Source organism: Pseudobutyrivibrio sp. ACV-2, from assembly GCF_900107545.1.
Lineage (GTDB): Bacteria > Bacillota > Clostridia > Lachnospirales > Lachnospiraceae > Pseudobutyrivibrio.
Map to the genome: position 1 here is coordinate 57,672 of NZ_FNQZ01000010.1, position 57,671 is coordinate 115,342.

Annotated in this window: 53 protein-coding genes (1 of these 53 only partly in view); 3 read left to right on the plus strand and 50 right to left on the minus strand. The window is 38.4% G+C overall.

Annotation, left to right across the window (positions count from 1 at the left end; genetic code table 11):
• Positions 1-491: 491 nt before the first annotated feature.
• From BLV53_RS11465 to BLV53_RS11520, 12 genes are all read right to left on the minus strand, one after another.
• Positions 492-1,910, minus strand: a complete 1,419-nt coding sequence (locus tag BLV53_RS11465) for a class I adenylate-forming enzyme family protein (protein WP_090300970.1) — start codon at positions 1,908-1,910, stop codon at positions 492-494.
• Between the two features lie 2 nt (positions 1,911-1,912).
• The gene (locus BLV53_RS11470; RefSeq protein ID WP_090300972.1) at positions 1,913-3,079 is read right to left on the minus strand and encodes an acyltransferase family protein; all 1,167 of its coding nucleotides are present in this window, start codon (positions 3,077-3,079) and stop codon (positions 1,913-1,915) included.
• A 239-nt stretch (positions 3,080-3,318) separates the two neighbouring features.
• Positions 3,319-5,082 carry a hypothetical protein gene (locus tag BLV53_RS11475; protein WP_090300976.1) on the minus strand — a complete coding sequence of 588 codons (1,764 nt, stop codon included), beginning with the start codon at positions 5,080-5,082 and terminating at the stop codon, positions 3,319-3,321.
• A gap of 313 nt (positions 5,083-5,395) precedes the next feature.
• A complete protein-coding gene (locus tag BLV53_RS11480; RefSeq protein ID WP_090300978.1) occupies positions 5,396-6,217 on the minus strand; it encodes a glycerophosphodiester phosphodiesterase in 822 nt (273 codons plus the stop codon).
• A 175-nt stretch (positions 6,218-6,392) separates the two neighbouring features.
• Positions 6,393-7,202 carry an ABC transporter permease gene (locus tag BLV53_RS11485; RefSeq protein ID WP_242879092.1) on the minus strand — a complete coding sequence of 270 codons (810 nt, stop codon included), beginning with the start codon at positions 7,200-7,202 and terminating at the stop codon, positions 6,393-6,395.
• Positions 7,203-7,234: 32 nt separating this feature from the next.
• Complete coding sequence (locus BLV53_RS11490) at positions 7,235-9,010, minus strand: HAD-IIIC family phosphatase (RefSeq protein WP_090300981.1); 1,776 nt, start codon at positions 9,008-9,010, stop codon at positions 7,235-7,237.
• A gap of 5 nt (positions 9,011-9,015) precedes the next feature.
• On the minus strand, positions 9,016-10,983 hold the full coding sequence (locus BLV53_RS11495) for a hypothetical protein (RefSeq protein ID WP_090300983.1): 1,968 nt from the start codon (positions 10,981-10,983) through the stop codon (positions 9,016-9,018).
• 202 nt (positions 10,984-11,185) lie between these two features.
• Entirely contained in the window at positions 11,186-11,752 is a 567-nt protein-coding gene (locus tag BLV53_RS11500) for a thymidine kinase (RefSeq protein ID WP_090300984.1), read from the minus strand.
• A 100-nt stretch (positions 11,753-11,852) separates the two neighbouring features.
• Positions 11,853-12,905, minus strand: coding sequence for a hypothetical protein (locus BLV53_RS11505; protein ID WP_090300986.1), 1,053 nt, complete (start codon positions 12,903-12,905; stop codon positions 11,853-11,855).
• A 60-nt stretch (positions 12,906-12,965) separates the two neighbouring features.
• Entirely contained in the window at positions 12,966-13,826 is an 861-nt protein-coding gene (locus tag BLV53_RS11510) for a VanW family protein (RefSeq protein WP_090300988.1), read from the minus strand.
• A 110-nt stretch (positions 13,827-13,936) separates the two neighbouring features.
• Positions 13,937-14,419 carry a hypothetical protein gene (locus BLV53_RS11515; protein ID WP_090300990.1) on the minus strand — a complete coding sequence of 161 codons (483 nt, stop codon included), beginning with the start codon at positions 14,417-14,419 and terminating at the stop codon, positions 13,937-13,939.
• A 338-nt stretch (positions 14,420-14,757) separates the two neighbouring features.
• On the minus strand, positions 14,758-17,007 hold the full coding sequence (locus BLV53_RS11520; protein ID WP_090300992.1) for a glycogen/starch/alpha-glucan phosphorylase: 2,250 nt from the start codon (positions 17,005-17,007) through the stop codon (positions 14,758-14,760).
• Between the two features lie 175 nt (positions 17,008-17,182).
• On the opposite strand from BLV53_RS11520, the gene BLV53_RS11525 reads away from it, so the two are divergent.
• Positions 17,183-18,055, plus strand: a complete 873-nt coding sequence (locus tag BLV53_RS11525) for an AraC family transcriptional regulator (RefSeq protein WP_090300994.1) — start codon at positions 17,183-17,185, stop codon at positions 18,053-18,055.
• A gap of 49 nt (positions 18,056-18,104) precedes the next feature.
• Here the strand turns inward: BLV53_RS11525 and BLV53_RS11530 are convergent, their stop codons facing one another.
• The 25 genes from BLV53_RS11530 to BLV53_RS11650 form a co-directional block, all read right to left on the minus strand.
• Positions 18,105-19,181 carry a hypothetical protein gene (locus tag BLV53_RS11530; RefSeq protein ID WP_090300996.1) on the minus strand — a complete coding sequence of 359 codons (1,077 nt, stop codon included), beginning with the start codon at positions 19,179-19,181 and terminating at the stop codon, positions 18,105-18,107.
• A gap of 12 nt (positions 19,182-19,193) precedes the next feature.
• A complete protein-coding gene (locus BLV53_RS11535; RefSeq protein WP_090300998.1) occupies positions 19,194-20,717 on the minus strand; it encodes an MBOAT family O-acyltransferase in 1,524 nt (507 codons plus the stop codon).
• A 57-nt stretch (positions 20,718-20,774) separates the two neighbouring features.
• Positions 20,775-22,049, minus strand: coding sequence for an O-acetylhomoserine aminocarboxypropyltransferase/cysteine synthase family protein (locus BLV53_RS11540; protein WP_090301000.1), 1,275 nt, complete (start codon positions 22,047-22,049; stop codon positions 20,775-20,777).
• 92 nt (positions 22,050-22,141) lie between these two features.
• Positions 22,142-22,483, minus strand: coding sequence for an EamA family transporter (locus BLV53_RS11545; RefSeq protein WP_090301002.1), 342 nt, complete (start codon positions 22,481-22,483; stop codon positions 22,142-22,144).
• Positions 22,476-22,871 (minus strand): transporter, encoded by a 396-nt coding sequence (locus BLV53_RS11550; RefSeq protein WP_090301004.1) that lies wholly within the window; start codon positions 22,869-22,871, stop codon positions 22,476-22,478. The genes BLV53_RS11545 and BLV53_RS11550 overlap by 8 nt, the downstream gene beginning before the upstream one ends.
• The gene (locus tag BLV53_RS11555; protein WP_090301006.1) at positions 22,871-23,914 is read right to left on the minus strand and encodes a polysaccharide biosynthesis protein; all 1,044 of its coding nucleotides are present in this window, start codon (positions 23,912-23,914) and stop codon (positions 22,871-22,873) included. The genes BLV53_RS11550 and BLV53_RS11555 overlap by 1 nt, the downstream gene beginning before the upstream one ends.
• Positions 23,915-24,140: 226 nt before the next feature.
• Positions 24,141-25,298 carry a non-hydrolyzing UDP-N-acetylglucosamine 2-epimerase gene (wecB, locus tag BLV53_RS11560; protein WP_090301008.1) on the minus strand — a complete coding sequence of 386 codons (1,158 nt, stop codon included), beginning with the start codon at positions 25,296-25,298 and terminating at the stop codon, positions 24,141-24,143.
• A 92-nt stretch (positions 25,299-25,390) separates the two neighbouring features.
• Positions 25,391-25,792: a DUF6548 family protein gene (locus BLV53_RS11565; protein ID WP_090301010.1), complete on the minus strand. Its 402-nt coding sequence runs from the start codon at positions 25,790-25,792 to the stop codon at positions 25,391-25,393.
• Between the two features lie 12 nt (positions 25,793-25,804).
• A complete protein-coding gene (locus tag BLV53_RS11570) occupies positions 25,805-26,407 on the minus strand; it encodes a hypothetical protein (protein ID WP_090301011.1) in 603 nt (200 codons plus the stop codon).
• 68 nt (positions 26,408-26,475) lie between these two features.
• On the minus strand, positions 26,476-27,648 hold the full coding sequence (locus BLV53_RS11575) for a DegT/DnrJ/EryC1/StrS family aminotransferase (protein WP_090301014.1): 1,173 nt from the start codon (positions 27,646-27,648) through the stop codon (positions 26,476-26,478).
• 169 nt (positions 27,649-27,817) lie between these two features.
• Positions 27,818-29,344 (minus strand): murein biosynthesis integral membrane protein MurJ, encoded by a 1,527-nt coding sequence (murJ, locus tag BLV53_RS11580; RefSeq protein WP_090301016.1) that lies wholly within the window; start codon positions 29,342-29,344, stop codon positions 27,818-27,820.
• Positions 29,345-29,347: 3 nt separating this feature from the next.
• Complete coding sequence (locus BLV53_RS11585) at positions 29,348-30,571, minus strand: polysaccharide biosynthesis C-terminal domain-containing protein (protein WP_090301018.1); 1,224 nt, start codon at positions 30,569-30,571, stop codon at positions 29,348-29,350.
• Between the two features lie 251 nt (positions 30,572-30,822).
• On the minus strand, positions 30,823-32,505 hold the full coding sequence (locus BLV53_RS11590; protein ID WP_090301021.1) for a phospho-sugar mutase: 1,683 nt from the start codon (positions 32,503-32,505) through the stop codon (positions 30,823-30,825).
• A 166-nt stretch (positions 32,506-32,671) separates the two neighbouring features.
• Positions 32,672-33,358, minus strand: coding sequence for a 5'-methylthioadenosine/adenosylhomocysteine nucleosidase (locus BLV53_RS11595; RefSeq protein WP_090301023.1), 687 nt, complete (start codon positions 33,356-33,358; stop codon positions 32,672-32,674).
• Between the two features lie 15 nt (positions 33,359-33,373).
• Entirely contained in the window at positions 33,374-33,898 is a 525-nt protein-coding gene (locus BLV53_RS11600; protein WP_090301026.1) for an S-ribosylhomocysteine lyase, read from the minus strand.
• 136 nt (positions 33,899-34,034) lie between these two features.
• Complete coding sequence (locus tag BLV53_RS11605; RefSeq protein ID WP_090301029.1) at positions 34,035-34,580, minus strand: DJ-1 family glyoxalase III; 546 nt, start codon at positions 34,578-34,580, stop codon at positions 34,035-34,037.
• Between the two features lie 52 nt (positions 34,581-34,632).
• On the minus strand, positions 34,633-35,754 hold the full coding sequence (locus tag BLV53_RS11610) for a hypothetical protein (protein WP_090301031.1): 1,122 nt from the start codon (positions 35,752-35,754) through the stop codon (positions 34,633-34,635).
• 3 nt (positions 35,755-35,757) lie between these two features.
• Entirely contained in the window at positions 35,758-36,606 is an 849-nt protein-coding gene (locus BLV53_RS11615; RefSeq protein ID WP_242879093.1) for a sugar transferase, read from the minus strand.
• Between the two features lie 19 nt (positions 36,607-36,625).
• Positions 36,626-37,603 carry a pyridoxamine 5'-phosphate oxidase family protein gene (locus BLV53_RS11620; RefSeq protein ID WP_090301036.1) on the minus strand — a complete coding sequence of 326 codons (978 nt, stop codon included), beginning with the start codon at positions 37,601-37,603 and terminating at the stop codon, positions 36,626-36,628.
• Positions 37,604-37,632: 29 nt separating this feature from the next.
• Positions 37,633-38,262 (minus strand): flavin reductase family protein, encoded by a 630-nt coding sequence (locus BLV53_RS11625; RefSeq protein WP_090301074.1) that lies wholly within the window; start codon positions 38,260-38,262, stop codon positions 37,633-37,635.
• A 122-nt stretch (positions 38,263-38,384) separates the two neighbouring features.
• Positions 38,385-41,363 carry a TOTE conflict system archaeo-eukaryotic primase domain-containing protein gene (locus BLV53_RS11630; protein WP_090301037.1) on the minus strand — a complete coding sequence of 993 codons (2,979 nt, stop codon included), beginning with the start codon at positions 41,361-41,363 and terminating at the stop codon, positions 38,385-38,387.
• 65 nt (positions 41,364-41,428) lie between these two features.
• A complete protein-coding gene (locus tag BLV53_RS11635) occupies positions 41,429-42,463 on the minus strand; it encodes an ATP-binding protein (RefSeq protein WP_090301039.1) in 1,035 nt (344 codons plus the stop codon).
• 339 nt (positions 42,464-42,802) lie between these two features.
• Positions 42,803-43,768 carry a translation initiation factor 2 gene (locus tag BLV53_RS11640; protein ID WP_090301041.1) on the minus strand — a complete coding sequence of 322 codons (966 nt, stop codon included), beginning with the start codon at positions 43,766-43,768 and terminating at the stop codon, positions 42,803-42,805.
• Between the two features lie 3 nt (positions 43,769-43,771).
• Complete coding sequence (locus BLV53_RS11645) at positions 43,772-44,563, minus strand: DUF4869 domain-containing protein (protein ID WP_242879094.1); 792 nt, start codon at positions 44,561-44,563, stop codon at positions 43,772-43,774.
• A gap of 178 nt (positions 44,564-44,741) precedes the next feature.
• Positions 44,742-46,334 carry an AAA family ATPase gene (locus BLV53_RS11650; RefSeq protein ID WP_090301043.1) on the minus strand — a complete coding sequence of 531 codons (1,593 nt, stop codon included), beginning with the start codon at positions 46,332-46,334 and terminating at the stop codon, positions 44,742-44,744.
• Positions 46,335-46,452: 118 nt separating this feature from the next.
• On the opposite strand from BLV53_RS11650, the gene BLV53_RS17065 reads away from it, so the two are divergent.
• Positions 46,453-46,611: a hypothetical protein gene (locus BLV53_RS17065; RefSeq protein ID WP_170830837.1), complete on the plus strand. Its 159-nt coding sequence runs from the start codon at positions 46,453-46,455 to the stop codon at positions 46,609-46,611.
• A 47-nt stretch (positions 46,612-46,658) separates the two neighbouring features.
• Here BLV53_RS17065 and BLV53_RS11655 read toward each other — a convergent pair whose 3' ends face one another.
• From BLV53_RS11655 to BLV53_RS11675, 5 genes are all read right to left on the minus strand, one after another.
• Positions 46,659-47,453 (minus strand): DUF2238 domain-containing protein, encoded by a 795-nt coding sequence (locus BLV53_RS11655; protein WP_090301045.1) that lies wholly within the window; start codon positions 47,451-47,453, stop codon positions 46,659-46,661.
• 26 nt (positions 47,454-47,479) lie between these two features.
• A complete protein-coding gene (locus BLV53_RS11660; protein ID WP_090301047.1) occupies positions 47,480-48,094 on the minus strand; it encodes a superoxide dismutase in 615 nt (204 codons plus the stop codon).
• A gap of 163 nt (positions 48,095-48,257) precedes the next feature.
• Positions 48,258-48,683, minus strand: a complete 426-nt coding sequence (locus BLV53_RS11665; protein ID WP_090301078.1) for a type II toxin-antitoxin system HicB family antitoxin — start codon at positions 48,681-48,683, stop codon at positions 48,258-48,260.
• Between the two features lie 34 nt (positions 48,684-48,717).
• A complete protein-coding gene (locus BLV53_RS11670; protein WP_090301049.1) occupies positions 48,718-48,903 on the minus strand; it encodes a type II toxin-antitoxin system HicA family toxin in 186 nt (61 codons plus the stop codon).
• 67 nt (positions 48,904-48,970) lie between these two features.
• The gene (locus tag BLV53_RS11675; protein WP_170830838.1) at positions 48,971-49,186 is read right to left on the minus strand and encodes a hypothetical protein; all 216 of its coding nucleotides are present in this window, start codon (positions 49,184-49,186) and stop codon (positions 48,971-48,973) included.
• A 159-nt stretch (positions 49,187-49,345) separates the two neighbouring features.
• Here BLV53_RS11675 and BLV53_RS11680 point away from each other — a divergent pair, with 159 nt between their 5' ends.
• Positions 49,346-49,564 carry a tryptophan-rich sensory protein gene (locus tag BLV53_RS11680; protein WP_278335395.1) on the plus strand — a complete coding sequence of 73 codons (219 nt, stop codon included), beginning with the start codon at positions 49,346-49,348 and terminating at the stop codon, positions 49,562-49,564.
• A gap of 21 nt (positions 49,565-49,585) precedes the next feature.
• Here BLV53_RS11680 and BLV53_RS11685 read toward each other — a convergent pair whose 3' ends face one another.
• The 8 genes from BLV53_RS11685 to BLV53_RS11720 all read right to left on the minus strand — a co-directional run.
• Entirely contained in the window at positions 49,586-50,176 is a 591-nt protein-coding gene (locus tag BLV53_RS11685) for a HEPN domain-containing protein (RefSeq protein ID WP_090301055.1), read from the minus strand.
• 65 nt (positions 50,177-50,241) lie between these two features.
• The gene (locus tag BLV53_RS11690; RefSeq protein ID WP_090301057.1) at positions 50,242-50,952 is read right to left on the minus strand and encodes a toprim domain-containing protein; all 711 of its coding nucleotides are present in this window, start codon (positions 50,950-50,952) and stop codon (positions 50,242-50,244) included.
• Positions 50,942-52,333: an AAA family ATPase gene (locus tag BLV53_RS11695; protein WP_090301059.1), complete on the minus strand. Its 1,392-nt coding sequence runs from the start codon at positions 52,331-52,333 to the stop codon at positions 50,942-50,944. The genes BLV53_RS11690 and BLV53_RS11695 overlap by 11 nt, the downstream gene beginning before the upstream one ends.
• Before the next feature lie 6 nt (positions 52,334-52,339).
• Positions 52,340-52,765: a hypothetical protein gene (locus BLV53_RS11700; protein ID WP_090301061.1), complete on the minus strand. Its 426-nt coding sequence runs from the start codon at positions 52,763-52,765 to the stop codon at positions 52,340-52,342.
• A gap of 368 nt (positions 52,766-53,133) precedes the next feature.
• On the minus strand, positions 53,134-54,783 hold the full coding sequence (locus BLV53_RS11705) for an AAA family ATPase (protein WP_090301063.1): 1,650 nt from the start codon (positions 54,781-54,783) through the stop codon (positions 53,134-53,136).
• A 213-nt stretch (positions 54,784-54,996) separates the two neighbouring features.
• Positions 54,997-55,611 carry a superoxide dismutase gene (locus tag BLV53_RS11710; protein WP_090301065.1) on the minus strand — a complete coding sequence of 205 codons (615 nt, stop codon included), beginning with the start codon at positions 55,609-55,611 and terminating at the stop codon, positions 54,997-54,999.
• Positions 55,612-55,899: 288 nt separating this feature from the next.
• Entirely contained in the window at positions 55,900-57,096 is a 1,197-nt protein-coding gene (locus BLV53_RS11715) for a hypothetical protein (RefSeq protein WP_090301066.1), read from the minus strand.
• A gap of 59 nt (positions 57,097-57,155) precedes the next feature.
• Positions 57,156-57,671: the 3' portion of a glycosyltransferase family 2 protein gene (locus tag BLV53_RS11720; RefSeq protein ID WP_090301067.1), read on the minus strand. 417 nt of this gene lie beyond the right edge of the window; only the last 516 of its 933 coding nucleotides appear in the window; its start codon lies beyond the right edge, outside the window; it ends in the stop codon at positions 57,156-57,158.

Genomic DNA, 57,671 nt, shown 5'->3' on the forward strand with positions numbered 1-57,671 from the left:
TCATTTCTACTGTGTGAATACACATAAAATATAGTGAATATCGTCCTAAATATCTTATTGTGTTTGATATTTTTCCGCTAACTGACTTATCAACTCGCAAAAAAACATATGCCACACCTATTCCTAATAGACCATTTACCATAAAACTAATTGGTCCTAAAGAATAGCCATCATATCCTATTCCTGCCTTTATCCCTAAAATAGCTTGAATTGTATTAGGAATTGCCACTAGAAGTGCATATATACATATAGATTCCTACTGTGCTCTGAAGTTAGCACTTTATTTTTTCTGATGTAGTAACCCATATAAACATCCAAAACTCCAACCAATCCCCGCGACAACCCAAAAGGAGTGAAACCTATAGCAAACAAGAGACTACCAATAATCACTAATCCCTTATAAATTACTTAATTACTTAATTAGTTTTCCCTTTAATAGACTCAATGAGTTCACCTATATTTCATTCATTCTCTATGTCCTCTTTTGATTGCTAGCGTTTAATTTTTCCACTTGCCGTTTTATCAAATTCAGTATCCCTAAATTCTACAAAGTATATCTTTTTATACGCTGGCTGCGTTTGATTGAGGTCGCTTATGTACTCCCTAATGCTCTGCTCATCCTGGTTATTGGCATACACTTCAATAGCAATTCGATCTTTTTTCTCAAAAACTTTACACTCTTTAACTAGAGGGTTTTCATATACCTTAGATTCAATTTCCTCTGGACTAACATTTTCTCCTCCAGAGAGAATGATTAAATTCTTTTTTCTTCCAGTAAGGTACACGTAACCAGCTTCATCTATGTAACCCAAATCGCCAGTGGAGATTACTCCGTCTTTCAGACAATCCTTAGTTTCTTCGGGGTTATTATAATAGCCAATCATGTTACTCCAAGATTTAATACATAATTCCCCATCAACAAAATTGATATCTACACCATCCATAGCTTTTCCTATTGAGTCAATGTGGTTTTCCATGTCATAATTTACCGTGACAAGATTACCAAGTTCAGTCATTCCATAACATTGAGCAACAGTGATATTATTATCCATAAAGAATTTACTGAGAGTAGGCTCAATCAACGCTCCACCAGATACCACATGTTTTGGATTACCTATACGTTTTTTTTGACCTCTCTTAATACAATTTACCCACATTTTTAATATGGCAGGTGTCACAACTGCGTAATCAATGGTTATATTCTCTAAATCTGAAAGCATATGCTTAGGATCTTTACTCATACAAATTGTGCAACCATTTTGAGTCCAACTGAGCCAAGCGAGAATTCCTCCAAGATGATACATAGGGAAATTAGTATACCCTATTGAATTTAAGGCATCTTCTGTACCATTCATATACACAAGTGGAAGGAACTTTCTTTTATTTCCAAACAAGCTGAAAACTGATAATTCAACTCCCTTTGAAAGACTTGTGGTTCCAGAGGTAAATAAAATAAGTGCTAATTTATTTGCCTCTTCATCTTTAAAATCAAATAATTCTTTTTCAAGTGGCGACACTGCCATACCATCAAATAGCGTCTCTTCGCTAACCAATAGCAAATCCTTAAATGTGCTTTTCTCTGCATATTCTGAAAGAATTAAAATATCAGATTCAACTTGATTAACAGCAAATAATAAATTTTCAACGGTTTCTAAATTATTCAATGGAACAGCCACAGCGCGAGAAAAAATAATTGCACCAAGAAGAACCATGTATCGATAATCGGTATTGGCTAAGATACATATATGCCTCCCTTCAATAGGACCAAACTTTGCCTCCAGCTGATATGCACATCTTTTCATATCATGAAGATAATCTGAATAGGTCCAACTATCTACATTAGGACCATCTAACATCTTCACAGCATATGCATCTTTATGGTTTTCAAGTGTTTTTAAATACTCTAGCATTCCTATCGACCCCCGCTTCTATACATATGACTTTTATAGATTTCTATAAATTTAACCAAAATCTTCAAAGCAATTACTATTATTATCAATCTGAAAATGTATAAAATTACAAAACCTAAAACTGGCTGATTAATCAACTTTTCAGCAATGACATACCAAGGAACAGCTATCATTTCTACAGTATGGATACACATAAAATATAATGAATATACTCCTAAATATCTCAAAGCGTTTGCTATCTTCCCATTAAACAGCTTATTAATTCTTAGAAAGACATATAACACACCTATTCCTAATAGGCCACTTTCTATATATGTTACTGGTCCTAAAGAATAAACATTATCTGACATTTCGGTTATCATTCCCAATGCAACTAGAATAATATTAGGTATTATTACAAATGAAGTATAATTAAAGAGGTTTTTTCTACTATGCTGTGATGTCAGCGCTTTATTTTTCCTAATGTAATACCCCATATAAACATACAAAACTCCAACTAATCCTTGAGACAAGCAAAAAGGTGTGAAGTCCGTATAACTCAATAGCCACCCTATGATTGATAAACCTAAAGCATAATATTTAATTTTTGCTTCATCGACAACACTTAATAAGATATTAAAAATGCCCAATGCCCAGAATAACGCTAAAATAAACCAAACAGGCCCATTAGCAAAGATGATAATGTTTTCAAATTGAACAGTTTGCGAAAATCCTAATAACATTCCAGCAAGTACTTTTAAACTTTCTTGAAAAGCACCAGGTAAGTACCTAAAGAAACAAAAATGAATAATAATGTTAAATAACACAGTAACAATAGTGGTCCATAAATAAGGCTTAATCAGCTCCTTCATCTCTAAAGAAAAATTCTTTAAAATTGGTCTTTTTCGAACACTATATCCTGACAAAATAAACATTGCTGGCATCAAAGAAGCTAATACAGCACCTAAAACTGAAATACATATTCCAGCAATAATAGATTTTTCAAAAACAAATGGTATGTTTTTTAAAGTGCCTGATTCACTATACTTTGTGATAATATCAATCATCAACATAGGAAAATTTGATCTGTTGTGCATTAGCACAATCAGCACCATTGCTATTCCTTTAAATAAGTCAAACATTCCAATGGATGTTGTAACCGGACTATTCAACTTTCTGAATATTTTCATATATTAAACCTCAGCTATCTTTAATTCGTTGTATTGTCACATAATGTAGCGTAATAAGCGTCGAATAGTATACCATATTATTTTCATTTACATAATCGTAATAATGCACACATTTTATAACTCTGCAATTATTCTTTTATTCACCTTGTTATAATCTACTTACTTGCTAGGCAACGATATAATTAAGTCAAAAAATACACCCCAAAACTGCAATTATATTGCTGTATTGGGGTGATATTTTATAATATCCTGTCTCTAAATAGTTCTTCATGATGAGGGTATATTTCATCAAAATGCTTGGCTATAAGCTCCAAATCATTTATAGAATAATCCGATACTCTTTCATATATTTTAATCGTTAATCCACCATCAATATCGTAAGACTCAATTAGATTGTAATGTTTTCCAATATGTGATTCAGTGTTAATTATTTCAGTATTAATGTATCTAAGTATCTCTTCACCGTTGTTATAAGTACAACTAGGTGAGTTACACGCTAAAACATAATGAGCACTTAAGAAACTACTTGGAAAACCATCTCTTAAGTCCACATCAGACACAAACGAAGCACTCGGGGTGGCATTTATTATTTCAGGCAATCTTACATTTCTTATAGTATCCGAATTAAACAATTGCTCACCAACAGCAACATAGGTATCATTTTTTTCTTGGGTACGAGAATTAATTGAATCCACTATTTTATTAACATTTACTATATCTTCTCTAACAAGAGGAAAATGCATATAGGACGCTTCTTTATATTCTCCTTCTTTCATTATAAAATGTCCAAATCCAACAATTATAAAATCTACTACTAATAGTACAGTGAGTATATTTATCCGTACTTTTATCTTTTTCGATTCATTATAAAAATCAAATATTAATATCTGTAGAATAAAGAATCCAGTGGCCCAAATTAAGCCATGTTGAATACCTGGTGTTTGGACATTCAAAAACGAACAAAAAGTAGAAATAGTTAATATTAATATAATTACTAATTGATTTAAATACTTTCTATTTACAATACATATATATACTGAAACACAAAGAAGCACAACATGCATAACACTTTGGTATACCATAAGCGAAAGAAATGATACTATAAATGGTAATTTATAGGCTGTAAAAGCTTCACCATTTGACATAATAGTATTTAATAAAAAGTCTTTAAAAAATATAAGTAGAACGCATAAACTAATCCCACCTATTTCCAAGAAATTAAAAACAGTAGTCTTTATAATCACATTAGACTTTTTCTCTTGCTTTATATAATCATATATAGCTTTATAAATCATTGTAACGACATATCCCACTACGAAAAACAAAGCATATCTTCTGGATATCCAAGCTAAAAGTAGCAGTAAACTAACAAAGACATTTCTAACATGATCAATTTTAGAAAAATCAAATTCTAGTAAATAAAAAATTGCTAATGAAATAGGTATAAGAATCGCTACATCTATCATTCCTCTAAGAAGTGCTCTATAGAATGTGCAATATATCACTCCTAGAAAAATAGATAGGCAAAATACAGAACTGGCATTTTTATTTGATAATAATCGAACAGCTAATAAACCATGCAAAATAAGCGCTGGTGTCAAGAAAAAAAATGCTACTACTGTAACATAATTAACAAATCCAGCTCCGGTAAAATGCAAAGGCAACGCTATTACAGAAGGTAAATACGTGTTATAGTCATCAAAGTTAATAGAATACCAAAGTGATTTTAAACCATCCATAAAATTAACACTAAATAGCAGATTTGTCCTATCGATAGAGTTCTTCCAGTATCCTGCCCAATCCCAAGTGTATATAGTATTATCTTGACTAACTGTAAATCGTACAAAGAAAATACAATATAATAGCAATCCAATAACAATAAATACTTTTTTTATATCAATCGTATTGACAACCTTTTTTACTGCAACTTTAGCTGGTGAATGCCAAGTCACAATCGCTATGAATATATAAAAGGTTAGAAAATAAAAAATACTACTTATCATTAAGCCGATCTCCTTATACCTGCCATACATAATATGCAACGAAATGCCCATGTATTATATCAGCATCTTTCAATTGTATAAGGGATAATTTTCCAGTTAATTGAAATAGTAATTTGTAAAATTTATATAAATATAAGCCAGTATTCGCCCAACTAGCAGCCACACTTTTTAAACTGTGTCAGATATTTATCACATAACAAAAAGTGCCTGCACCGAAGATGCATTGATTTATTTACGTCAAAAAAAGACACCGCATTCGCGGTGTCTTTTTGGTACTTCAGGCAACCCCATACCTGAAGTGGGTGAAATATGTTTACAACGCCCCCATGTCTACATAGTCAGTGATTACGCCATCCACACCTAAACGCTGCAGAGATAGCATCTGACCTTTTGTATCAGGAGTGTAGGAATAAACCTTTGATCCTGCTTCGTGAATTGCACGAACTGTCTTTGGTGTTAATGTCTTCATGTTTACGCCGTAGTACTCTGCCGGATATTTCGTTGGCAGAGTGGACTTACCGAATGAGGCAAGTTTCATGATTGGCTGTTCTGGATTAATTTGTTTTATTGTGGCAAGATAATCATAATTAAATGATAGAAATACTACTTTGTCTAAAAGTCCATATTGAACGAACTTGTTATAAACTGATGCAACAAAATCCGGATCATTGCCTATGTCTTTGAGCTCACAAAACAAGCGCATATTTGTTGAACCAAGCAAATCCAAAGTTTGGTCTAAGGTTGGGATTCGCTCTAATCTGAACTCCCTGCCGTACCATTCGCCAGCATCTAATTGCAGAAGTTCATCGTATGTATAATCAGCGATGGAGTTTTCTGTGCCGTCAAGTTTCTGTAAGGTGTCATCGTGGTATATAACCAGCTCTCCATCTTTTGTTTTTCTAACATCAAACTCAACGGTTTTTGCTCCGTTGGCATACGCTCCGGCAAAAGCGCTAAGCGTATTTTCAGGATATGCCCCAGAATATCCTCTGTGGGCTACTATTTGAACCACTATATCCTCATCAGCATTAGCAGGTAAATAGTTGAAGGTGTTCATGAGTATGCAAGAACCAATCAGGGCAACCATGCTGACTGTGACTGTCCTTCTCAGCTTCGAAAGTAACTTACCCTTCATAATATCAGGCCCCCTTTAATCTAGCTATATTTAATTTTAGCACAAGGTATTATTTTATGTTGTCTTTTAAAGATAAAATATTATCCGAAAACTTTCACAAATTTTAGTACAACTTGTCAAAAATAAGCTCTCTGAACGATAACTTTCAGAGAGCTTATTAAATATTTGTGTTTTCCTATAAAACATCAGCAAACTGTGATTGGAGTTTCTTGAACACGTGGGTTCCAAGCACAAACATAATGATGGTAAGTATCCAGAAATATGCGGTCAAAGCCGGTCTTGTCCAAAATCCTGTCTGTGAAATGAAGGCATCTCGGTAACCACTTGTGATGTAATACATTGGGTTGAGCTTTAAAATCACAGCCAACCATTTTGGCATACTGCCAACCATTCCGTCGAAATTCCACATGATTGGTGTGGCCCAGACTCCTATCTGAAGGAATATGTTTACCAGTTGTGCCATATCTCTGAAGAATACACATAAAGAGCTGGTCAAATAGATGATTCCCACTGCAAGGGCCATCATTGAAAGTGAATAATAAATCACCTGCAGGATGTAGAAACTAACTCCATATCCGTAAAGCAAGTAAACCACCAATGTAAATAATACGAAAAAGGCATGTACGAAAAGTGATGAAACCGCCTTTACGATTGGAAGAACATTGATGGGAAATACAACCTTTTTAACCAGATAGTTGTATTCCTGCAGCACCACAGTTCCTGCAGAAAGCACTTCACTAAAATAAAACCAAGGTACAATACCGGCAGAAAGCCATAGTACGAATGGCGCCTGGATACCTGCTTTGGTACCCTGAGTGCCGGCATTTAATGCCTTGTCAAATACTATCCAGTATACTAACACTGTGACTACAGGCTGAACAAATGCCCATATGACACCTAGTGTGGAGCCTGCAAATTTCTGCTTAAAGTCGTTTTTGGCCAGTTTAGCAATTAATTTTTTGTTTGCAATTATATCTTTTAACATAGTAATCCTTTGATTCTTTAAAATTCCAGTGTTTACTGGCATTTAATATGTTTATTTTGATTTTCATAGCTTGTCAGGTCAAGCTTCCAATCTGATGACCCATCAGGATTTTCGATGATAAGGTCAAATCCCATGTCGCCATAGAAGTTTTTAACCATCTTATTTTTCTCGGTTGGAAGGTAGTGACCGCGGAGTGTGGTCACACCTGCAGCCTTGCAGCGTTTAACCATCTCATCCATCATGGCGTATTCCATGTCACGTTTTAAAACTCTGCAGCTCATAAGCCAAAGTTCGATATCACATGCATCCCCATCAAACTTTCCGATGGCAATGCTCACTACACCATTGTCGCCAAATTTATCAATGAGCTTTCCATAGAGTGTGATATATCCAGCATCTGCTGCAGTAGCCTCGATTTCGGCCTGAGTATAGCGCTTTGTGGTGAGGTTGAACTGGTTGGATTTGTTGGTCAACTGAGCAATGCGCGCCATGTAAACTGGTATGAAACTGTCAATCTCTGCCGTCATCTCAAGGGAGTCAAGATACTGACCGTAATCGGAAAAGCTACTTTGAAGCTTTGCTCTTGCTGCGTTTTCCTGATACATTTCATTTCTCTTTAAATCGTCTGCAGACAGGCTTGTGGTCTCGAAAAAGCCACTGCGGTCTATAGTCTGAATGTAAGAAGAAACACTGTCAAGCTCTGGGGCGCACACACCCTTTAGCTGTTCTGTAACAATGTGTCTTTCTGCTGGATTGTCATCCACAAAAACCAGGCTTTCCGGAAGCAACGTAAGCTCCGAGGCAATATCAGCAAAATTTTTATCCTTTGGATCCCAGTTTGCTTTGATGGAAATAAAATCATTTTCAGTGAATACACTATCCGGATGATTAATTCCTGCAATAGCATTTTCATGCTCGTTTTTTGAGTCAATATTCAAAATGACGCCAAGCTGTTGATGAGCCTTAAGGTATTGCTGGAACTCAGTGTAAGCCTGACCTTCTGCTTCCTCTGGACCAAGTGCGATGCCATCCACACCATCATCACCAATGACACCACCCCAGAGAGTATTGTCCAAATCAAGTACAAATCCCTTTTTATTTTTACCAAAAATGGATTTAATAATGTTGGCAACATTAAAGGAAAGATATGGGATAGCTGGAACACACATAGCATATTTGTACATGTACCAGTATGAAGGCTCGGACCATTCCTTGAAGCCATAGTCAGCGGATATGTAATTCAAATCGCAGATGTAAAAGTTTTCATGGGCCCTAGCATAGCTATAAAGCTTTTCATTTAAACGGTTTGTGAAACAGGTCGCTCCGCGGTAATCCCAGGCATCCATATTTCCCATAAGCCTGAAAAGTGGCATCTCGAAATTGTTCTGGATGATAGGACAATTGTATTTTTCAGCTAAACTGCTCCAGATTGTTTCGAATTTCTGATACTGTGCATTAAGCAACTCATCCACATCTGCTTCGCTCATGGCAAGGCTTGGGAATTCAGTGATATTGCGGTTGCTGGTGCATACATATATGATATCAGGAGCAAATTCTAAAAGCTCAGGATTGTCGAAAACTGCATCCTCGTAATATTTATTGTATTCGCTTTCGTAGAAGCTAGGGCGGATACCATTATTTAAAAGGAACAGCTCCATAATAAGCATTATGTTGGCGGTGGTGCTGCCTCCTAAGATGGCAATTTTCTTGTCGATAAATTTGGTATCTGAGGCTAAAAGCTCTTTTTTTATTCGCTTTTTCTTTGAAAGTAAATAGTCCGCATCAAAGGGATATTCAAGTTCTTTCATAGGTTTTATCTCCTATTACATTTGTATATTATTACATCAGAGTTGACGTAAACGCTTTTAAGCTGTGGATTTGAATCCATGTAGTCTGGGTGAGACAACTTTGTCACCACTAAATAATCTATGTCATTTTCTTCTAGTGCATTCTGCTGCACCAGAGGGTCGTCACTAAAGAACAGATTATTGGTAGAAAGCATTTCTTCCACCTTTGATTCTGGTACATCTGAATAGTCATAACCCTCTAAATAGCACTGACGCTCAGCAAATGCACTGGCATAAAAATAGATATTTCTGTAATCAAGCTCTTCTGAGAGCCTGTCCACAGCAAGCACAGAATCTGCTGGAGTATTGTCCCTCAGCCAGAAATATGCATCCATTGTATCACTGCTTACAAGATCTGCTCTATCCTCGGCTGGGGTATGGAAAATTACCATCTGATTGAAATCGTCCTGACAGTAATGAACCACATCTGCCACTAAAAGCAAGGTGCAGATGCAGAACCAGCCCTGCATTATTTTGAATATAGGTGTAAGACGGTTGGCCATAAGATATTTCATTGTACAGTAAAATATCAAGCCAGCGTTGGTAATCACAAAGTACACCTGTGATTGGCCTGGGACACTTATAAAAAGAAATCCGATTAAGCCCATAAGTGATGAACCGATAGCAAACCAGTCAAAAACATCGCCAATTACACCATCTTTAATGAGGGTCTGGAATTTGCCGATAGTGAATGCAACAAAAAGTGCTATACATGGGCCCATAATAAATAGCGCTGCAAGAATAACTGCAAGGATTACCCAAGGCATGGCCATATAGTCGATTCCAAGCTTGCTGAAAATCTGACCTACTCTGCCGGATTCAAGTGTACCGGCGCAGGTAAGCTGCATGGCACGGTTGTTAGAACCTGATGAATGAAGCCCTACTGTTACACCAAAATAGATAAGGGCAAAGCCCAAGGTTAATGCCACGTTATATAAAAGCTGTTGCACATGGAAACGTTTAATTATTATCCACTCCACAACAAAAACAATCCAGGTGATAGCAACAAGCAAAATACCTGTTGTTCCCTTAAAGCCTGTGGCTGCTGCACCAAGCAAAAATATTGCTATAACATTCGTAAATACAAGCTTATCATACCATATTTCAGTAAGCACATCGATTGTGAGAATGGTTAGGCTCACTGCAAGTCCCATGGCGTTACCATTTCCAAAAAAATGATTATCCATCCATGAGAGTGGGAATCTGCCCCCCAACACGTTTAATGGAAGGAGGCATATTCCAGAGATAAGTAAACCGAAGCAGAAGAAAAAGTACTCGAAATTGTAGTAGGATTTAGCTCCGCGGATTCTTTCTCCCAATGTGATTAAAGCAAGGGTAAGAGGGAATGCACAAATCAATGCATTGCCGTTCATATAGACTGTGAATGCATCTGTAGCGAAGATATGCTTGCACATTGCAAAAATCAGCTCATAAAAATAATGATAATAAAAGGTCAGACCTGAAATTCTGATATCCATCCCTGGGAATGAGCGACTGAGGGATACTATGTTTCCTGTATGAAACAGGAAATCATGGTAGACCTGTGTGGTCTGGCCTGAAAATGCGAACAGATATTTAAGTTGAAAACTTAGTGCTGAAACAATATAGATAAACACGAAAATAATCAGATAGGTGAACCTGAAGTGTTCTCCTGCATTGAAAATGTATGGCTTACCTTTTTTGATGAAATATATCAGGCCTGCTGTAGATGTGAGTGGGCCTGCCAACATGATTAAACCATTTAGGCCAGCCAATGACTCTATGAAATAAAGGGCTGCCATGTACACAAAACCTATAAAAAATCCTGCCAGAAGTCTGGTTGAAAACTTGAATCTGCGGGGAAGTAAAATATCACAAAAAAGCATCCCTGGTAGTTGAATCCAAACGATGCAGTACGCTAAAAATATTAATGTTGTGGAAATACTAAATGTCATTACGTACCTCGATATAGTAGTGTATCTAGTGTATCTAAAGCCTTCGCTTGTTACGCTAACAAAGTTGATATCTCTACGCTCAACTTAGAATGTTTCGCTTAAGAGATATCAACTTTGTTAGCTACAAGCTTACTTTTTCTAGGATCCAACTCTGGTAGAGTTGATTCCGCGAAAAATTTATCTTTTAGCTATAAACGCTTATTTATTCTGGACGGAGTTGTCCCAACTTAAAGTGTTTGCGGCATAACGCTATGTAGGAGTCGTTGGCTCCTAACATCACCTGAGGGCCGCTGCGAACTACGCCGTTTTCGTTGTAACGGGTGTTGCAGGTGGCTTTGCGGCCGCACCAGCATACAGTTTTCACTTCATGGATTACGTCAGCTATGGCAATCAGGCGCTTTGACCCTGGAAACAGTTCGTTTTTAAAATCGGCCCTGAGGCCATAAGCCACCACTGGTACATCCATAAAATCTACAATATCAGATAGATAGTCTACCTGTTCAGGTGTGGCAAACTGCACCTCATCAACGATGATGCAGTCATATTTTTTAATCTCTTCCTCAGACATTTCTACCAAATCCTCTAGGAAGATACATTCGTTTTCTAAGCCTATACGAGAATGTACCACCCGTTCTCCATCCCTTGTATCCACTGCTGGCTTCACAAGAAGGGCGTTTTGGCCTACCTCCTGATAGTTGAAGTGTGTCATAAGTGCATTGGCTGTCTTGGATGACCCCATTGCTCCATAGTAAAAATATAGTTTTGCCATTTTATAAACTCCCGCACATAAATTGACAGAAGACCGATTAAATGTCTTCTGTCTAATTGATAACATTATAAATATTAAAGGCTTAACTGTCAAAAATGTTTCATTCCTTAAGCTGAATCTGGGAACGAAGATTTAGTGTGGTGATAAATGAGTGCCTTCCTTCTTCTGCCTTAATTGAATCAAACAGGAAATAGTTGTAAGCTGAATCTTTCATTTTTTCGAAATCACCTATTTCGCGATACATTTTAATCTTGAAGGTTTCCATGTGAAGCCTAAGATTCATGATATCCTCGTAATCATCAACTCCATCTATGCGCTCAAATATTTTTTCAAGCTCAACATAATCTTTGTCCTCAAGAAGTAGTGATACCAGTCCCACTATCTCATCAAAATGTCTGACGAAATCATTACACTGATAAAAGGCCTGAATACAAGCAATCTTGCTTTCATCTGATTTCTTTCTGTCTCCTGCATCGTGATAATAGTAAAATCTTGCAATGCATACATCAAAGGCACTATCAAACTCAGGGTATAACCTGATTAGCATTTCCATATCTCGCAGTGTTTCTCTTGCTTCTTCAAATTTCTCAAGCTCCACAAACTGCTTTGCAATCAAAGAATATTCTCCGATTAGAAATGTGTTTTTTATATATGGATCTTCGATATACCCACAGCATTCTACCGCTCTATAGTGATACTCCAGGCTTTCTACCATACCACCCATCTGCTCACATAAGGCTGCAAAATTGGAGCAAATCATGCCTTCCATAAAATAGAGCTTGTACTTTCGTGCACGACTAATTCCGGTTAAATAGCATTCTTCGCTGGTGATGAAATGTCCTTCACTTCTAAAAATCGTACCCATCTCATTATAGCTCTGACATACCAGCATATGCTCTTCTGTTTGAGACAAACCATCTATTCCAGCAGAAAGATAATATAATGCCTGAGAAAAATCATTGTTCTGGCAGCTGGCATCTCCCAAGGTACAGCTGGCAAAGTCTTTAAGTAAGTCATCTCCCTGCTCCTGAGCCATATCAAATAAATCGCAGGCCAAGTCTAAGTGACGTTTGTTATCCACTTTTCTGACTGCATTTATTTCTTTTATATATTCTACTACTTCAGGTGATTTAAGATTAAATAACTCGCTCACTATTTAAATCCTCGCTATTTAAAAATGTCGATAACACTAATAGCAAAATCTATATCTTATTTAGTTCTGCAAATACAGAGCTGCAGTTAAAATACCATTATTAGCAGTTTCCCATACAACTATATTAGAATCGTATTTATTCACAAATTTTAAATCCAAGGTATTTCCTGAGATTGTTGCATCCCATCCTGCTGGTAAATAATTTACAGGAAGTGAATGTGGATGACGCTCAGAAGCAGGAACCCCTGCAGTTTTCATAGCAGCATAAATAGTGGAAGAAACCTGACAAACTCCACCACCAATGCCAATAGCATGCTCCTTATTGATGAAAACAGGTGCATCTACAAAACCGTTTGCTGCTGTGCGAGGTCCAATAGCCTTGTTGGCAGAGAAGGTCTTTCCTGGCTCCACAACCGTACCATTAACATGACCTGCTGCAATAGCAATGTTATTACCTCGTGGTGCCTCATGGTTATATTCTGTTGAATATATGCCTAAAAGCGTGTAGGTCTTTGGTACGACTATCTCTGTACCTGCAACAGGAATTCCATCTCTTCCTTCAAACTGTCCTACATTAGCGTAGTGATACACATATGCGAGCATATTGTCCCCATAAAGTATCTGAAGGTCCGGATTTTTCTGCATGTAATCTGTGGCATTAAATGTAGCGCTGGCATTTCTGTTTTCGTAAATACCATGATAAATATAGTGATTTAATAGCCACAGCTGACTACCATTTGAATAAGCTGCCACATCAGGATAAAGTGTAGCATAGTAGTCTGCATCAAAAACCTTTGCGGCTGCCTGTAACTCATCATTTGAGGCTGCACTTACCGTAAGATTTGGCGATACCGCAAATGCGATAATTACAAAAGTCATCGAGATAATAATTTTGGCAATATGCAATTGTATTTTTTCCATAAAACCCCTCCCAATATGTAAATCGTTTGATTAGTATGAATATTTTAACACTTTTGTAAATACAATAAAAGAGCGCCAAACTTGGCGCTCTTTAAAATTCTGTGAACTTTTTATTTGTTTTTATTCTGTTCTGCTTCGAGCTCTTTGCGCTTCTTTAACGCCCATGCTCTAAGGCCCTTTTTCTTTTTAGCTTCCACTGGAGCATTTCCTCCGCGAAGTCCTCTTACCTTTGTGATGTAGAGACCAGAAACTGTAGCCTTAACTTCCTTTTTAACAGGAATCTGGTCGAAAATTTCTCCGTCAGCGATAAGTGTCATCATCTGTGGGCCAACCTTGGCCTTGACAACAGGTACTTTCATGCCCTTCTGATACCAAGGAACTGCATTCATCATCTGCTCTGGGAATCCTGCATCCTTGAACTTCATCATCTTTTTATCGATGATAAGCATTGAAACCTGCTGTGCCATGGCATCCATCTGAACCTGCTGTTCAGCACGACGTGCCTCGGCTTTTTTCCCCATAAAATATAAAGCAACGAATGCCGCAATCAATATCACAAGGATTACAAGCATAACGATTATTGGTGTGCTCATATTATATCCTCCTAACTACGGGGACCCTCTGAATATAGGGTCACAACTAGGTTATATCTTATCATGTTAGGGATGGAAAAGCAATATGTGTCGTGGCTAGCCCTTAGGCTGTGGCTCGCGTAGTTGAGATGGCTAGCCCTTAGGCTGTGGCTCGCCAGTTACGGTCACAAGCCCTAGGTCTCTACGCTCAGCTTAGAATGCTTCGCTTAAGAGACCTAGGGCTTGTTACCTACTGGCTATCTAGACTTTTGTCTAGAGGCGCAGCATTGTTATTTATTGGCTGTATAGACAAACGTCTAGAACGCGAACTTGTAATATGGTTGATTACCCTACGCATTTTATAGGTGCCAGATATCCTCGTTGTATTGAGCTATTGTACGGTCGCTTGAGAAGAAGCCTGCGTTGGCGATGTTTTTGATCATTTTGCGGCCCCACTCTGTGCGGTCTTCGAATGCCTTGTATGCCTTTTCCTTTGTCTCGCAGTAATCCTTGAAGTCTGGGAATGTCATGAACCAGTCCTTATTTAAGAGCTCGTTGTAGAGACGCTCAAGGTTCTCTCGCTGGCCTACTTCCATGAGCTTGTCAGATACGATGAAGTCTACGCATTTCTTGAGGTTTGCGTCCTTCTCGTAGTAGTCGCGTGAGCAGTAGCTTGCGTCTGCATAGCGCTTGATTACTGTGTCTGAATCCTCACCGAAGATGAAGATGTTGTCATCGCCTACGAAATCGTGCATCTCTACGTTTGCACCGTCCATAGTACCGATGGCTACGGCACCGTTGAGCATGAACTTCATGTTTGAAGTACCAGATGCTTCCTTAGAAGCAAGTGAAATCTGCTCGTGAATATCGCAAGCTGGAATAAGCTTCTCAGCAAGTGTTACGTTGTAGTTTTCAACCATAACTACATTGAGATATGGGCTAACCTCTGGATCCTTTGCAATGATTTCCTGGAGGCAGAGGATAAGGTGGATGATATCTTTTGCGATCACGTAAGCTGGAGCTGCCTTCGCACCAAAGATAACTGTGATTGGGCGAGCTGGCTTCTTGCCTTCCTTAATCTCGAAGTACTTGTTGATTACATAAAGTGCGTTCATCTGCTGACGCTTGTACTCGTGAAGTCTCTTAATCTGGATATCGTAAACGCTGTTGTCATCGATTTCGATACCCTGTGTCTTTGCAAGGTATTTCTTGAGAACAGTCTTACGTGTATTCTTAACATCAAGGAACTTCTGAACTACAGCATCATCGTTCATGAACTGCTCAAGCTTCTTTAGCTCTGTAGCGTCCTTCTTGAAGCCTGGTCCGATGAGCTCTTCGATAAGCTTTGAAAGCTCTGGGTTGCAATATAATAACCAACGACGGAATGTAATACCGTTTGTCTTGTTGTTGAATTTCTCTGGGTAGAGCTCATAGAACTTGTGAAGCTCTGTCTCCTTTAAAATCTCTGTGTGAAGAGCTGCAACACCATTGATTGAAATACCATAGTGAATATCCATGTGTGCCATGTGAACAAGTCCGTCTCTGATGATAGCAACATCTGGATCTGCAACCTTTCTTGCTACGCGGTTGTGAAGCTCGCGGATAATAGGCATAAGCTGTGGGACAGCCTTCATCATGAAGTGGATTGGCCACTTCTCAAGGGCCTCAGCGAGGATTGTGTGGTTAGTGTAAGCTGTGCACTTAGAAACCACATCAATTGCCTCGTCCATTGTAAGACCACGAATCTGAAGGAGTCGAACTAACTCAGGAATAACCATTGAAGGGTGTGTATCATTAATCTGGATTACTGCATAATCAGCAAGGTCATAAAGGTTTGAGCCCTTTTCTACAGCCTCATCTAAAATGAGCTGTGCAGCGTTTGAAACCATGAAATACTGCTGATATACGCGAAGTAATCTTCCGTTGTCATCTGAATCATCCGGATAAAGGAAGAGAGTAAGGTTTTTTGTAAATGCAGCCTTATCGAAGCTAATGCCCTCGCCGATGATGCTCTCATCTACTGTGTCTACATCAAAAAGATGTAGCTTTGTTGTTACTGAATCATAGCCTGTAACATCAATATCATACATGCGGGATGTAACATTGAAACCACCAAAATCTACCTGGTAAGTTCTCTCTGTCTTTGTCATCCAGCTGTGATGTCTCATCCATGGGTTTGGTTCTTCAGTCTGAAGATTGTTTTTAAATACCTGTTTGAAAAGACCCATATGATATGCAAGACCAACACCATCACCATTAAGACCAAGTGTTGCGATTGAATCAAGGAAGCAAGCTGCAAGTCTACCAAGACCGCCGTTACCTAAAGATGGCTCAACTTCGATTTCCTCGATTTCAGCAAGTGACTTTCCGCAAGCCTCAAGCTCTGCCTTTACTTCATCATAAAGTCCAAGGTTAATAAGGTTATTTGATAAAAGCTTTCCGATAAGGAACTCTGCACTGATGTAGTAAAGCTTCTTCTTACCACCGGCAATTTCCTTATTCTTTGCCTGATCCTTTACATACTCTAAGAGACCAATGTAGATTTCTTCATTTGTACACTGATCCATGTGACGACCAAATCTTACCTTGATATACTCGTTTGCTGTCATTTTATCCTCCTCATAAAAAGTGCTGATATGTTTTTTCTTTTGGGATTGCTTGAAAATTTCTGAACACATCAGCAATTAACTATCAACTCTGATGACAGTATAATCTCGTTTACGTGATTTAGGCTTGCGCAATCGTATTAAAAAGTGATACTATTCTATCATCCTGGAGGTGCATATGTTAAATATTAATGATTATCAGGCCATTCATGAGAGGACCAGCCACTTCGATTACAACATTCCTTACAACACATACCCATGTACTATTCCACTAGACTTCGAGTCGGTGCCACTACACTGGCATGAGGATGTGGAGTTTATTTACATAAAAAAAGGCCGTGGAATCCTTGTTATTGAAGGTGTTGAATATAATGTTTCAGCTGGAGATATTGCTTTTTTAATTCCTGGAAATATTCACGGAATTTTTCAATATGAAGATGACTCTATGGAATACGAAAATATTCTTTTCGATGAGAAAATGTTTTCTTCTTCCCTTGATGAATTTTATGATAGTTTTCTATTACCATTTTTCCAGAACACTGTAGATGTACCTCACGTCTTTAGTCAGGGTGTACCAGGATACGAAAGTATTAAGCGATATTTAGATGCCAATGATAATATATCATCCCACCGGGAAGGTGCCTGGGGACTGGCCATCAAGGGTAATCTGTATCTACTTTTATTTAATCTGGTTACTTTATATGAAGAGAAAATAGATGCTTCCAGCAAAAAGAATATAGATAAGCTCAAACCTGTCATCAAACACGTAGAATTACATTATAGCGAGCCTACCACTGTAGCTGATATGGCAGATATAGCCGGTTTCTCTGAGTCACACTTTATGCGATTTTTCAAGGAGACCTTCGGTGTAAGCTTTATCACCTATCTAAACGACTATAGACTTTCCATGGCAGCACGCCTGTTACTGTCTACGGAAGAGAATATTTTAGATATTTCTCAGGAAGTTGGGTTTGATAATCTGTCACATTTCAACAGACAGTTCAAGAAAAAATATAATAAGACGCCAAAAGAATATCGATTGAATCAGTGATTAAAAAATGCTGCCAGTTTTAAAGTGCTGGCAGCATTTCGTATTTACGTTATTTATTTAGTAGTGAAGAATAATCATAGTTCATGTAGAATTCTTTTTCTACGCTGATGTATTCTTCGTAATTATCTTTAGTTAATCTATCTGTGCCTGAGTAAAGCCAGCCGAGGATTTGAGAGTTAACCCAATCACCATGGTGACACTCGTCACTGTAGTTATCTAAGTTTGTGGTAAGATTAAACTCATTGTTGAAGGAATACAGATGAATGTTGTCGCATTCAAGCATCAATGAGATGGCGTATTCCTCTGCAGCTATCCAGCGTTCCACTGTGCCCAGCTCCATCTGAGAGCCCCACCAGGCTATAGAGTATGGTGTCAGGTAATAGTAGAACTGCACATCCGGATTGGCCTTGGCCAAAGATACCACGTTTTGTATGATGTTGTCATGTACCATCTCTTTTACTTCATCTACAAATGGCTGAATCTCTTCAGGCGAATTGTATTCTGCTCTATCCCCTAGCACGATATCTGAACCAAACTGTGCCTCTTCCATCCAGTTTGCATAATCATCAAAGCTTGTTATTCCAGTGGCAGCATCACCACTTCTGGCTTCATCAAGCATCGGCAAACAAATATCAAATAGTATCTGTTTATTGAAAATGTATTTCACATCGTTGAATGGATTATTATCGTAGAGATAATCGGGATATGAGCCCAGATCATTTCTTACTCTATCCTTATCATCCATCAGATACGCATAATCTAGTGGCCTGATGACAACCTTTAAATCCGGGTTGTATTTAATGGCTTTAGCTATGTTGTCGTTTTGCTCTTTGTAGGTTCCACCTGCAAATGGGACCTTGATAAAGCTTCCACCAAACAACTCCTCGGCCTCGCTGGTCTTGAAGTTTTCCGCCATGGATGTGCCTATAATCATTGAGTCATAGTCGAAGTGACGGATGATTCCATCATTTTGGCTGCGCTCGTTGTCCAGGGTGTAGTATAGGCTGGCCTGAGGCGCGTGGTAGTGGAAGTAGGGGTCTATGTAGATGATTGGGGTGGCAAGGGCACCTAAAATTAATACTATAATTAAGGCTGTTGCTAGCCACCATTTTTTTGTATTCAACATATAGTCTCTCATTTAGAAATTAAAATATAGGAATGTGCTGATTCCTGACAGGGATGCTATGGACCAGGATAAAAGGATTGCGGTCCAGAGCATGTTTTTTATGTTTGGTACGAACTGTCGCATTTTTTCTACTGAGTTTTTACAGCCAAGCACGATGAATAGCGCAAGATAGTAAAATACTCCAACATAGATAAATGGCAGCGAATTAGTCAGTGCCGTGCCGTCCCAGAAATAGTTAAGGCCTGGGATTTTGAAGGCTTCAAGTATGTGGACATCTATCGGTGTGAAATCCACATAGAGAATCTGCTTTATTAATGAAATGGCATCACCTATTGTATTTGCTCTGAAAAATACAACTGACAATGTGAAAAAGCCCTGGGTAATCATCCAACCAAGTGCGGGATGAAGATTGTCAAAGAACTTTTTAAACATTCTGGTGACAATGCAGAATAAACCATTAAGCACCGACCACAGCACAAAGGTCCAGGCTGCTCCATGCCAGAAACCACTAAGTAAAAATACTATAAACAAATTTATATATGTGCGGATATTTCCTTTTCGGCTACCACCCAAAGGAATGTACACATATCTGGTGAAAAATCTGCTAAGGGTCATATGCCAGCGATTCCAGAAATCTGTGATGGTAACAGCTTTATATGGGGAATTGAAATTCACTGGTAAATCAATGTTTAGCATTTTACCAAGTCCAATGGCCATATCGCAGTATCCACTAAAATCAAAATATAGCTGGAAGCAATATCCCACTGCTATAAGGATTGCATTTGTAGCTTGAAGTGTTGCCACATTTTCATAGCCCCAGTTTACCGCTATGCCGAATACATCCGCCAAGAGAACCTTTTTTCCCATACCTATGGCAAACATATAAAGGCCCTTTGCCATGTTATCCCAGTTAAACTTCTTTTTGGATTTATCCAGAAGCTGTGGTATCAGCTCATCATGGGTCACTATAGGACCTGCCACAAGCTGTGGGAAAAATGTGACATAGCATGCGTAAGTCAAAAAATCGTATTCTGGCACTTCGCCTCTAAATGTATCCACTATAAATGAAATCTGCTGGAATGTGAAAAAGCTGATTCCTAGTGGCAGTAAAATGTGAAGCAGCGGCCAATCCATTTTCATTATCGTATTTACGTTTTCAATAAAGAAGTCCATGTACTTGAAATAAAATATTATTCCAAGATTGATGGCTACTCCAAATAGCATGATTGGCTTACACTTTTTTAGCCTGCCAAGAGATGAACCTGCCAGGTTTTGCAGTTCTTCATTTTCTGTGACTGCCTGAAGTATGGTGGCTCTCTGCATGCCTTTCATCCATCGGTAAAACAGAAAATTGATACATACACTGGAAATGATTATCAGCAGATATGATGGATTAAAGTAGCCGTAAAACCACAGGGACATCCCTAGTAAAAAGGCATGTCCCAGTTTGTATTTTCCTGTGTGGTTGAGTGCAAAGTAGCCAAGTATGCACATTGGCATGAATAAAAATATGAATATATATGAATTGAATAACATATTACCCTCATCCGGCCCGGTGGGCCACCTTCCCCCTCAGGGGGAAGGCTATGGCTTTTATTTTAATGCCTGCGCTATATCTGCGATTAGGTCAGAGCTGTCTTCAAGGCCGCAGGATACGCGGATAAGTCCTGCTGGAATTCCGGCTGCTTCTAGCTGCTCATCTGTCATCTGACGGTGGGTTGATGTAGCTGGATTTAAGCAGCAGCTTCTAGCATCTGCAACGTGTGTTTCGATAGCGATAAGCTTGAGCTTTTTCATAAAGCTTTCTGCTGCACTACGTCCGCCTTCAAGCTCGAAGGATACTACGCCGCAGCCTCCCTTTGGAAGATACTTCTGGGCGATTTCATAGTATTTGTCACCTTCAAGTCCTGGGTATGTAACCTTTTTAACCTCTGGCTGTTCTGATAAGAATTTTGCAACAGCAAGTCCGTTTTCAACGTGACGTGGCATACGCACATGAAGTGATTCAAGGCCAAGGTTAAGTATGAATGCATGCTGTGGCGACTGGATGCAACCAAAATCTCTCATAAGCTGTGCTGTACATTTTGTAATGAAAGCACCTTCCTTGCCGAACTTCTCAGCGTATGTAATACCGTGATAGCTGTCATCTGGTGTACAAAGTCCTGGAAATTTATCAGCGTGAGCCATCCAGTCGAATTTACCTGAATCTACGATGCAACCTCCTACTGCTGCGCCGTGACCATCCATGTATTTAGTTGTTGAATGAGTGACAATATCTGCTCCCCACTCGATAGGTCTGCAGTTTACTGGTGTTGGGAATGTGTTGTCTACGATAAGTGGAACACCATGCTCATGTGCAGCCTTTGCAAATTTCTCGATGTCTAAAACTGTAAGTGCTGGATTTGCGATTGTCTCGCCAAATACTGCGCGAGTATTTTCCTGGAATGCTGCGTTAAGCTCTTCCTCTGATGCCATAGGATCGACAAATGTAACATCAACACCCATCTTTTTCATGGTTACAGCGATAAGGTTGAAGGTACCACCATAGATTGATGAGGATGCGACAATGTGGCTGCCGCATTCACAAATATTGAAAAGTGCAAAAAAGTTGGCTGCCTGTCCTGATGATGTAAGCATAGCTGCTGTACCACCCTCAAGAGCAGCAATCTTTGCAGCTACATAGTCATTAGTTGGATTTTGAAGACGTGTGTAGAAATAACCTTCTGCCTCAAGGTCAAAAAGCTTTCCCATGTCCTCGCTTGTATCATATTTAAAAGTAGTAGACTGAACTATTGGAATCTGACGTGGTTCGCCGTTTCCTGGAGTATAGCCAGCCTGTACACATTTTGTTCCAATTCCTTGATTCATCTTTTTACCTCCTGTTAATAAAATAAGGAGCATACAAAAAAGTACGCTCCTTACACTTTATCATATTAAAGTAATAATTTAAACTCTATTTACTAGATTCCAAAGCTGGCAATTACTATACCAACAATGATTACGAGCAATCCAAGCCCCTTCTTTTTGCTGATATGCTCACCCAGGAATATTTTTCCAAGGATTGCTACCCATATGTAACCTGTGGCTTCAAGGATAGGTCCTATAGAAAGCGGTACCATTTTGTAGCCAATTACCGAGCAAAGTGATGCTCCAAAGAAAACAATGTAAGCGCCCATAACCATTGGATTTAAATACTCAGCGATTTTGCTGGCATATTCTTTTTCAGCTGCCTTTTTCAATACAATCTGAGAGCATGAAGCAATGAATGTACCGGTGAGCATGATAAGTGCATATTTAAGCATTTTTCTTGCCCTCCTTTTTCTCTTTTTCTCCTGAGATTACTTCTTCATCTCCGCTAACCACAAGATAAACACCTGCTATAACTACGATAGCTCCGATGATTTTAGGTATGGTTATGCTTTCCTTGAAAATGATAGCCCCCCAAATCAGGCCCCAGATAGTTGTAGCAGCCTTGTTGGCATAGGTAGTAATCAAAGGTAGATGCTTTAATACCTGCTGCCATGCTATCGCATAGAAACCAAGAATGCATACTACTATTCCATAGAATAAAATCCACTTTGGACTTAAAAAATCATACTGAGCAGCAGTTTTTGAGCAAATACTGTTTACAGAAAAAATCAGTATAATAACGTGAAGAATCGCGAACCACTTTATCGTATCTTTTTTCATTATTTACCCCAATTCTCCAACATTTCTCTAACGTAATCTGTAGTCATGATTTTATCTACAGTACCCTGAACATCAAGGCGCTTTGTATTGTGTGATGTGTAAGAGTCTGATGCCATGGTATGAACCTCACCATCTACAAAGAACTTGTCATAGTTAAGGTCACGTCCATCTGGAAGAACTCGGTAGTAATCACCCATATCTACGGCACGAACGCACTCTTCATTAGTCATAAGTGTCTCGTAAAGCTTTTCGCCGTGACGAGTACCGATGATTTTTGTGCCTGTGTCACCAAAGAGCTGCTGAACAGCCTTTGCTAAATCTCCGATTGTAGAAGCATCTGACTTCTGAACAAAAAGGTCACCTGGCTCACCATGTTCGAAAGCAAACATAACAAGAGCAACTGCCTCATCAAGGTTCATAAGGAAACGAGTCATCTCTGGATCTGTGATGGTGATTGGGTTACCTGCCTTAATCTGATCGATGAAAAGTGGAATAACTGAACCACGAGAGCACATAACATTACCGTAACGAGTGGTGCAGATAGTGGTTTTGCCTGCTGCAACACGTGCATTAGCACCGATTACTTTTTCCATCATGGCCTTTGAAATACCCATGGCATTGATAGGGTAAGCTGCCTTGTCTGTTGAAAGACATACTACACGCTGAACGCCAGCTTCTACTGCTGCATGAAGTACATTGTCTGTACCCTCTACATTTGTACGAACTGCTTCCATTGGGAAGAACTCGCATGATGGAACCTGCTTAAGGGCAGCTGCATGGAAGATGAAATCAACACCTGGCATAGCATCCTGAACTGAGCGCATATTGCGAACATCGCCGATGTAAAATTTAACCTTGCCAGCAAGGTCTGGGTGCTCTGCCTGAAGCTGATGACGCATATCATCCTGCTTTTTCTCATCACGTGAGAAAATACGAATTTCCTTTAAATCTGAATCAAGGAAATGCTTAAGTACTGTAGAACCGAATGAACCTGTTCCTCCTGTAATCATCAAAGTCTTGTCTTTAAATAATTCACAATTCATGATTTTTTATTCTCCTTAGTCCGCTGGTTACGCTAACAAGTCTGTGACCTCTACGCTCAGCTTAGAATGCTTCGCTTAAGAGGCCTCAGCCTTGTTAGCTACCAGCTCATCTAATTATTTTTATTATCGACTCGCCAAGTTTTCTCCTGATTGGCTCATCTAATTATTAAAATTTATATATTAATTATTTATTAACTTACGCATTTATTTAAACGTGTACGACGGGTTAGATGTCCTTGCGCCAAACCATCTTGTCTACAACACGTGTGTAAGACTGGATGATTTTAACGACCTTTGTAGATACGTTTTCTTCTATGTAGTCTGGAACTGGAATGCCATAATCTCCATTTTCGTTCATCTCTACCGCGGTATCTACAGCCTGAAGTAGTGAAAGCTCGTCGATTCCTGCAAGAATAAAGCATGCTTTATCAAGTGCTTCCGGACGTTCTGTGGATGTGCGGATGCACACTGCTGGGAATGGACGACCAATGCTTGTGAAAAAGCTTGATTCCTCTGGAAGTGTTCCAGAGTCTGAAACAACTGCAAAGGCATTCATCTGCAAATGATTGTAATCGTGGAAGCCTAGTGGTTCATGCATACGTACCCTTGAGTCAAGCTTGAAGCCTGACGCCTCAAGGCGCTTTCTTGAACGTGGATGACAGCTGTAAAGGATTGGCATATCGTACTTTTCTGCAAGCTTGTTGATAGCTGTGAAAAGAGATGTGAAATTCTTTTCAGTGTCGATGTTTTCCTCACGATGTGCTGAGAGCAAAATGTATTTCTTTGGCTCTAGTCCAAGTTGTGTAAGTACACCGCTGGCTTCGATGGACTCAAGATTTTCGTGAAGAACTTCTGCCATAGGTGAACCTGTAACATAAGTGCGTTCCTTTGGAAGTCCACAATCTGCAAGATAACGGCGCGCATGCTCTGAATATGCAAGATTAACATCTGAAATAATATCGACGATGCGGCGATTGGTCTCTTCTGGAAGACACTCGTCTTTACATCTGTTTCCAGCTTCCATGTGAAATATAGGAATATGAAGTCGCTTTGCGGCGATTGCAGAAAGGCATGAATTAGTGTCTCCTAAAATCAAAAGGGCATTAGGCTGAATCTCAACCATGAGCTCATATGATTTAGCAATAATATTACCTACAGTCTGGCCAAGGTTATCTCCAACTGCGTCCATGTAGACTTCAGGATCATCCAACTGTAGATCTTTGAAAAATACTCCGTTAAGGTTGTAATCGTAATTCTGTCCGGTATGCGCCAGAACACAATCAAAGTATTTGCGGCATTTTTTAATCACGGCCGCCAGGCGAATGATTTCTGGTCGAGTGCCGACTATAATTAAAAGTTTTAATTTTCCGTTGTTTTGGAACATGATTTACCTCTTCTAAATATCTAGTCTCAATCCTACCAATTATATCACAACAAAATGGGAAGTGCACTAATATGCACTTCCCATTACATTCTTTATTTAAATAGTTTGCCAAGCTTTTGGAAAATACCCTTGTCCTTCTTTTTCTTTTCAAAGGAAAGCTTTGAGTATTTTGCCAAAGGATCCGCCTGGGCATCCAGACGCTCACGGAAAATCTGAATCCATACAACGTCCTCGTCCTTACCATGGACATCGTCGAATTTGGACTTACCCTGCTTTAGAACCTGATATCGTTCTCTGATGACTTCAAGCCTTTGATCGATACTCTCCCATTCCGGAATCAATTCCTTGGCCTCGTACCATGCCTCTTTCATGCGCATGCGATAAGCCTGCACGCCATCCTTTTCCACGCCCAGCAACTCACAGAGCTGACAGTCAAAATCTAAATAAGCATCATAAAATCTTTCGTTTGTTCTTCTAGCTTTTGTTGTAGCCATGTTTCGCCTCTTTTAATATAAAACACCTGCAGGAATGTTTATATTATACCATACACCATCGACGTTGACCTTATTAGATTTTAAATCACTGTTTGTAATAGCCTCGATGCCAAGAGCATCCATGAAAAATTCAAAGGTTTCAGCATAGCCCTCGTCAGTAGTTGGGCCAGCAGTCATTGGGCCAACGATGTGATAACAGCTATTGTCTTTTGAAACACCATATGTGATATTTGTCTTCATCCAATTCTCAACGGCTTTAACCTTTTCACCATCTGTCATAGTGTCATTTACGATGGTAGGAAGCACTGTAAGCGCAAATATCTTTGATGCAACGATAGTGCTCTCAGCATTTGCCTGTGACTTTAAAACCTCGTCTGTTATTTTAACGATACGGCCTTCCTCAGCACCAAAAAGCTTGTAGTGATTATAAAGGACAGCCTTGTCATCACCTAATGCAGTCTTTACATCTGCATAACGGGTAGCGTAATCTGCTGCAGGGAAATTGTCCTCTGTGATGTCGTAGTTATAGACCTTTGCCTGAGCAACACCTGTACTACTAACTAATGCAACAGCAGTAACTGTAAGACACAACACTCGTGCAAGTAATTTTTTCATAAGTAATTAACCCTCCTCGCTCATTCAAATGAAACATTTCTGTAACAATTATACCACTAGTTACTCATTTATTCAAATTTGTTCACTGCATCAATAACAGCATTGATTTCATCATCTGTAAGCTCTGGGAACATTGGGATTGTTACTCCATGATCTGCTAAATCCTCTGCCACTGGGAAATCTCCATGCTTGTAGCCAAGACCTGCGAAGCAAGCCTGCTCATGCATTGGAACCGGGAAGTAAACACCTGTAGAAATTCCCTTTTCCTCCATGTATGCTCTGAAGCGGCTTCTATCTGAAACCTTCATTGGGTATACATAGAAAATGTGCTCATTGTATTCTGCTACAACTGGCTTTGTGAAAAGTGGATTTGTAATCTTTTCATTGTAAATAGCTGCAATCTGTCTTCTACGCTCATTCCATGCATCAAGATGTGGTAGCTTTACTGCAAGCATTGCAGCCTGAAGAGCATCAAGTCGTGAGTTGAATCCTACAAGATAGTTATAGTATTTTGGAAGATTACCGTGGAAATCAATTTTGCTTTCGTCAAAATCCTGGCCATTTAATCTGGCATAGGTGTAAGCACCGTTAAGACCTGAGCCGTGAACACGGTATGCCATGCAGCCCTTGTATAAATCCTCATCGCTGGTAACAATGATGCCGGCATCACCTGCTGCACCAAGATTTTTGGTTGGGAAGAAGCTTACGCAAGCCACATCACCAAGTGAGCATGTGCGGCGTCCCTTATATTTTGCTCCTGCTGCCTGTGCGCAGTCTTCGATAACAAGTGCGCCATGGGCATGAGCGATTTTAACTATTTCATCCATATCAGCAGCCTGACCATAGATGTGAACAGGGATGACAGCTTTTGTTTTTTCTGTAAAAGCTGCCTCTAGCTTTGTGGCATCCATAGTGTAGGTCTGTGGATCAATGTCTACAAATACTGGTGTAGCACCTACCTGAGCAATAGCCTCAGCTGTTGAAACAAAGGTCATAGCAGTGGTGATAACTTCGTCGCCTGAGCCGATGCCTGCTGCAAGAAGTGCAATTACAAGGGCGTCTGTACCATTGCCTACGCCTACTGCATATTTTGCTCCGCAGTATTCTGCGAATTGCTTTTCAAAATCGGCTACCTTTGGGCCGAGGATATATCCGCCTGAGTGAAGTACCTCAAGGGCGGCGTTGTCGAGCTCCTCTTGGAGAGAAGCGTATTGTCTCTGGACGTTCATTACTGGAATCATTTCTTTTTCCTCCTAATATATGTAGGTTGTGTGAGTGTGCCATCGGAGTATCACATGCTCCCGGAGGCCACCTCCCATACTCAAGCAAGGGAACCTCCCCAAGGGGTCCCTCCTTACTTGGCATGGGGCCCTCCTCCTCGCGCTTGCCAAGGTTGAGTTGGCACACTTATTACCTATTAATTCTAGATAGTAATCTATTTTTTACGTATTCGACTTCATCAATTTTCACGATAAGTAATATCAACGCGTATCCTATTAAGGCGAGGGCGCCGGATAGGATGAAGGATGCGTATAGGTTAGTGACGAAGTGACGAATTATCGTAATTACGATTATCGCATATACGATACCTGGTATCTGTTTTAGGAGCACCGGTAGGTGACCTCTTAAGCTATAGTTTGGAATGTGTTTTTTCAACATTCTTGAATTAATCAAGAAATTTATTGTCAAGCTGATGGAGCTGGCAATTGAGATACCCATAATTCCTATGAACCGGGACAGCAGTATACTAAAGAAAATGTTGAAGCCTACTGCAAAAAATCCTGTAATCATAGGACCTTTGGTATCCTTAAATGAATACAATCCTCTTAGGATTATATCCCTTACGCCCATACTTGTAAAACCAGCTGCGTATCCTATCAATGCTGCACTTGTCATGGCAACAGATGACTCATCAAAATTTCCTCTTTTGAAAATAATAGTTACAATGTCGCTGGCGCACATGCAGGCCACAATTGTAATAGGAATCAGCATGCATATCATGATGTTGATGGCCTGTCTCATTGTATCGGTAAGTTTTTCGTAATCTTCCTCAGCAGTGTAGGTTGAGAAATTTACGTATAGGATATCTACAACATTGTTTACCAAAATAATCGTAACAAAATCTTCCAAGGTGACAGCATACGAGAGGGCTGACACATTTCCATCTCCAAGCCCTGAGGAAAGTGCGTTATCCACAATCTTGTTTATCTGAGACACTGAGTTACCCACAAAAAGTGGTAATGCTGTGAGTAAAACTGTGCGAACCTCTGGTACATCCTTGAAGGCTACGAAGGTGAATTTAAAATATTTGCGACCTCGTATAAGAAGCAGTGCACCGAATATGATGTAGCTGATGTACTGAGCCACAACCAGCGATGCAACCGCAAGTACCTGATACAAAAGCACACAGCTAAGGATGGTCACTACGCTTGTAATAAAGGACTCGGTACGGCTGACTACGAAATCTTTGTTGGCATCCATTAAAGTAGTCCACACTAGGGTGACTACTGCAAAAAGAAAGAATGGATAGCAAATCCGTAAATACGATTGCAGTAAAAGTGATTCACTTGGGCTGTAGCTAGGTGCCAGCATGTGGGCTATCTGCGGAGTAAACATATAGGCAAACAGCAGCACCACTAGAACCACCGGAAGCAGTAGCTCCAGACAGGCACTCAAAAGCTTTGAAGCTTCATCCCGCCCCTTTTGCACCAGGCAATGGGTATAGATGCTCACCATGGAAATGGTGATAGCCCTGATAAATGCAGATGACAATGTGCCCACGAAATTGAAGGCCATGTAGTAAACATCTGTGGCACCGGTGGTACCAAAGAAATATGCCACTACCATCTGCTTTACAAATCCAAGTACCTTGAAGCAAAGAGTTAAAACTGTAAGTACCATGGCGGTACTTACAATACTTTTAGAATTTTTACTCATATTTTAAACCTCTTCGAAATAGGTCTCTGGTTTCTGAGGGTTAAATAATTCATTGGCAAACATCAAGGTAACCATATCGTCTGTATCAGATAGGTTGATGATATTATGTGTGTAACCTGGAAGCATATAAACAGCTTGAAGCTTGTCTCCGCTGACCATGTATTCATGGATAGGATAAGGCTGTCCATTTTCATCGAGGCCTACCCTGCGTTGCTGAATCACTCCATGACCTGACACTACCATGAAAATCTCCCATTTGGTGTGGTGCCAGTGCTGCCCTTTAGTGATACCAGGCTTGCTGATATTTACTGAAAACTGTCCGTGGTCAAAGGTCTTTAAAACTTCTGTGAATGAGCCTCGGTTATCAACCTTCATTTCTAAATCATATATGGCCTTTTCCTTTGGAAGATAGCTAAGATAAGTGCTGTATAGTTTTTTAGCAAAGCTTCCATCAGTGATAGCTGGCATCATAAGTGTCTTTGGCTGAGCCACGAAGCTGTCTAGAAGTTCAACTATTTCACCTAAAGTGGCATGATGCGAAACTGGCACATAGCAGTATTTGCCTGCTGTATCAGGTGACACCTGTCCATCTTCATCGAAATCGCAGCGATGCTCATTTCCCTGAAGGGCGCATACCATTTCATCTACCAAATCATCTATATATACAAGCTCAAGCTCTGTGCTTGGATCGTTTACTGTGATTTCAAGGTCGTTTGCCTTGTTGTTGCAGAAGGTGGCAACTGCTGAATTGTAATTTGGGCGGCACCATTTTCCGAAAAGATTTGGGAATCGGTATACCAAAACCTTAGCTCCTGTCTCCTGCTCATAATTGAAGAAAAGCTCCTCCCCTGCAAGCTTGCTCTGTCCATATTCGCTGCCTGCATAGCGGCCTAGAAGTGTAGCTTGTATAGATGATGAAAGCATCACAGGACAAGTGTTGCCATGTTTTTTTAGTGTATCAAGCAATGTGCTGGCAAATCCAAAATTACCTGCCATGAATTCACTGTTGTCCTTTGGGCGGTTGACGCCTGCAAGATTGAATACGAAATCGCAATCACTGCAGTAACGGTCAAGCTCCTCTAAAGTTGAATCCTTGTCATATTCATATATTGTGATTTCTTCATCGGAAAAACAATGGTATTTGTCTCTGCCATCAGACATGCATTTAAGTGTTTCTACTAAATTTTTTCCTACAAATCCGGCTGCGCCGGTTACTAGTATTTTCAAAGTTTTTTCTCCTGACTAATTTTTTTACATAATCTTTTGTATTATAGCACATGTTTTATTTTATGGCATAAAAAAAGGCTTCCCTTTCGGGAAGCCTGGGCACCTCATCAGTCAGCTGGCGCTGACAGCTTGTCTCGCCTCCCGGCTCGGTCGTTGCTAAACAGGCTCCACTGGAGCCTAGCAACCCTCTATGGGAAGCCTGCCCTCATCCGTCAGCTAAAGCTGACACCTTCCCCCTCAGGGGGAAGGCTTTAGGCGAATATTGGTTTTAGGGCATCAGCGAGCTTGTCTTTCATAGCCTGTGCTTCATCAAGGTCCTTACCCTTTGTAGTGAAGTAAGTCTTGATCTTTGGCTCTGTACCTGAAGGACGAACAACTACTGTGCTGCCATTCTCAAGGCCATAGATAAGTACGTTTGCTGATGGAAGACCTGTCTCTTCTGTGTTCTTGTAATCTGTAACCTTTGTTACAGCGATTCCTGCGAAATCAGCTGGTGGGTTCTCACGAAGTGAGCTCATGATACCAGCCATTGTGTCCATACCTGAAAGACCAGGGAACTCGAATGAGTCAACCTTGTTCAAGTAGCGGCCGTACTCTGCATAAATCTCCTCAAGACGCTGCTTGATAGAGCTTCCGATGCTGCGATAGTAAGCAGCCATCTCGCAGATAAGCATTGATCCGATAACAGCATCCTTATCACGAACATAAGGACCTGCAAGGTATCCGTAAGACTCTTCGAAACCGAAGATAAATCTGTCTACCTCGCCATCTGCCTCAAGACCTGCAATCTGGTCACCAATCCACTTGAATCCAGTAAGAACTGAACGAAGCTCTACTCCGTAGTGCTCTGCAACTGCATCTGCAAGTGGTGTAGAAACAATAGACTTGACTGCTACAGGGTTCTTTGGCATTGTGCCCTTTTCGATACGACCTGCGCAGATATAATCAAGAAGAAGTACACCAACTTCATTACCAGAAACGAGCTCATAGCTGCCATCTGGACACTTCATAGCAATACCAACACGGTCAGCATCTGGGTCAGTAGCAAGCATAAGATCTGCTCCCTCTTCCTTTGCAAGCTCAAGACCAAGCTTAAGAGCGTCAAAGATTTCTGGGTTTGGATAGCTGCATGTAGTGAAGTATCCGTTTGGATATTCCTGCTCTGGAACGATTGTGATATCTGTGATACCGATATCGTTGAGTACGCGAGTAACTGGAACTAAGCCTGAGCCGTTAAGTGGGCTGTAAACAAGCTTAAGTCCTGCTGTCTTGCAAAGACCTGGACGAACCTGACGCTCTTCGATTGCTGCATAGAAAGCATCCTTGCAATCGTCGCCAACGAATTTGATAAGTCCCTTTTCAACACCCTCTGCAAATGACATAACCTTTGCTCCTGTGAGGACGTCTGTCTTTTGAATCTCCGCATATACGATAGCTGCTGCATCATCTGTCATCTGGCATCCGTCTGGACCGTAAGCCTTGTAACCGTTGTACTTAGCTGGGTTGTGAGATGCTGTAACCATGATACCAGCGTTGCATTTATAGTAACGTGTAGCAAATGAAAGAGCAGGTACTGGCATAAGTGCATCGTAAATACGAACATTGATACCGTTTGCTGCAAGTACACCTGCTGCTGTCTTTGCGAATACATCGCTCTTAAGACGTGAGTCGTAGCTGATAGCTACTGTCTGATTGCCGCCCTGAGTCTTTACCCAGTTTGCAAGGCCCTGTGTAGCCTGACGAACCACGTAAATATTCATTCTGTTTGTACCAGCGCCAAGGACACCACGAAGTCCAGCTGTACCGAATGCAAGTGCTACAGCGAATCTGTCCTTGATTTCTTCTTCATTTCCGTTGATTTTGTTAAGCTCTGGCTTAAGATCGCAGTCCTCAAGATCTGCTTCAAGCCAACGCTTGTAATCATCCATATACATATCTTCTCATCTCCTCGTTTATTTTGCTAAAAAGCCTTTTTCATTTTAAGTTTTTAATGACTAACTGTCAACGATATAGGAAACTTTGTTATATAAATAATCCTGAGTGTCTATTTGGGTGATTGATGTCACCAAAAAGACCTCAGGATTATTAGTTTCATATGATTTAATTTAATCTTGATAAAACAGATAGTATTACAGAGATGGACTGCTCTGCGGCCTTACCAGCAAAGGTGTTATAGTCCATAGCGCTTCCGTCACCATCAGAAATAGAACGGATGATAGTAAATGGAATCTGATTGATGTAGCATACGTGAGCGATTGCTGCACCTTCCATATCTGCTGCAATAGCATCAAATTTTACATGGATGTTGTTGCGCTGTTTATCTGTATCTACAAACAAGTCTCCAGATGCAATGATGCCTTCCTGATGATAGATTTCTTTTTCATCGAGAACTTCACATACCAATTTATTAAGCTCTTTGTCTGCCTCGAAATTGATAACATTGATTCCGGAAATAAGACCTGCAGGATCACCGATGGCTGTAGTGTTCATATCATGCTGAACTGCTGAATTGGCAACAGCTACGTCAAGAACCTTAAGGTCTTTTACAAGTGAGCCTGCAACACCAATATTGATTACTTTTTCCACACCGAAGTGAAGAATCATAATCTCTGTGCACACGGCTGCGAACACTTTGCCCACACCGCTGACTGCGGCTACGATTTCTACGCCGTGGACATCACCTTTTATAAACTGGATACCACTGAGAGTTTCAATTTCTGCATTTTGGATAGATGGCTTGAGGTTTTCAATTTCCATCTGCATTGCGCCTATGATACCTATTCTCATTTATTTTCCTCCTTTTTATGAATCGAAGAACTGGCTGCCGTCGCCGGTGACGAGGCGTTCGGTTTTTGGGTACTCGAAGATGAGCTGGTTGTCGCGGTTTGCTTCGAGGTATTCTACGAATTCTTTCGCATACCATTTTGCCATGCCCAGGTTGTGCATGAGGTAGTGACCGCAGTTTTCTGGTGTAGTGCCAGGTACTGTGTCGTTTGACTCTACTGATTTGTATGCATTTAAGATTAAATCGTAGATTTCCTCTGGCTTACGTCCACCCTTTAAAATGAGGTAGCAACCTGTGAGGCAGCCCATTGGTCCCCAGTAGATAACTTCATCCTTCCAGTCTGGGTCATTACGTAAATACGTAGCTATGATATGCTCTAAAGTATGCATTGCAGCAACATCAAGTACTGGCTCTCTGTTTGGACGCTTCATTCTGATGTCATATGTGGTAACCAGGCTATCGCCTACCTGATCTTGTCTACTTAAAAATATTCCTGGAACAATTTTTGTATGATCCACGGAAAAGCTTGGGATTAATTCCATTTGTTATCTCCTTTAAACTATATGTATTGGCTTGTTTTAGGTTACTGCCCTCATCCGTCAGCTAGCGCTGACACCTTCCCCCTCGCCGGGGTGGCAGATAATGCTAAAGCATTATCTCGTCCCCAGCGGGGGAAGGCTAATATACAATTGATTTTGCTAGTTTTTCTGCTGCTTCATCACCTTGGAATGTGCGGATGATTTCAAGGGCGAATGGGATGGCTGTGCCCATGCCGCGGCTGGTGATGATGTGACCATCGTGGCAAACAGCATCTGTTGATGTGTTGGCACCCTTAAGGTCTCCTTCCATTCCTGGATAGCAGGTGGCCTTTTTGCCCTCTAAGAGACCGGCTTTACCAAATACTGTAGGTGCTGCGCAGATGGCTGCCAGCCCCTTTTTTGATGTGTTGAATCCGTGAACCTGATCCATAAGAAGCTCACAGTTTCCAAGGTTCAGTGTACCTGGCATTCCGCCTGGGAGTACCAGCATATCTGCGTCATCAAAGTTTACAGTTTCGATAAGCTTGTCACAAACTGTAGTAATGCCGTGGCTTCCTGTCACCTTCTTTTCGCCGGTGATGGAAACTGTGTAAATGTCAATTCCTGCTCTGCGCAATAAATCTACCACTGTGAGAGCTTCGATTTCCTCATGGCCTTCTGCCATAAATATAAGTACCTTGCTCATAAATTACCTCCCGTTCAGTCAACATATATCTGAATTGTAACATAATACTGCATTAATTTTGTGTTTTTTGAGATGTAAGTCTAATAATACTGATTGCGCCGCTTACAGCAAGGCCGAAATACCAGTAATATGGGTTGGTAAAGGCTTCCTCTTCTATGAAATAATATACATTAAATAGTGTAAATGCAGATAATAGCAATGTTTTTGTGAAAATGTCCACATTTTTATTAATAGAAAGCTGGATTGCGTCCTTGATGGTCAGAATCCAAAAAATCAGTAATGGTACAAACACCATTATTCCAGACTCGCGACCATAGTCCAACATCATGTTACTGCTGGAATTCCGCTCAAATATCGTAAATGCGAAGTTGCCCCAGTGCTGGGTGAACATGAGATGGATGCCTTCTTTAAGTGCTTCCCAACGAAGGTCATGGATGTAGACCCATATGGCGATGACCGAAATTACAGCAAATGCGCCAAATACTACTAGATGTTTGCATTTGTCTAAAGCTTTGTTTTTAGCTGCCAATTTGTAAAACACCAATATTATCAAGGAAATGGCAAATGCCGTCACTGGAATAAATGAGAACAGAAATGTATTAATCGTGCTGTACTGACCATCCTTGAATGCCAGGAAATACAGCCCCGCATCTGAAAAAGCAGGATTCTGTCTGGTAAGGCGAAAATTTAAAAATCCATAATAGGTCATACCCACTGCGGTGGCTACAAATGCAAGTACCGCTCTCTCTGCCGAGGTGAATACACCGGTGGTCTTTTCTACTAATGGATTTGATACTTCAACTTGAGCCGGACCGTTTGGCGTGATTTTTGTAGCTGTTAAGTTCTTTTGGTTTGAGCGAACAGCCACTATGAATTTACCAAACAGATACATAAGCACCGGCATGGCAAGTGTGGTAGGCACTCTCCAGGCCTTGCCTGTATGCTGATCCAGCATGGCTTTTATGATAAATGCTGCAAATAAAAACAGCAGATTAATATCGAATGGAAGCTTTCTTAAATAAATGCTTCTGGCCAGGATGAAAGCCCCCGCCAGAAGCATTATTCTTACATTTGTGATGAGTCCGTAGTACAGTCCAAAATGGGCAAGTACTACGCAGCACATCAAAAACAGTATATTTTTGTAATTTAATTTGGTCTTTATTGTTGATATCATTAGCTATTTCCTAAACTGCTTTTCATTTTCTATGGCGCCGGTGCCGCCTTCCACAACACTTTCGTCGCCTGTAAAAACTCCAATGGAGCCAAAGAAGCATTTCAAATCCATGGCGATGCCCAGATTTTTGACATATTCCCCATCTAATCTTGCCTTATCAGGAATCTCAAGCTCGTCCCTGCCATTTATCTGTGCCCATCCAGTAAGGCCTGGCTTAATGCTGTTGGCACCATATTTATCACGTTCGGCGGTGAGCACATCCTGATTCCACAGGCCTGGACGAGGGCCAACCACGCTCATATTTCCAATAAAAATATCCCAAATCTGTGGCAACTCGTCAAGGGAATGTGCCCTGATGAATTTGCCGGCTTTGGTAATATATTGCTCTGGATTATCAAGCATGTGGGTAGGTCTGTCATGTGGTGTGCACATTTTCATTGACCTGAATTTGTGCAACTTGAAGTATCTTTTGTTTTGGCCTAAGCGCTTTTGGGTGAAAAGAATGGGACCTGGATCATCAATTAAAATCCATATGCTTAGGAATAAAAATACCGGGCTTAGGATAATCATTCCCGCAAGGCTCATGATAATGTCAAAAAAGCGTTTGATTACTAGCCCATAAAATGACGCCCTTCGAGATTCGTGTCCTACTGTCTTCAAATGCCCTTTTACTCCATCCGCATTTACGATATCATTTTCATCCTCCACAAATACAACTGTTTGGCCCTCCAAAGGGTTTTGGTTTGATTTGTCATTTGCGTATATGCTAAAGGGCTTGTTTATTAACCCAAGAATACAAAGTATTAACGCTATGATGCCGATTATTTCAAGGATTAAAAGTAAAGTATTCAAAAAATGTCTCCTAATTTAATTAATTATTGTAGCACTGACAGTGCATGACTTTTGTTTTGGCTGGCACCTGAGCTCTGGCGGCCACCACTGCATTGCAGCCCACTTGCGAGTATTCACCTACAGTGCTGTCATGATTTATCACAGCCCCTGCATTGATGATGGTGGATTTTTCTATGGTGGTATCTCTATGTATCACTACGTTTTGCTCAATGATGCAGCCTGGGGCGATATGTGCAGCCTTGCTCACTGTAGCCTTAGGATGTATTAGGGTGGCAAGATTCATCACACTATCAAGGCGTTCAGTTACTTCCTTTCGAATATCAGGATTTCCGATTGCCACCACATAATCCGTATATACGTTTTTATATTTTTCCACTGAATCAATGGTATCTAGCGCATCTTCCGCGTTATCGTCCAAAGCTGCGATTTTGCTGTATCCGCATTCTTTAGCCAGTTCCTCTACCAGATGGCCATACTGACCATACCCAATGATTAGCAGTGATTTCTGCTCTAATGTAGCTGGCAATGGACGTTTTTTGGCTGTTAGTTCATCTACTTCTATTTTCATGATGCTAACAATACTGGACATACGCTCATCAAATGTAAAATCGTCGCGTCCTGTCTGAGTCTGCATCAATACGCGTAATGCATGAGCTCGCTGCGCAACGTCATCTATGAGATGAACCTGGCCTCTGCCCATGATACATTCGTAGGTCATACCATATTGACATGCCATTTTACCAGGGAATGGTGCCACGTTGCATTCCATGGTAAAACAGCAAGTCGGATTCTTTTTGATTACATCTATCTTGTAGCCCTTGGTGGCTCCGTGAAGCCATAGAATCAATTTACCATTAGAATCATATTCAAAGCCATAATTTAAAGGCACCACGTATGGCATGCCATCGTCCACAAGCCCCAGATGGAGGTACTTGCAGGTGGATAGGATTCTGTTTATTTCTTTTTGATCTGTTACTTCTAGTTCTCGGCGTGTCATGTGGTTAAATTCCTTTTAATTTATAGTTTTTATCTTTGGATTTTTTCAAAATCGGCCTTTGGATGCTTGCAAATAGGGCAGATAAAATCGTCTGGCAGTTCTTCACCAACCCATTCGTATCCGCATATGCGGCAGCGCCAGATGGTCTCACCTTTTGGAGTGGTGCCGACAGCTTCTGGCTTTGGCTTGATATTGTCCTGATAGTAGCTGTAGGTGCAGGATGGTGTGCTATCCAACACTTCCATTGCTTTTGGCTCACAGATGAACAATGTGTGTGAACCTAAATCCACTGTATCTTTTACTTTAAGTGAAAAGTAGGCATTGGTGCCGGCTGTGATGTATGGAACACCATTTTCAGCAGTTTTGTAGTTGGCCTCTGGGTAGTCAGCAAATTTGTCTACATCCCTGCCCGACTGGAACCCAAAATGCTTGAACAAATCAAAGCTGGCCGCTTCGCTGATGACTGATACATTGCAAACGCCAGTGGCTTTTACCATGTCGTGAGTGTAGTTAGCCTTGTTGATAGCTACTGTGATGGTGTTTGGCTCTGAGGCCGCCTGAATAGCAGTGTTAATAATGCAGCCGTTGATTTTATCCCCCTGAACAGCTGTGCAAACAAACAATCCGTAAGACAATTTATACATTGCTTTTGTGTTCATTTCCCCCATTACTAGTCCTCCTTCTCGTTTTGAGTTGTACTATGCTTAAAATAGAACTCATGTGTAGACTAATTATACTATATATTAAGTTGGAATGTACCTTTGTTTTTCCGGGTATACCCTTAATCCCTTGTGTTGTCGGTTTTTATCATCAGTTCGGAGGCGATTCTTTTGTCTTCTATCCTGATAAGGTTATCCCATACATCTGAGTCACCAAGTAAATTCATACCACCATGCCACACAAGCTTATCGTCAATTATGGCGAAGCATTCTTCCACTGATTCTTTTACAATGACGTCTATCGCCACGGCTTTAAGCTCTTCAATCAATTGAATTACTGCAGATTGATTATCATATTTGTATACGTCCGGTGAGTTTGTAAGAACAGTAACATAAACACCTTTTTCCTGCTGATTCTTTATGATTTGAATAAATCTTTCGACTTTTTTAGCACGTAGTTTAGGACTTGAAATCACAATTGTTTTTATTGCATTTATAAGGTCTTGTTCAAATTGGTATTTGTAATCAGTCGAATCAAAAATATAATTTATCTCATCTTCGCCTATATCCATAGAGTCTTTGTGAGTAATCATTTGGGCAAAAGCCTCATCTAGCATTGAAAAGCCAATTTTCTTATAAGTTTTTAGTCTTTTCCCAAACATCCTGTTAAAATATCGTATATGCGAATCAACATAGTCATATACATAGACTGCCGCTTTGCCTTCATAATCTCGATTTAGGCGACCGACATATTGCTCTAGTCTGCCTTCAAATGATATTGGAGCCGCAAGCATTAGTGTATCTAATCTAGGAAAATCAAAACCTTCACCTATTTTTGAACCTGTTGCTATCAACAACATGGATTCCTTCTGTGGGACGGACTTCATATTTTCTCTTATTTCTCTATTTTCTTTATCAGTATTATCACCGTAATAAAGAAACACATGCTGTGCGTATTCTGCCAAATTGTCATGCAAGAGTTTTGCATGCTCCTTAGTTCTAGTTAATACAACAGGTGTCTGATGATTCTTAAGACATTTTTTCACATCATCAATTATCTGCTCATTTCTCAAATCATCATTTGCAATAATATCATACGCTTTATTAATATCAGTTTGGCTGCCGTTTTTATCAATAGCTCGGGTATATCTTGGGAGAAAATAATGCCCTATTCCTTGGTCTAAAGCACGCTCCGCAGCCGTGTACCGATGACGCATCGGTCCAAGATACAAAAAAATCAGTTTATCTAGCTCATCTCCCCTAATGGGAGTTGCAGAAACACCATACAAATATCTTGCATTTACTTTGTTTAAAACTGCTTGCCACATTGAAGATGCTGTGTGATGGCATTCGTCAACTATGACCATTCCGTAATTGTTGATGCTTTCAAGTATTTTCCCTTTTGAATATACTGAACCTATCATTGCCACATCTATAATGCCTGTTAATGTATTTTTACTACCATGCAACACTCCTATGGCACTATCTCTCTTTTTAGTTCGACCAGACTTAGTTTTATACTCAGGTGGTTCCTCATCAATAATAAGGAAACGCTGTAACTCAGATACCCACTGTTCTAACAAATCCTTACTTTGGAGCAAGATTAAGGTATTAACCTTTCTTTTGCCGATAAGATAGGCACTAACAACTGTCTTGCCAAATGCTGTCGAGGCTGCTAGTACTCCATCTTCATTTGCCAACAATTTTTCTGCGGCCAATTCCTGTTGCGTATGTAAATCGCCATTAAATGAGACTTTTATCGGTTTTCCATTGTTTCTCTCGTTCAATACTTCTGTTACAATACCTGCCTTTTTCGATTGTTCTATTATTTCTGACAACAATCCTCTAGGCACCTTTATATACCCTTCATAGTTATCCGCCGTATATATAATTTTTGAATTTTTATAGTTTGACACCCCTATCCTCTGATTTTTATAATAAACAGGATTATCAAAGGTCGCCATACTCCTAATCTGATTCATTAAATGTGGCGTGATATTCAGAGTGTCAATATATACACCATCAGCTAGTACTAAATGTAATATTCCATTGACATCACGCTTATCAAATTTGTTCTTTCGTCTCCAAGGCACCATCTTATATTCCGAATCTAAATTCTTAGATAGAGCCATAGTTCCCGTTAATTCTGATTGCCACTTTATAATATATTTGTCTATTATAGGTTCATCCAGCTTCTGAGTTCTTTCCAGCAAAACTTTCCACTGGTCAGGGTATGCATTCCAGTTTTCATCAACAAATGCACTGTTTCCATTTTTTAGCGCCTGTCCTTGAAGAGGAAGTGCTATCAGATTTCCTAAGCCATCTGAACAGTCCTGAGTAGGAAACATTCGATCATAATATGAAAAAGATTTAAGATTCACTGACATAGAACCTTTATCCATTAGCAAAAATCCAAATCTTCTCGCTTTAGCAGCCGGTATTGGTGATTTGAAAAATATCCAGACATGAGCACCTTTACCTGAACGTGAGCGTTCTACCAGATGTGGTATACCATTCTGACTGCAAATAAGCCTTAAAGCATCTACTTCATCCTGCCATTCACATATAGAGAATTTAGTATCAGATGTTTCTTCATCGTGATTATCAAAATCAAACACAAGAAACCTGCAAGTACCATCAGCAAGTAACGGATAAACACCTATCGCATCTGTACAATCTTCTTTATACCCGATCAAATGCTTTTTTATTATATCAACTGATAGAGAAGCATATTTCTGATTTGGGCAGGTTGCACACTCATGTGTTTCACCTCTTTGCCAGGGACATTTACTTGCAGTCCATCTATTCTCGCAGATAGGATAGTACTGACCCTTAGTCGAGCGCTTAGCATAAACATCAGGTCTTCCCCAAAACATTCTATAAAATCCTTTTGTCATTTCGTCAGTTATAAACCTAGTTTGGATGCGTCCCCCTTGGTCATAATCATATTTTTCATTATTAGAAGTTCCCAAATCAAAAAAATCCGCAGTATCATAGGGAATACCTGCGGATCTCAGTTTGGATTTTAGTTCTTTATTTTCTGCTAGTAATTGGCGAATTATGGTTCTGAGTGAATCAAGATTGTGTTGAAGTAGATTCATTTATAAGTTCCCCTATGGTAATTATATTTTAAAAGTTTCTATGGTATAAAACTGCTATATTATCTCTATCTCTGTTTCTCAACAAAATTAGAAAACCTAGGCAACAATAGTCCTATATAGCCATACTTACTAGTGTCTATTAACCCTTTTTTATCCAATCTATCACGATAAGTCGAAAACAGGCTGGAAGACATATCTATCTTTTCCCGTAAATCTTTAATCTTTATTTCTTCCGCGCCATCTAATCCAAACAATACATTTCGATCTGTATCAGATAATTCTGACCATATTTTTTGATAGACATACTCTTCCAAATACTGTTCATATTCCGGAATTACATCCTTTAATGATTTATCTGGATTTCTCCATTTAACATACCCTAATACCTGATAGGCAAAGGCATAGCCTTTAGTTTCATCAGCCATTTCTTTTGCATCTTGATTATCTATTTTGAATATCGATTTATAGCTATCTATGATAGCACCTTTATTCAACGGCAACATGTGAATTTTGGGTGCACGATAAAGAAATGTTAATGATTTCTCGTTTTGTAGCTGATATATATTTTCATATAATCCGGTCATAAGAATAAAAATATCCAGTTCTTTTCTTATGTATATCTGAAAAGAATGGGCCAATACACGCATGGATTTATTATTTGTAACCTCATCTAATAATACTAATACTTTTTTCCCTTCTTTTTTCAAAAGTCCAAGCATAGTTTCGATGGCAGTGTCAATGCTGGTAAACTGATGACCACCTTCTACACTTATTCCAATGCCAAAGAAAGACAAATCCAACTTTGCCTGTGCAAACAGCATGTGTGACTCCGGCAAATTGTATAATTTAGCCGCCAACTGTTCGAGCAAGTCTAGTTCTGGATTTAACTCGATGATTATCCACTTTTTGTCTTCTGATAATTGTTTGGCAATGCTAGTCATTAACACAGTCTTACCAGCACCTCTGACTCCTGTAATCATATACATCATACAATTTGCAGGGTCAGCCGTGAAATTTTCAATCACCTCATTTGTTTGCTCAAGCCTGGAAATATATGTCAATGGCTGCTTTCCAAAGGAAAGTGTAAATGGGTTTGTCATTCTTTCTCCTTCTATAACTTTTATATTTTTCTATAACTTTCTATAACTTTTTCTCTATTCTATAACTTTCTATAACTTTTAGCAAGAATGCAAACACTCATATATTAAAGTAAGCGCCTTGTGTGGCGCTTACTTTAATGATTTTTTGATTGTAAAATCCCCCCATTTTTATTTCTATGTTTGAAAATAAATATGTGCTATGGTGAAGCATGAAGTAAGTATATCACATTATACAAGAAATGGAGCGGCATGTAGTAATGGTGTTTGGATTATGATTTTTCTACAGCTTATTCTCTATCGTTATTTTGTAATTAATTCATCTTTATCCCTTGTTCATGCTCAAACGTGAAAAAACCTTTCCAAAACGCTTTTAACATTCTTATCGCTCAAATAAAATTTATTCAACGTTTTTTTATTATACTGAGATGGTTTACCATTTGTCTTATCAATTAAAATATCCGTGAAATAATTTTCCCAACTAAAATACTTTTCTGATTCAATGTAATTATATGGTTTCTCAAGTATAGTTCTGATTTCACTATCTTTCAGAACATCGGAATCTAAAAGCATCCATTCAAAGCTCTCGGGTAGGAAAAGTCTACATTCATTTTCAGATGTTAATTTGTAAACATTCGCCATCTCTGGTCCAAAAGCAGCACCATCTGCAATGATTAGCTCTTTGCTATTTGAATTGTCCTTAGCAACTTTTAAGACATTTGATTTTCCATCAGAAGATATACATGCAATGTCATGGTCTTTACCAACCTTAGAAAAAAAATCAAAGCCAGAATTAGAATCCTCTGTTATTATTACTTCATAGTCTTTAAGCCTTTTTGGGGAAATATCAACTGCTGAATACATACGTTCAAAATGATTATATGTTGTTTTTAGTGAACCATATTTTCCAGACGACTTCACTTCAAAAATGGCATCCACGCTATAAGGTATTTCATATAGATTATTTCTTGTTGCTATGACATAGTAATTATCTGTTTTCTTAATAAAAGACGCAAATTCTTTAGTTCTAACATATGATTCTCCTTCATCAATAAAAACGATTGAATCATGAATCGCACTCAAAAAAATCTTCCAATTATTACCTAAACCTGTCAGAGCCACGCAGTTCTTTTTACACACTAGTTCAACTCCGCTGGCTGTTCCTTGGCTTTGATAATCAATTATCATCGCTACCAATGTCGTTTTACCAGTGCCACTATCACCACGTAAAATATTTATATTTCTCTCTATTTCAAATTCAAATCGAACTGCAGTGTTTTGAACCCGAATTTTATACTTCCCCTTCATCCTCTATCCTCTGCAATATTTATCAGCAAGTTCTATATATTCTTCATAAGAATTAATCACTACATCTCCATTAACAATATATGCTTCAAAATCTTTTTTTGAAAAATCCATTGCATGATATAAGCCTATAAGAATATCTTTTTCTTTAATCATCTCCTCAATAAATGGGACACAATTATCTCCACAGGTAGATGCATTAAACACCATATGAGGATTATTGTACATAAGCATTAATGTCTTTACTCCACCAGATAGCTTAGTCGGAGGCATTATTCCAAAAACAGGACTTTCGATGGCATTTCCATTAATAACAATAGACTTGTCTACATCTCTTATTGCTTTCTTAATCTGTTCTTCTTCAAGCCATTCTGGTCTAAAAGTATTTCGAAAATATACTTCTGTATTATAAATAATCGATTCGTAGTAATCTCCAAATGCTATATTTAACCTGGGCAATAAAATATTGTTATTTTCACAATAGAGCTTAAAATAGTCAAGAAGTGACTTGAAAGATGGCATATGCTGATTCACTATAAGCCAGCATTTAAACTGATTTATACTTTTAAAATTTGTAAACTGCCCTTCTCCATTCAAATATTTCACTACTGCCCCAGTCGAGAAGGTATGCAGCATTTCAGATAGCATTTCACCATAAGTATCTTCCGCTTTTTTTACCTCATCTGCGCTTTCTCTATCACATAAGATTCTAGCAATTTCTAGAAACGTTTCTCTATTTATTATATGCTCCCCATCTTTTATGTCATAAACATTAAACATCTGCTTTTTCCTTTCCATGCATATGTTTCCCCGTTGATTTCAGTTGTGTAAAAACTCGTTTTAGTCTTGGCTAAATCTCGCCCAATTATTGGAGCAAATCCAATTAATATTAATAAAAATATAACTACCACTGCCCCGTGTACCAGAATAGATGTCAGTGAATCTTTAAGCTATGTGTGACGCATATATACTATAATTACATTTTTACCCTTTCTATCACGCATTCATGTCTTTTGGTATGCTCATCATAATTAATTCCAACAAGAAGAACATCTCCTGCATAGTCTAATAATTCAACTGGATAGTTTTTATTTTTAATCTGATCTAAAGCTGCCTCACCTGTTTTGTTCCATTTTAGTTCTATTACCATAGCCGGTAGAGGCGATGATTTTCTAGGGATATATACAACATCTGCCACGCCTTTGCCCGATGGCAGTTCCTCTACCTTCTGGTATGAATCTGTGCAGCTGATGAAAGCAAACTTTATAACATATCTCAAAGCCTGCTCATTATTGTAAAAAGTTGGTGCATATTCAGAACATCTAATCCTGTCAATTGCTGTTGAAACTGCCTCTCCGTCCAAAGCCAGTGCGTTACTGAAAAGTGCTTCTGAGCGAGCGACTAACTCAGTTAACCTTGATTTGCTCTCATTTTTTAGTAATGACTCGAACTCAGTTCTAACTTCCTTATTGGGAATATGCACTGTTTTTTCTCTGCTATCATATGATAAATATCCAAGATGGATCAGCAATGTCAAAACATCGTCCTTGCTGTTGAAGGTCTCAACGTCGTTATTGAAGTTATATACATCAACAGGGATTGTTTCTCCTGATATGAGTCGTGCTATATCCTCTTGCAGCCCTTTAAAATCCATATTTATATATGTAAAAAGTGTTTCCGCTGCAGTAGTCTTTCTCCAATAGGATTCCAATTTACCTCGCTCAATTGCCTGCATAACAGAATATGGGTTAAAAATAGGTCTATCGCCATCTAAAGAATATCCGTCATACCATGCCTTTAGCTCATTTGGACTAATGTCTTTCCCACTGTTTGCGCAAATATTATCGATATCATCCTCGGTAAATCCGGTAAATTCTGCGAAGCTGCCAGGATTAATGATAGTATACTCATCAAAATCTGAGACAGCTGATTCTGTTCCATCCTTTTTTATAGGGAGAATGCCAGTTATGTACGCTGCCGCGATAGCCCTAGATGTGAAATTACCGTTTTTAAACAGGCTTCTAAGTAAATTCAGATATGCATTCTGCACCTCATCGTTATCCTTAGCTTCTCGAATAATAGCATCCCACTCATCTATAATAAAAATAATCTTTTTCCCGGTTAATTCAACGAACTGCAATATTATATTTGTAAATGTTTCCGTTAAATCAAGATTATCAATGCTTGCCCCCAGCTCTTTAACCACAGCATTTTGAATGTCGCCAACCACTGTAGATATATCTGAATTCGTGCTATTTATCGTTGATATAAAGCTGGTAATATCCAAATATATTACATTATAATTATTCAGATGCGTCTCATAATCACGGTCATTTGCAATAGTGTAGGCAGCAAACAAATCATGTGAATCACAAGTACAGTCATAATAGGCACACAGCATCTGAGCTGCATAGCTTTTTCCAAACCTTCTAGGTCGACTGACACAAATAAGATTACGCTTGGTCTCCAGTTTGGAATTTATGATGCTTATCAGCCCTGTTTTATCTATATATAATGATTTAATTATTCTTTTAAACTCTTCATTACCTGGATTTAGGTAATATCCCATTTGGTTGGCCTCCTTGGGTGATATAAAAAAGTATCGAAGAATATATCTCCGATACTTTTATTATAGCATATAATCACTTTTTTTATTTCTTTTTAGGCTACCTTATTTGTGAATGTCAATGAATTTGTTTACCGTCAGCCAGATGATTAGGGATGGAACTTTGAAATTTTTGGCTCGTGATGCGCTGCCATCCACAAAATGGTTGGCACCAACAACAAGCATAATAAAACCTACTACCATTAAAAGAATTATCATAATCATCATGACTGTATGGTAGTAGGTTAATGTAAAGTCTTTGTAAAGTTTTCGTGAGATTTTTTCAGATTAATCATTAGGTTTAATCATTAAATTTTCAGCTATTATAGATTTCTTAGAATATTTTAATGTGATGTAGCCAATAATGCTAAAAGCCACAGCCCCAATCAGATTTACCATCAAATCCTTCATAGTATCGATGATTCCAATGTCTAGGTAACCATTGCTTATCACGTAGGATTTACCGTCAGCTGTGTTGACGATTGTGTCGGTAATATTTCCAATGAAGAATGGCATTCCTGAATTATCCGGGTCAAGGGTAACAGAGCCTATGTTTTGCACTATGAAATCCTTTTGCATGTCCAGATAGAAAAACTGGTCCATTGTAAATTCGAAAAATTCCCACATGACACCTACTGTCATAGAAAAACAAAATGCTACAAGCGTAAGATAAAATGGAGATAAATTGATGTTTTTGCTTCCTCGATTCAACAGGTAAATTAGCGAAAATCCAATGGCTGCACACAAGAACCCATTCATAGTGTGGAGCATTGTGTCCCAACCAGGAATTTTGACATAGTAATGATCTACCTCACCGAGAATTTCAGCCGCATAAATAAAACTAAAAATGATGGCTTGAAACACCGCCGGTATTTCTACTCTCATTTTCTGTTGCAAAAAAGCTGGCATCAAAAACAGAATTAGTGACAACACGCATAATGCAGCACTTTCATAATTCTTTGTGAGAACACATCTAATTAAAGTCAAAATTACAAATGCCCGCAGAATAAGGTAAAATATGAAGGTTTTTCTGTTCTTTTTGTAGTCGTTTACTAGCGAATTCTTGTAATCCAGCAGTTTCATTTTGCTCCCCCTGTGTAGTCAGCACATTATTTTATAATCTCCTCATATCTAGCGCTGACCTTACCCCAATCCAGGACTTCCCAGAATGCATTAATATAATCTGGGCGTAAATTTTTATATTTTAAATAATAAGCATGTTCCCACACATCAAGAGCAACGAGAGGAATCATTCCTGTCCCCTCTGAGATAGGATTATCCTGATTGTCTGTCTTGGAAACTGCAAGCACTCCAGATTTGTCTGTTGAAAGCCAAGCCCAGCCTGAACCAAACTGTGCTGCTGCAAGTTTTGTTATTTCTTCTTTACATGTTTCTAGACTGCCAAACTTTTTGTTGATAGCATCCGCAAGCTTGCCAGTTGGTGCCTTTGCTGGATTTGGAGAAAACATTTCAAAATAAAGATTATGATTATAATAACCTCCGCCTTGGTTCTTGAGGCCCTGACGAAGTGAGGCATCTACAGTGTCCAGATGGGCCAATATTTCCTCCGCTGACTTGCCAGTCAAACCTGCTTTTTCAACCAAATCATTGAAGTTCTTTGTGTATGTAGCGTGATGCTTGCCATGATGAGTCTCAATTGTGATTTGGTCAATCCATGGTTCAAGAGCATCTGTTGCATAGTCTAGTTTAATCTGTTCAAACATTGCAAATCCCTCCTTTGTGTGCTTGTGAAATAGTTAAAGCTGTGCCGAAGCACAGCTTAATTATACTATATAATATGTAAATTCTGGGTAATATCTTTTGAGAAATAATACGAAAAAGGCTAGCGGTATATATTACTGCTAACCCTTTTTTAAAAGACAAATTTTAATTTCTTAGATTATATTGTAAATTTAATATGTTTGCAATAGCATCCTGAAGCACTCTTGAATAATTCAAACCAGCTTCATCAGCCTTTACCGTCATCCAATATGGGACTGTGCAATTCTTCCTAACTGCGCGATTATCAAATTGTCTTCGGTATTCCTCCAAATCGACATCTACCATTGTCTGTAAACCATCTGAATAGTCAAAAATATCGTTATTCTTTTTTGCTTTCGCCACGGCTTGTTTATAGGTAGATACTTCTGGCAAACTATCCTCTTGTCCCATGCAAGCTAATCCAATGTAGTCTCTAGCCATTTCTATAGCATCTGCCAAATCCATCCCTTCTGTATAGCCATCCAAATCAGGAATATAAACCAAAAATACGTCACCAGATTGTTTAATTAATACCGGATATGCAACCTTCATAATAACACCTTTCCACTCTTCCCCTACAGAAAAATCAAGCAAGGTAGGGATTAAATCCTGCCTTCTTGATAATCTGCTTAGCTGTTATCTCATTAAGCTCTCTGTGACGCGGTATCACGACCTGTGTTGTACCATTGGTATAAATATCATGACTACCGCCATTTCTGAGCAGATAAAAGCCAGCATTTTCAAGGCTTTTAATTAAAATTTGTCTTTTCACATCAGTTACCTCGAAAATGTTTATTCACTTATAATTATACGCATGCAATGCGCATTGTCAATGCTATTTATCTTTCTTTTGAATATCTATTATTGATTTTATAAAGGCAACTACCATCATAATCATTAGGCAAGTTCATCGCGTAAACATTAAACATATTATCATATTTGTATAATACTCTAAGTACATCCAATTCTGTTAATGATGTTTCATAAGCAATCATTTTAATCGTATATAATTCGCCATCTTGCATTAATTTTATGACTTTATCTTTTTTACTCATACACTCACCTACTTTTTTCTTTACTATATCAAGATTTTCAAAATCATGTCCCCCCTCTGAGGACATATTAGACAAACATCTATTTCGTACAATATCTTTAAATTTCATATGGGGTTATGAAACAGCCAATGCTAGCGCCGCCTGATTGGCTATTCCCTATTGCATGGGCGGATTCATTATATCCTAATGGGTTTAGGTAGTTATTTCTTGATGGCCGCTTCAGCAGATACCCCAGGAAAGAAAAAAGCAAAGTTTGCTACAATGATGGTTTACTTTGTGCAGCTTGCTTTTAACTTTGCTTGGTCACTTATATTTTTTAACGCAGCACAGTACATGCTAGGAAGTATATATCGTAATTTCGTATTTGTCCTCACCTAAGTGTACACAGCCTGAGCCTGATTATAAAAGTTTCTTCCCAATAATTGAGAGATTTCTATCCTTACACATCCTTCGATTTTCCTCAAACATCAAATCAATTTCCTCATCACTTTTCAAATCATCATCTACCTTTTCTATTTTCACGTTATAATGTGCCAATAACGTCCAACACAATGCATTTGCAAAAGCTGATATAAATCTTGAATCTACTGCTGGTGCTAAAGTACCTTCAAATGAATATCTCCAATCCACAAATGCATTTGATATCAGTAATAGCTCATCTAGTACTTTACCTTCTTCTCTATATTCAGGCGCCTTCGTCAACAAATGATCCAAAACCTCAAACTGTAGTGAGTCAGGCAATAGCGAAAATAAAATATAAATATTATGTCTTTTGTTGTATTGAATTCCACTGTTAATTAGAAGAGCCTTTATGGATAATTCTATCGAAAAACATCCATTCACAATTACTGGTACATCTATCATTATTTCAAAAGGACACTCTTGTTTTGTCTGTTCCAGGGCAATATATGCATTATAGAATGCCTTTGCCCAAATAACTGATTGCAGCGCCTTATTATCCGTATTATGTATCTTGGTCTCCATTTTCATAGTTGTAACACTCCCTTCGCTTACTACAGAAAAACTATGTGCAATATTAAAGCCGTTTCAAATCACTAATCTATTTTCCCAAACACCAACCCCAAATTACTGTACCGCTTCAACGAATTCGAGTCTTTTTCTATAAAAGCCCAAGTTTTCTTATAACTATCTATGACTGCAAATTCTGGATTTGTTATAAAAGCAACAAAAGCCTCCACTTCATCCTCATATTTCTCAGCAAAATCATCTGCCAATTCTTCCTTTTCTCTATCTGTGAACGCTTTTAGCTCTCCATATAAAACATGCTCTAGATTACAAGAATTATAATACACTCTGTATTTAATTCCGCCCTCACACAGAGATTCACACACTTTTCCAGTTAGATATAGTTTTGTGAGGATACCCTTTTTACACTCATTTCGGGATATTATTCCATCTCTGTTATTTGTTTCAATTCTATCTTCATAATAAAATGGCTTCTCCGCACTATCATTTTGAACAACGATATCCGTTTTCACAAAAGCACCATCAGTATCAACTAGATGGATAACCTCTTGTACATCCTCTGATTCATAACCATATCTATCCATCGTCCTTTTTATTTGGTCGTTCAAGCGAGATATTATATTGTCTCGCGATACATGAGGCTCTGTAGTTATATCACCATGTATCACTAAAAATCTAACTTCATCGGTCGAAAAATAATTCTGAAAAATGGTACCTAACGCAGCCTTATCCGATGGGCCTTCTACTATGAAAATAATAACCTTCTTCTTAAGATTCACCAATGCTTCTACCTGCCTTTCTAAAAGCCCTAGCAATCTTTAAGCTATTGGTTTCATCATAAATCAGTTCATCTTGGCCCCCTAATGTGAGTGTCTTTATATATTGTTTTCTAAAGTTGTTTGACTCACGCAAATTTTTCATTCGTATATATCGATTATCTGGATTAACCGTCGAAAACATAATATTCTCTTTATCTAACATTTCAAGAGCACGAAGATTATGAGAAGTAAATAATAGTTGACCCTTTCCATCGGTATTAAAAATATCCAACAACTCACCAAGCATAAACTCAAATATTCCTGCATCAAGCTCATCAATTACCAAGCAAACAGAAGGCTCATTATAAGCCTGAATAAGGGCACTGAGAATGGAAATAATTTTAACTATGCCTTCAGATTCCATTCTGATTGGTATTTCAGACTGTCCATCGCGTTTAGACATCAACTCAACCTTCCAACCATCTTCTCCTGAGTCAAGTGCTTGTTTTCCATGTTCTTTTATAGAAATCTGAAGACCTGGAATAATTTTATTAATAACTAGATTTATTTGGCCAACTATTCCATATAATAATTGCTTTTCACGCAGAGGCAACGTAATTGGGTCCTTCATAAAAATAGGCAAATCCCCCTTACTTCCACCATCGCTTTCATCAAGTCTGAATGCCATTGGCAAAACTATTTGAGCAGTGATAACTCCTGAATGAGAGCTCCTTATTACGAATAAATCTTTAACCGCATATTTGTATAATGTCGAAATAATAAATGCATAATCCTTAAAACCATTTAGATACTCTTTACAGAATATTTCTCTACTACTCTCTCCGAATATATATGAGCAGTTGCTTTTTTCTGCCATTTTTTTTGCAACTATAATATCTGTTTTGTTTTCCTTATTTTCCTCAATAAGCTCCTGTACTCTAATGGCTGGCTTAAACACTTGCGAAGTATCATTTCGATCAAATTCCATAAATACTGTTTTATTTGTTCTTTTATCGCACTCATTTTTTGCACAGCTAAGAGACTCTCGGATTATTACAACACTTCTATCTTCCTTTCTCAAAGATACCTTATATGTGACTTCATAAATCACTCGTTTTATAAAAATATTGTAATCAACTTCAATTTCAGCTGTCTCAGCATCCGCAGAAATATAGTCTGCTATCTCTTCATCTAATTTCTCGCCAAGAAATATCTGTTGAAGAAAATACATAACATCAACAACAGCAGTCTTTCCCGAACCATTTTGCCCATATATGCCAAGTACCTCCGAGTTATCTCTTATAAAAGATTTCCCAAGCGCTCCTGGCATAATTACTCTACCGTTAGTAACATTTTTAAAATTCTTTATTGTAAGTGCAGCTAATCTGACAATTGTGTTCATATTTTTTCATCCTCCTGTTCGTATAATATCACAGCAAACAAAAAAAGCAAACATTTTTGGCAAAATCGTATAAAAAATACAGATCCAGCAAAAACGTTTGCTTTTATTTATTTTCTTTATATTAAATTTTATATATGGCTGAATTGAAGCTACTCCATACGTTACTGGTTTTGGTTCAGTAATAGCAGGTGATAGTTCAACAAAAGTCGGTTCACTAACAATCATCTGATTAGATTCATCTGTAGTCTGAAGCTGGCTTGCGAAATAGTCCTGAACTCGTCGCATGTGATCATAGAAGGTTGGTGGTTTAATATCGTGAAGGGCACACCATTCACGAACTGTCATGTCTTTGGGTCTGGAATTGAAGTCTTTAACTTCTTCAACCCATTGCTGATAACGCATCTGTCTTTTTAAGGCAGCTGAATTTTTCATATGAGTATATCCTCCTATATGTTCGGATTTTATGACTTGTATGAGAACTATGTCCATAGTTTCCATACAATCCATAGTTGTTATACAGAATTATCTCAAATCCGAACAAATGGAACGAGGTACTGATGATTTACCGTTTACATAAGAACGAACTGTCCTGTCGCCCTAAATAGTCAAATATATCTTTTAGACTTTTAAATTTTATTTCGGGAATTGAATGCTATACCTAACCCCAAATATTATTTTTAACATTGTCTTCTTCCTTTATAGTTTTAAAAGGAATCTAACTCTAAATATCCTAATTAAAAGACACTAACTAAATCTACGGAGAGATTTCTTCTTTACTGTCAATTTTCTCGCACCAAACTTTATCCCCTCATAATCCTACAACTATGATGCTTATACCCCTCACTATCAGGTCTTACTTCTTTGTCATAATTTATTCCCACAAGAATTATATTTCCTTCGTATTTTTTCAATGCATCAGGATACTTTTTATCTGTAATTTGACTCATTGCGGACTCTGCATCCTTGTTCCATTTTAACTCAATAAGAATAGCTGGCTTATCAGGGTACTTTGGAGATGGTATGTACACCAAATCCGCATATCCTTTACCTGCTTGCATCTCTGGAATCAGTGTGTAGTATTCCTCCGCATTAAAATATGCTAAACGAACTGCATATGATAACGCAGCTTCGCTATTATATGTTTGGTTACCAGCTCTCATGTGAGCCTCTTCTACCATTTTTGCAACAACAGCCTCATCTCCTGCCCATGTGGCTTCGAGTAGTTTCTGAGAATTATTTAATACTTGGAATAAGTAGTTCCACTCTTGATCTTGCGTCGTTTCCCTGAATACCTCTCTAACCTCTTTATTTGGAATAAAAACTTCCTTACTATGGCTATCGTAGCCAAGATATCCTAAGTGGATGAGCAATGTAAAAATATCATCTTTTGAATTGAATGTTGTCATATCGTTTTGATATGTACTTACATTTACTGACACTCGGCCGCCATTCATTAATACTGCTACATCTTCTTTTAAACCATCAAAATTTCTACGTATGTACTCTTTTAATGCTTCTCCAGTCTCAGTTTCATTCCAATAATTACTAAAGGTCCCGGTTCTAATAGAATTTACAACAGACAATGGACTATAAATATGATATTCTTGTGGATTCACCTCGTGAGGTGGAACTACCCCAGTCAGGTGATAGCCGTCATACCAACATTTCAAATCGTCAAAATTACGTCCGTAATCTTTGCATTGCTGCAGTACTTCCTCATCTGTAAACCCCACATATTCCGCCAACTGAGCAGGTTCTATCATTGAGTATTCGTCGAACATATTCAATGCCGAGTGCTCACCGTATTTCTTTATTGGAAGAATTCCTGTCATATAAGCCAATGCAATGTATGGTTCATCTTTCATCAAATCACGTAGGAAATCCAGATATCTTTTTTGCCCCTCCAAATCATTTTGAAGCTTTCGGAACACACAATCCCATTCGTCTATAACCATCACAAACTTCGTTTTGTTGGCAGCGTATATTTCTTCTAAGCTTGTATGCAAATCGTTAACATCTGAAAAATCAACGTCTGGAAAGGCATTCACAATATCCTTAGTAACTCTTTTATTTACTAATTCAATACAATCATCCACATTATCCTTGCCCTTGATAAATTTAACCATATCGATATGTATAACATTATATTTATTTAGATAAAGATCCCATTGTTGTTTTGGAATATATTTATGGTCATCGTTATTTATCTCAGGATTGAGCTTTTTATCTGCAAATATACTTCTGCTATCTGTAGAAATGTCGTAATACGCACCTATCATATCAGCAGCTATGGTCTTTCCAAATCTTCTAGGACGAGAAACTGCCACATATTTCTGCTTTGTATCAATTACAGAATTAAGATAATCTATCATCCTTGTCTTATCTATGAAGATTTCTGATCGTATTGCTTCCTCAAACTTTTCTGTTCCTGGATTTAAATAGATACCCATACCATTTTTCTCCGATGCGTGTTTAATATAAAAAACAGTACCAAGGTTTATTTTAACCTTGATACTGTATTATAGCATAATATAGCCGATGTTTTCATGTTTTCTACATCCTGTGGAAGACTAAGCACTTACGACTGAAAACATTCATATATTAAAGTAAGCGCCTTTTTTGGCGCTTATTAAAGTGGTTTTGCGATTATTACAAGATGTATTCTATCCAACTATCTGCTCGTATCTGGCACTCACTTTATCCCAATCAAGAATCTCCCAAAAGGCTCTGATGTAGTCTGGGCGTAGATTCTTGTATTTCAGATAGTAAGCGTGCTCCCACACATCTAATGCAATAAGTGGAATATGACCCGAACCTTCTGAAATAGGATTATCCTGATTTAAAGAATTTGAAACATATAGTTCTCCTGAATTATCTGTAGAAAGCCATGCCCATCCAGAACCAAACTGAGCTGCTGCAAGCTTTGATATTTCTTCTTTACAGTTATCTGTATTTCCAAATTTGTTATTTATAGCATCTGCCAGCTTTCCTGTTGGCGCTTTAGCTGGGTTAGGTGAGAACATTTCAAAATATAGATTGTGGTTATAATATCCACCACCTTGATTCTTAAGTCCCTGGCGAATTGACTCATCTACTTTATCGAGGTTTCCTAGGATTTCCTCGACGGACTTATCAGTCAAACCGGCCTTTTCGACCAAATCATTAAAATTCTTTGTGTATGTCACATGATGCTTACCATAATGCGTCTCTATTGTAGCCTGATCAATCCATGGTTCCAGAGCGTTTGTGGCATAATCTAATTTTATTTGTTCAAACATTGTAAATACCCCCTCCTTTTTTGTTTGAAAAATAGTAAATGCTTTGGTTTAGCATGAATAAATTATACTACATTATAAAATATGTGAGCAGTATTATATAACGCCTTGGCATTCCATTTTTATCAAGAATTTTTTTAGATAATATTGGCAAGTGTACATTTCTTAATCATATGTGGAAAAATAAAAACCTATATTCTCTTTTGTCATAAAACTCACTAAGAACATCACATTTAAGTATACGTTTTATCGTTTACCAACAGGCATCAATCTGCATTTAATACATCGATATTAAATTGCATATGCCCCTCCTCTTAAAATCATCCCAAAATACATAAATCCATAGATAATATGTATTGCTAATATTCCCCATGTAAGATTATAGAAATTATTTTGCTTATCTTCCATCTCACGTAAAGATAAAAGTTTTCCTATACAAACCACATATAGTACAAGTGATGCAAACATCATATTCCATCCCCAGTTACCATCCAACATTCGCATTCCGTTTTCAAGTAGAAAATGTTTTTGTATAAATGTTACTACCTCGAACACCCATGCAAAACCAAAAATATAATCAAATAATCCTTCATGTATACATAAAATTGATACTAATGTAGGAAATAGATATGTAGCCAGAACCATCCATTTAAAATATCCGCCATTTATCAGCTCTTTTATTACGCTAAAAGTAAGAACTATCCCAGAATCATTGTCCGCTGTATAAAGAACTTTATACTGATATATCAATGGGCACATACTCAATACAATTATAGCCAGCAGTATAATATATTTTTTTATATCTTTTTTTTGTATCATTGCAACAATAAAAAATATAAATACTGAAGGTGCAAATGCAACAATAAAGTTAGGTTTGAACATATTGGATAACACTAAGCTAACAAAAAATGCTATAAAATCTATTATTTTTATATCAACATTTCTGATAATTCTTATGTATACAACAATAGAAATCATAGCAAACAATCGCATAGCAATATATGTAGAATTGTGCCATGGCTGTGTTAAATACGATTGTATATATGTATGTTCAAGCCTTACTAAATTACCAATCTCATCAGTCAAAAGGTAGAATGGAGTTTTTTCTGGGATATATAAAGAAGAAATAAAAAGAAGTGCAAACGAAAGAAATGTTATAATATTATAGTTCTTATTTACTACTTCTTTGTCAACTCTCACATCTATCGAGTACAATAATACTTTTCTTATTGCCACTCCAGTTGTTGATACAATTACTCCAATAAGAACAGCAATAGGCAAAGTACTATTTGAAATCCTATATAACAATATAATGATTAATGATAAAAGACTATATCCTTTGCCTGCTAAAGAATACTTAATATGAACAAGATAATCTGATGCAAACGTGACTCCATCAGAAGTTGTCATTTTATATGTTAAATATGATGTGATGTATGTCACCCATAACCATAAAATGCTTTCCAAAAATCTACATCTATTTTTCATTTTCCCCTTTTCTTGAGTAGTTTAATCTAAACTCTTCGTATCTATTTTTTATTATTTGATTACATCTTATCTTTCTTAATTACACTCTTTATAACATATTGGGGTGAATTATTCATGTTTATATAAATTCTACCTACATACTCACCAATAAGACCTAATACTAAAAGTATCATCCCTCCTAAAATAAGCATGATAGAAACAACAGAACTCCATCCTAACATTCTTGTAGGATCACTGAATTTTCTGATTATCACTATAATTGCGTACACAAATCCTAGGATAGCGACAAATCCTCCACTATATGACGCCATTCTAAGTGGCAAAATAGAAAATGACGTAAATCCATTCATCCAAAGTCCAAGAAGCTTTTTCATGCTATAACCGGATTCACCAACCATACGCTCTCGATGGTTTACTTCTACATTGCAAATACTTTTTGTACTTCTTAGAACTAAACCGATTACATAAGGGTACGCGCCCTTGTAATTGAGCATTTCATCTACGATAAATCTTTTAGCAGCAAAATAGCTTGAAACATAGAGTTCCTTTGGCTTGTTTAGCATGGTTTCTGTCAT

What these genes read in the sequence shown, in the direction of transcription:
- BLV53_RS11465 (WP_090300970.1), bottom strand. Translation starts at nt 1,910, where the DNA reads ATGCTAGAGTATTTAAAAACACTTGAAAACCATAAAGATGCATATGCT.
- BLV53_RS11470 (WP_090300972.1), bottom strand. Translation starts at nt 3,079, where the DNA reads ATGAAAATATTCAGAAAGTTGAATAGTCCGGTTACAACATCCATTGGA.
- BLV53_RS11475 (WP_090300976.1), bottom strand. Translation starts at nt 5,082, where the DNA reads ATGATAAGTAGTATTTTTTATTTTCTAACCTTTTATATATTCATAGCG.
- BLV53_RS11480 (WP_090300978.1), bottom strand. Translation starts at nt 6,217, where the DNA reads ATGAAGGGTAAGTTACTTTCGAAGCTGAGAAGGACAGTCACAGTCAGC.
- BLV53_RS11485 (WP_242879092.1), bottom strand. Translation starts at nt 7,202, where the DNA reads ATGTTAAAAGATATAATTGCAAACAAAAAATTAATTGCTAAACTGGCC.
- BLV53_RS11490 (WP_090300981.1), bottom strand. Translation starts at nt 9,010, where the DNA reads ATGAAAGAACTTGAATATCCCTTTGATGCGGACTATTTACTTTCAAAG.
- BLV53_RS11495 (WP_090300983.1), bottom strand. Translation starts at nt 10,983, where the DNA reads ATGACATTTAGTATTTCCACAACATTAATATTTTTAGCGTACTGCATC.
- BLV53_RS11500 (WP_090300984.1), bottom strand. Translation starts at nt 11,752, where the DNA reads ATGGCAAAACTATATTTTTACTATGGAGCAATGGGGTCATCCAAGACA.
- BLV53_RS11510 (WP_090300988.1), bottom strand. Translation starts at nt 13,826, where the DNA reads ATGGAAAAAATACAATTGCATATTGCCAAAATTATTATCTCGATGACT.
- BLV53_RS11515 (WP_090300990.1), bottom strand. Translation starts at nt 14,419, where the DNA reads ATGAGCACACCAATAATCGTTATGCTTGTAATCCTTGTGATATTGATT.
- BLV53_RS11520 (WP_090300992.1), bottom strand. Translation starts at nt 17,007, where the DNA reads ATGACAGCAAACGAGTATATCAAGGTAAGATTTGGTCGTCACATGGAT.
- BLV53_RS11525 (WP_090300994.1), top strand. Translation starts at nt 17,183, where the DNA reads ATGTTAAATATTAATGATTATCAGGCCATTCATGAGAGGACCAGCCAC.
- BLV53_RS11530 (WP_090300996.1), bottom strand. Translation starts at nt 19,181, where the DNA reads ATGTTGAATACAAAAAAATGGTGGCTAGCAACAGCCTTAATTATAGTA.
- BLV53_RS11535 (WP_090300998.1), bottom strand. Translation starts at nt 20,717, where the DNA reads ATGTTATTCAATTCATATATATTCATATTTTTATTCATGCCAATGTGC.
- BLV53_RS11540 (WP_090301000.1), bottom strand. Translation starts at nt 22,049, where the DNA reads ATGAATCAAGGAATTGGAACAAAATGTGTACAGGCTGGCTATACTCCA.
- BLV53_RS11545 (WP_090301002.1), bottom strand. Translation starts at nt 22,483, where the DNA reads ATGCTTAAATATGCACTTATCATGCTCACCGGTACATTCATTGCTTCA.
- BLV53_RS11550 (WP_090301004.1), bottom strand. Translation starts at nt 22,871, where the DNA reads ATGAAAAAAGATACGATAAAGTGGTTCGCGATTCTTCACGTTATTATA.
- BLV53_RS11555 (WP_090301006.1), bottom strand. Translation starts at nt 23,914, where the DNA reads ATGAATTGTGAATTATTTAAAGACAAGACTTTGATGATTACAGGAGGA.
- wecB (WP_090301008.1), bottom strand. Translation starts at nt 25,298, where the DNA reads ATGTTCCAAAACAACGGAAAATTAAAACTTTTAATTATAGTCGGCACT.
- BLV53_RS11565 (WP_090301010.1), bottom strand. Translation starts at nt 25,792, where the DNA reads ATGGCTACAACAAAAGCTAGAAGAACAAACGAAAGATTTTATGATGCT.
- BLV53_RS11570 (WP_090301011.1), bottom strand. Translation starts at nt 26,407, where the DNA reads ATGAAAAAATTACTTGCACGAGTGTTGTGTCTTACAGTTACTGCTGTT.
- BLV53_RS11575 (WP_090301014.1), bottom strand. Translation starts at nt 27,648, where the DNA reads ATGATTCCAGTAATGAACGTCCAGAGACAATACGCTTCTCTCCAAGAG.
- murJ (WP_090301016.1), bottom strand. Translation starts at nt 29,344, where the DNA reads ATGAGTAAAAATTCTAAAAGTATTGTAAGTACCGCCATGGTACTTACA.
- BLV53_RS11590 (WP_090301021.1), bottom strand. Translation starts at nt 32,505, where the DNA reads ATGTATATGGATGATTACAAGCGTTGGCTTGAAGCAGATCTTGAGGAC.
- BLV53_RS11595 (WP_090301023.1), bottom strand. Translation starts at nt 33,358, where the DNA reads ATGAGAATAGGTATCATAGGCGCAATGCAGATGGAAATTGAAAACCTC.
- BLV53_RS11600 (WP_090301026.1), bottom strand. Translation starts at nt 33,898, where the DNA reads ATGGAATTAATCCCAAGCTTTTCCGTGGATCATACAAAAATTGTTCCA.
- BLV53_RS11605 (WP_090301029.1), bottom strand. Translation starts at nt 34,580, where the DNA reads ATGAGCAAGGTACTTATATTTATGGCAGAAGGCCATGAGGAAATCGAA.
- BLV53_RS11610 (WP_090301031.1), bottom strand. Translation starts at nt 35,754, where the DNA reads ATGATATCAACAATAAAGACCAAATTAAATTACAAAAATATACTGTTT.
- BLV53_RS11620 (WP_090301036.1), bottom strand. Translation starts at nt 37,603, where the DNA reads ATGACACGCCGAGAACTAGAAGTAACAGATCAAAAAGAAATAAACAGA.
- BLV53_RS11625 (WP_090301074.1), bottom strand. Translation starts at nt 38,262, where the DNA reads ATGAACACAAAAGCAATGTATAAATTGTCTTACGGATTGTTTGTTTGC.
- BLV53_RS11630 (WP_090301037.1), bottom strand. Translation starts at nt 41,363, where the DNA reads ATGAATCTACTTCAACACAATCTTGATTCACTCAGAACCATAATTCGC.
- BLV53_RS11635 (WP_090301039.1), bottom strand. Translation starts at nt 42,463, where the DNA reads ATGACAAACCCATTTACACTTTCCTTTGGAAAGCAGCCATTGACATAT.
- BLV53_RS11640 (WP_090301041.1), bottom strand. Translation starts at nt 43,768, where the DNA reads ATGAAGGGGAAGTATAAAATTCGGGTTCAAAACACTGCAGTTCGATTT.
- BLV53_RS11645 (WP_242879094.1), bottom strand. Translation starts at nt 44,563, where the DNA reads ATGGAAAGGAAAAAGCAGATGTTTAATGTTTATGACATAAAAGATGGG.
- BLV53_RS11650 (WP_090301043.1), bottom strand. Translation starts at nt 46,334, where the DNA reads ATGGGATATTACCTAAATCCAGGTAATGAAGAGTTTAAAAGAATAATT.
- BLV53_RS17065 (WP_170830837.1), top strand. Translation starts at nt 46,453, where the DNA reads ATGAATTTGTTTACCGTCAGCCAGATGATTAGGGATGGAACTTTGAAA.
- BLV53_RS11655 (WP_090301045.1), bottom strand. Translation starts at nt 47,453, where the DNA reads ATGAAACTGCTGGATTACAAGAATTCGCTAGTAAACGACTACAAAAAG.
- BLV53_RS11660 (WP_090301047.1), bottom strand. Translation starts at nt 48,094, where the DNA reads ATGTTTGAACAGATTAAACTAGACTATGCAACAGATGCTCTTGAACCA.
- BLV53_RS11665 (WP_090301078.1), bottom strand. Translation starts at nt 48,683, where the DNA reads ATGAAGGTTGCATATCCGGTATTAATTAAACAATCTGGTGACGTATTT.
- BLV53_RS11675 (WP_170830838.1), bottom strand. Translation starts at nt 49,186, where the DNA reads ATGAGTAAAAAAGATAAAGTCATAAAATTAATGCAAGATGGCGAATTA.
- BLV53_RS11685 (WP_090301055.1), bottom strand. Translation starts at nt 50,176, where the DNA reads ATGAAAATGGAGACCAAGATACATAATACGGATAATAAGGCGCTGCAA.
- BLV53_RS11695 (WP_090301059.1), bottom strand. Translation starts at nt 52,333, where the DNA reads ATGAACACAATTGTCAGATTAGCTGCACTTACAATAAAGAATTTTAAA.
- BLV53_RS11700 (WP_090301061.1), bottom strand. Translation starts at nt 52,765, where the DNA reads ATGAAAAATTCAGCTGCCTTAAAAAGACAGATGCGTTATCAGCAATGG.
- BLV53_RS11705 (WP_090301063.1), bottom strand. Translation starts at nt 54,783, where the DNA reads ATGGGTATCTATTTAAATCCAGGAACAGAAAAGTTTGAGGAAGCAATA.
- BLV53_RS11710 (WP_090301065.1), bottom strand. Translation starts at nt 55,611, where the DNA reads ATGTTTGAACAAATAAAATTAGATTATGCCACAAACGCTCTGGAACCA.
- BLV53_RS11715 (WP_090301066.1), bottom strand. Translation starts at nt 57,096, where the DNA reads ATGAAAAATAGATGTAGATTTTTGGAAAGCATTTTATGGTTATGGGTG.